At 57.4% G+C, this 57671-nt stretch carries 56 protein-coding genes, 2 tRNA genes and 2 pseudogenes (2 of these 60 running past the window's edge); 31 read left to right on the top strand and 29 right to left on the bottom strand.

Going from position 1 to position 57671, the window contains the following annotated elements; all coding sequences use genetic code 11:
• A protein-coding gene (locus tag GDA65_04250; protein ID MBA5861907.1) for an ABC transporter substrate-binding protein crosses the window boundary here: on the bottom strand, positions 1 to 560 show its 5' end (the start). Its footprint begins 682 nt before the window's first position; only the first 560 of its 1242 coding nucleotides appear in the window; it begins with the start codon at positions 558 to 560; its stop codon lies beyond the left edge, outside the window.
• 264 nt (positions 561 to 824) lie between these two features.
• Positions 825 to 1910: a HEAT repeat domain-containing protein gene (locus tag GDA65_04245; GenBank protein ID MBA5861906.1), complete on the bottom strand. Its 1086-nt coding sequence runs from the start codon at positions 1908 to 1910 to the stop codon at positions 825 to 827.
• 324 nt (positions 1911 to 2234) lie between these two features.
• Here GDA65_04245 and GDA65_04240 point away from each other — a divergent pair.
• From GDA65_04240 to GDA65_04215, 6 genes are all read left to right on the top strand, one after another.
• A tRNA-Leu gene (locus GDA65_04240) sits at positions 2235 to 2317 on the top strand.
• A gap of 61 nt (positions 2318 to 2378) precedes the next feature.
• The gene (tig, locus tag GDA65_04235; protein MBA5861905.1) at positions 2379 to 3704 is read left to right on the top strand and encodes a trigger factor; all 1326 of its coding nucleotides are present in this window, start codon (positions 2379 to 2381) and stop codon (positions 3702 to 3704) included.
• Between the two features lie 126 nt (positions 3705 to 3830).
• Positions 3831 to 4466: an ATP-dependent Clp endopeptidase proteolytic subunit ClpP gene (clpP, locus tag GDA65_04230; GenBank protein MBA5861904.1), complete on the top strand. Its 636-nt coding sequence runs from the start codon at positions 3831 to 3833 to the stop codon at positions 4464 to 4466.
• Between the two features lie 26 nt (positions 4467 to 4492).
• Positions 4493 to 5749 carry an ATP-dependent Clp protease ATP-binding subunit ClpX gene (gene clpX, locus GDA65_04225; GenBank protein ID MBA5861903.1) on the top strand — a complete coding sequence of 419 codons (1257 nt, stop codon included), beginning with the start codon at positions 4493 to 4495 and terminating at the stop codon, positions 5747 to 5749.
• Positions 5682 to 6485, top strand: coding sequence for a hypothetical protein (locus GDA65_04220; GenBank protein MBA5861902.1), 804 nt, complete (start codon positions 5682 to 5684; stop codon positions 6483 to 6485). Before clpX ends, GDA65_04220 begins: the two co-directional genes overlap by 68 nt.
• A 66-nt stretch (positions 6486 to 6551) precedes the next feature.
• The gene (locus tag GDA65_04215) at positions 6552 to 7070 is read left to right on the top strand and encodes a hypothetical protein (GenBank protein ID MBA5861901.1); all 519 of its coding nucleotides are present in this window, start codon (positions 6552 to 6554) and stop codon (positions 7068 to 7070) included.
• Here the strand turns inward: GDA65_04215 and GDA65_04210 are convergent.
• From GDA65_04210 to GDA65_04200, 3 genes and pseudogenes are all read right to left on the bottom strand, one after another.
• Positions 7024 to 7866, bottom strand: a complete 843-nt coding sequence (locus GDA65_04210) for a hypothetical protein (GenBank protein MBA5861900.1) — start codon at positions 7864 to 7866, stop codon at positions 7024 to 7026. The genes GDA65_04215 and GDA65_04210 overlap by 47 nt on opposite strands.
• 864 nt (positions 7867 to 8730) lie before the next feature.
• Positions 8731 to 8868: pseudogene (gene tatA / locus GDA65_04205) on the bottom strand (twin-arginine translocase TatA/TatE family subunit).
• Between the two features lie 134 nt (positions 8869 to 9002).
• The gene (locus tag GDA65_04200; protein MBA5861899.1) at positions 9003 to 10220 is read right to left on the bottom strand and encodes a M24 family metallopeptidase; all 1218 of its coding nucleotides are present in this window, start codon (positions 10218 to 10220) and stop codon (positions 9003 to 9005) included.
• Positions 10221 to 10313: 93 nt separating this feature from the next.
• Between GDA65_04200 and GDA65_04195 the strand changes: the two genes are divergently transcribed.
• The 4 genes from GDA65_04195 (at position 10314) to GDA65_04180 (ending at position 13691) form a co-directional block, all read left to right on the top strand.
• Complete coding sequence (locus GDA65_04195) at positions 10314 to 10772, top strand: hypothetical protein (protein MBA5861898.1); 459 nt, start codon at positions 10314 to 10316, stop codon at positions 10770 to 10772.
• A 155-nt stretch (positions 10773 to 10927) separates the two neighbouring features.
• On the top strand, positions 10928 to 11404 hold the full coding sequence (locus GDA65_04190; protein MBA5861897.1) for a hypothetical protein: 477 nt from the start codon (positions 10928 to 10930) through the stop codon (positions 11402 to 11404).
• A gap of 1 nt (position 11405) precedes the next feature.
• Complete coding sequence (locus tag GDA65_04185) at positions 11406 to 12182, top strand: gamma-glutamyl-gamma-aminobutyrate hydrolase family protein (protein ID MBA5861896.1); 777 nt, start codon at positions 11406 to 11408, stop codon at positions 12180 to 12182.
• Between the two features lie 18 nt (positions 12183 to 12200).
• Complete coding sequence (locus tag GDA65_04180) at positions 12201 to 13691, top strand: amino acid permease (GenBank protein MBA5861895.1); 1491 nt, start codon at positions 12201 to 12203, stop codon at positions 13689 to 13691.
• Positions 13692 to 13806: 115 nt separating this feature from the next.
• Here GDA65_04180 and GDA65_04175 read toward each other — a convergent pair.
• The 7 genes and pseudogenes from GDA65_04175 to GDA65_04145 all read right to left on the bottom strand — a co-directional run bounded on the left by GDA65_04175 (position 13807) and on the right by GDA65_04145 (position 19585).
• Positions 13807 to 13932 (bottom strand): annotated as a pseudogene (locus tag GDA65_04175) (type IV pili twitching motility protein PilT).
• A 353-nt stretch (positions 13933 to 14285) separates the two neighbouring features.
• A complete protein-coding gene (locus GDA65_04170; GenBank protein MBA5861894.1) occupies positions 14286 to 14807 on the bottom strand; it encodes a hypothetical protein in 522 nt (173 codons plus the stop codon).
• A complete protein-coding gene (locus GDA65_04165) occupies positions 14807 to 15196 on the bottom strand; it encodes a hypothetical protein (GenBank protein MBA5861893.1) in 390 nt (129 codons plus the stop codon). The genes GDA65_04170 and GDA65_04165 overlap by 1 nt, the downstream gene beginning before the upstream one ends.
• Before the next feature lie 183 nt (positions 15197 to 15379).
• Positions 15380 to 16531, bottom strand: coding sequence for a beta-N-acetylhexosaminidase (nagZ, locus tag GDA65_04160; GenBank protein MBA5861892.1), 1152 nt, complete (start codon positions 16529 to 16531; stop codon positions 15380 to 15382).
• A gap of 74 nt (positions 16532 to 16605) precedes the next feature.
• Positions 16606 to 18126 (bottom strand): leucyl aminopeptidase, encoded by a 1521-nt coding sequence (locus tag GDA65_04155; protein ID MBA5861891.1) that lies wholly within the window; start codon positions 18124 to 18126, stop codon positions 16606 to 16608.
• Between the two features lie 74 nt (positions 18127 to 18200).
• Positions 18201 to 18839 (bottom strand): 7-carboxy-7-deazaguanine synthase QueE, encoded by a 639-nt coding sequence (gene queE / locus GDA65_04150; GenBank protein ID MBA5861890.1) that lies wholly within the window; start codon positions 18837 to 18839, stop codon positions 18201 to 18203.
• Positions 18840 to 18889: 50 nt separating this feature from the next.
• Entirely contained in the window at positions 18890 to 19585 is a 696-nt protein-coding gene (locus tag GDA65_04145) for an HAD-IB family hydrolase (protein MBA5861889.1), read from the bottom strand.
• Between the two features lie 226 nt (positions 19586 to 19811).
• Between GDA65_04145 and GDA65_04140 the strand changes: the two genes are divergently transcribed.
• From GDA65_04140 to GDA65_04125, 4 genes are all read left to right on the top strand, one after another.
• Positions 19812 to 19895, top strand: a tRNA-Leu gene (locus GDA65_04140).
• A gap of 394 nt (positions 19896 to 20289) precedes the next feature.
• Positions 20290 to 21915, top strand: coding sequence for a PAS domain S-box protein (locus GDA65_04135; GenBank protein ID MBA5861888.1), 1626 nt, complete (start codon positions 20290 to 20292; stop codon positions 21913 to 21915).
• Positions 21916 to 22023: 108 nt separating this feature from the next.
• Positions 22024 to 22395 carry a response regulator gene (locus GDA65_04130; protein MBA5861887.1) on the top strand — a complete coding sequence of 124 codons (372 nt, stop codon included), beginning with the start codon at positions 22024 to 22026 and terminating at the stop codon, positions 22393 to 22395.
• Positions 22396 to 22510: 115 nt separating this feature from the next.
• Entirely contained in the window at positions 22511 to 22945 is a 435-nt protein-coding gene (locus GDA65_04125) for a hypothetical protein (GenBank protein ID MBA5861886.1), read from the top strand.
• 6 nt (positions 22946 to 22951) lie between these two features.
• On the opposite strand, the gene priA is transcribed toward GDA65_04125, so the two are convergent.
• Positions 22952 to 25600, bottom strand: a complete 2649-nt coding sequence (priA, locus tag GDA65_04120; protein MBA5861885.1) for a primosomal protein N' — start codon at positions 25598 to 25600, stop codon at positions 22952 to 22954.
• Complete coding sequence (locus GDA65_04115; GenBank protein MBA5861884.1) at positions 25506 to 27251, bottom strand: OmpA family protein; 1746 nt, start codon at positions 27249 to 27251, stop codon at positions 25506 to 25508. Before GDA65_04115 ends, priA begins: the two co-directional genes overlap by 95 nt.
• A 366-nt stretch (positions 27252 to 27617) precedes the next feature.
• Here GDA65_04115 and GDA65_04110 point away from each other — a divergent pair, with 366 nt between their 5' ends.
• From GDA65_04110 to GDA65_04035, 16 genes are all read left to right on the top strand, one after another.
• Complete coding sequence (locus GDA65_04110; GenBank protein MBA5861883.1) at positions 27618 to 28001, top strand: NADH-quinone oxidoreductase subunit A; 384 nt, start codon at positions 27618 to 27620, stop codon at positions 27999 to 28001.
• Positions 27992 to 28519 (top strand): NADH-quinone oxidoreductase subunit B, encoded by a 528-nt coding sequence (locus GDA65_04105; protein ID MBA5861882.1) that lies wholly within the window; start codon positions 27992 to 27994, stop codon positions 28517 to 28519. The genes GDA65_04110 and GDA65_04105 overlap by 10 nt, the downstream gene beginning before the upstream one ends.
• An 18-nt stretch (positions 28520 to 28537) precedes the next feature.
• Positions 28538 to 29035, top strand: a complete 498-nt coding sequence (locus GDA65_04100) for an NADH-quinone oxidoreductase subunit C (protein ID MBA5861881.1) — start codon at positions 28538 to 28540, stop codon at positions 29033 to 29035.
• 28 nt (positions 29036 to 29063) lie between these two features.
• Positions 29064 to 30311: an NADH dehydrogenase (quinone) subunit D gene (gene nuoD, locus GDA65_04095; GenBank protein ID MBA5861880.1), complete on the top strand. Its 1248-nt coding sequence runs from the start codon at positions 29064 to 29066 to the stop codon at positions 30309 to 30311.
• 79 nt (positions 30312 to 30390) lie between these two features.
• Positions 30391 to 33090, top strand: a complete 2700-nt coding sequence (locus GDA65_04090; protein ID MBA5861879.1) for a molybdopterin-dependent oxidoreductase — start codon at positions 30391 to 30393, stop codon at positions 33088 to 33090.
• 23 nt (positions 33091 to 33113) lie between these two features.
• Positions 33114 to 33722 carry an NADH-quinone oxidoreductase subunit NuoI gene (gene nuoI, locus GDA65_04085; protein MBA5861878.1) on the top strand — a complete coding sequence of 203 codons (609 nt, stop codon included), beginning with the start codon at positions 33114 to 33116 and terminating at the stop codon, positions 33720 to 33722.
• 11 nt (positions 33723 to 33733) lie between these two features.
• Entirely contained in the window at positions 33734 to 34258 is a 525-nt protein-coding gene (locus GDA65_04080; protein ID MBA5861877.1) for a hypothetical protein, read from the top strand.
• Entirely contained in the window at positions 34255 to 34557 is a 303-nt protein-coding gene (gene nuoK, locus GDA65_04075) for an NADH-quinone oxidoreductase subunit NuoK (protein MBA5861876.1), read from the top strand. The genes GDA65_04080 and nuoK overlap by 4 nt, the downstream gene beginning before the upstream one ends.
• A 1-nt stretch (position 34558) precedes the next feature.
• A complete protein-coding gene (gene nuoL / locus GDA65_04070; GenBank protein ID MBA5861875.1) occupies positions 34559 to 36562 on the top strand; it encodes an NADH-quinone oxidoreductase subunit L in 2004 nt (667 codons plus the stop codon).
• 25 nt (positions 36563 to 36587) lie between these two features.
• The gene (locus GDA65_04065) at positions 36588 to 38147 is read left to right on the top strand and encodes an NADH-quinone oxidoreductase subunit M (GenBank protein ID MBA5861874.1); all 1560 of its coding nucleotides are present in this window, start codon (positions 36588 to 36590) and stop codon (positions 38145 to 38147) included.
• A 4-nt stretch (positions 38148 to 38151) separates the two neighbouring features.
• Complete coding sequence (locus tag GDA65_04060; GenBank protein MBA5861873.1) at positions 38152 to 39807, top strand: NADH-quinone oxidoreductase subunit M; 1656 nt, start codon at positions 38152 to 38154, stop codon at positions 39805 to 39807.
• Positions 39804 to 41300, top strand: a complete 1497-nt coding sequence (nuoN, locus tag GDA65_04055; GenBank protein ID MBA5861872.1) for an NADH-quinone oxidoreductase subunit NuoN — start codon at positions 39804 to 39806, stop codon at positions 41298 to 41300. Before GDA65_04060 ends, nuoN begins: the two co-directional genes overlap by 4 nt.
• Before the next feature lie 698 nt (positions 41301 to 41998).
• Positions 41999 to 42952 (top strand): hypothetical protein, encoded by a 954-nt coding sequence (locus GDA65_04050; GenBank protein ID MBA5861871.1) that lies wholly within the window; start codon positions 41999 to 42001, stop codon positions 42950 to 42952.
• Entirely contained in the window at positions 42949 to 43416 is a 468-nt protein-coding gene (locus GDA65_04045) for a response regulator (GenBank protein ID MBA5861870.1), read from the top strand. Before GDA65_04050 ends, GDA65_04045 begins: the two co-directional genes overlap by 4 nt.
• Positions 43417 to 43437: 21 nt before the next feature.
• The gene (locus GDA65_04040; protein ID MBA5861869.1) at positions 43438 to 45078 is read left to right on the top strand and encodes a response regulator; all 1641 of its coding nucleotides are present in this window, start codon (positions 43438 to 43440) and stop codon (positions 45076 to 45078) included.
• 129 nt (positions 45079 to 45207) lie between these two features.
• On the top strand, positions 45208 to 46131 hold the full coding sequence (locus GDA65_04035; protein ID MBA5861868.1) for a hypothetical protein: 924 nt from the start codon (positions 45208 to 45210) through the stop codon (positions 46129 to 46131).
• Between the two features lies 1 nt (position 46132).
• Here the strand turns inward: GDA65_04035 and GDA65_04030 are convergent, their stop codons facing one another.
• Positions 46133 to 46564 carry a hypothetical protein gene (locus GDA65_04030; protein MBA5861867.1) on the bottom strand — a complete coding sequence of 144 codons (432 nt, stop codon included), beginning with the start codon at positions 46562 to 46564 and terminating at the stop codon, positions 46133 to 46135.
• 57 nt (positions 46565 to 46621) lie between these two features.
• Between GDA65_04030 and GDA65_04025 the strand changes: the two genes are divergently transcribed.
• Positions 46622 to 46936 carry a hypothetical protein gene (locus tag GDA65_04025; protein ID MBA5861866.1) on the top strand — a complete coding sequence of 105 codons (315 nt, stop codon included), beginning with the start codon at positions 46622 to 46624 and terminating at the stop codon, positions 46934 to 46936.
• Here GDA65_04025 and pyrE read toward each other — a convergent pair whose 3' ends face one another.
• From pyrE to GDA65_03955, 14 genes are all read right to left on the bottom strand, one after another.
• On the bottom strand, positions 46937 to 47512 hold the full coding sequence (gene pyrE, locus GDA65_04020; protein ID MBA5861865.1) for an orotate phosphoribosyltransferase: 576 nt from the start codon (positions 47510 to 47512) through the stop codon (positions 46937 to 46939). It abuts the gene before it with no gap.
• Between the two features lie 191 nt (positions 47513 to 47703).
• Positions 47704 to 48213 (bottom strand): hypothetical protein, encoded by a 510-nt coding sequence (locus tag GDA65_04015; GenBank protein ID MBA5861864.1) that lies wholly within the window; start codon positions 48211 to 48213, stop codon positions 47704 to 47706.
• A 160-nt stretch (positions 48214 to 48373) separates the two neighbouring features.
• Positions 48374 to 49327: a DUF1722 domain-containing protein gene (locus GDA65_04010; GenBank protein ID MBA5861863.1), complete on the bottom strand. Its 954-nt coding sequence runs from the start codon at positions 49325 to 49327 to the stop codon at positions 48374 to 48376.
• Positions 49324 to 50763 (bottom strand): deoxyribodipyrimidine photo-lyase, encoded by a 1440-nt coding sequence (locus GDA65_04005; GenBank protein MBA5861862.1) that lies wholly within the window; start codon positions 50761 to 50763, stop codon positions 49324 to 49326. Before GDA65_04005 ends, GDA65_04010 begins: the two co-directional genes overlap by 4 nt.
• A complete protein-coding gene (locus tag GDA65_04000) occupies positions 50760 to 51191 on the bottom strand; it encodes a hypothetical protein (protein MBA5861861.1) in 432 nt (143 codons plus the stop codon). The genes GDA65_04005 and GDA65_04000 overlap by 4 nt, the downstream gene beginning before the upstream one ends.
• A gap of 47 nt (positions 51192 to 51238) precedes the next feature.
• Positions 51239 to 51727 (bottom strand): hypothetical protein, encoded by a 489-nt coding sequence (locus tag GDA65_03995; GenBank protein ID MBA5861860.1) that lies wholly within the window; start codon positions 51725 to 51727, stop codon positions 51239 to 51241.
• A gap of 43 nt (positions 51728 to 51770) precedes the next feature.
• Positions 51771 to 52256 carry a PDZ domain-containing protein gene (locus GDA65_03990; GenBank protein ID MBA5861859.1) on the bottom strand — a complete coding sequence of 162 codons (486 nt, stop codon included), beginning with the start codon at positions 52254 to 52256 and terminating at the stop codon, positions 51771 to 51773.
• Positions 52257 to 52281: 25 nt separating this feature from the next.
• A complete protein-coding gene (locus GDA65_03985; GenBank protein ID MBA5861858.1) occupies positions 52282 to 52755 on the bottom strand; it encodes a DUF4149 domain-containing protein in 474 nt (157 codons plus the stop codon).
• Complete coding sequence (locus tag GDA65_03980) at positions 52752 to 53669, bottom strand: TIGR01777 family protein (protein ID MBA5861857.1); 918 nt, start codon at positions 53667 to 53669, stop codon at positions 52752 to 52754. The genes GDA65_03985 and GDA65_03980 overlap by 4 nt, the downstream gene beginning before the upstream one ends.
• A gap of 30 nt (positions 53670 to 53699) precedes the next feature.
• Positions 53700 to 53969 (bottom strand): hypothetical protein, encoded by a 270-nt coding sequence (locus tag GDA65_03975; protein ID MBA5861856.1) that lies wholly within the window; start codon positions 53967 to 53969, stop codon positions 53700 to 53702.
• A gap of 496 nt (positions 53970 to 54465) precedes the next feature.
• Complete coding sequence (locus GDA65_03970) at positions 54466 to 55329, bottom strand: SUMF1/EgtB/PvdO family nonheme iron enzyme (protein ID MBA5861855.1); 864 nt, start codon at positions 55327 to 55329, stop codon at positions 54466 to 54468.
• Complete coding sequence (locus GDA65_03965; GenBank protein ID MBA5861854.1) at positions 55326 to 55694, bottom strand: hypothetical protein; 369 nt, start codon at positions 55692 to 55694, stop codon at positions 55326 to 55328. The genes GDA65_03970 and GDA65_03965 overlap by 4 nt, the downstream gene beginning before the upstream one ends.
• A gap of 53 nt (positions 55695 to 55747) precedes the next feature.
• On the bottom strand, positions 55748 to 56806 hold the full coding sequence (locus tag GDA65_03960) for an SUMF1/EgtB/PvdO family nonheme iron enzyme (GenBank protein ID MBA5861853.1): 1059 nt from the start codon (positions 56804 to 56806) through the stop codon (positions 55748 to 55750).
• A gap of 66 nt (positions 56807 to 56872) precedes the next feature.
• Positions 56873 to 57671, bottom strand: partial view of an SUMF1/EgtB/PvdO family nonheme iron enzyme gene (locus GDA65_03955; protein MBA5861852.1) — the 3' portion only. Its footprint extends 164 nt past the window's final position; the window shows 799 of its 963 coding nt (coding positions 165-963); the start codon falls outside the window, past its right edge; it ends in the stop codon at positions 56873 to 56875.

The raw sequence follows: 57671 nt of genomic DNA, 5'->3' as shown, positions 1-57671 counted from the left end.
ATCATGTACCATCGAGTGCCGTATGCGTTTACCAGCTGCGGAACAACCGCCTGGGCCAACATGGAGGCATTGGGCATAAAGACGAACGTGTGTGAATTACACGCGGCCCCTGTCAATTCAGGCAAATGTGCCCCGGTCACCATGAACAGCTTGTTCTCCTTCTTCGCAAACTCAGAAACAACCAGCGCACAATCAGCATTAAAGGTACCCATCAGGACATCTACACGATCGTCCTGCACGAATTTCGTAGCCGCCTTGAGCGCTGCATCAGGGTTGGAGGCATCGTCAGCCTCCAGTATCGTCACCGGCCGCCCCAATACACCGCCGCGCTTGTTGAATAGATCTACCGCGACGTTGGCCCCGTGCACATCATGGATGGAAGACGTCTTATAGGGGCTCGAGAGGGGATCCAGAATACCGATTTTGATCGGCTCTGCCGCATAGGCCGCTGATCGCACAAAAGGGACTTCCAACATGCGTCCGGCGAGATCTCCGAAGAGTAAGGCGCCGCCGCTCATAGCCGAAAGTTGCAAGAATCGTCGTCGCGAGAGACCGCTCATGGTTCCTATCCCTCTGTGTTGTCCTAGGCATGATCCAGTGATAATTCAGTCCGTCCTGTGTACGCACGTCACTGACACAGTCTCGACTCTCATAGCAGAGTCGCCTGCATGTTCACAGCTCGAAGTTGCCGATGATGTGCTGCTCTTGCGACCTGCAGATAGGAAAACCACCATCATCGTTGAGGAGGATGGTGGCAAAAAAATCCCGCCTCCACAGGCCTCACTGTATTCTGCAGCGTGGGAACGGAGACCAACGACTGACCATTAGCTGTACTGGTCTTCAGTATAAACCTGCTTGATTGCCCAGAATACCGCCTCCTTTAATTTCTTAATCTGTGGATCAGGGGGATCCTTCCGGATCTTTTGTAGCTTCCGATCGAGTGCAAATAACGGTTCAACCGACCGCCGATCCGGCACCCGCCCCAGTGCCCAGGCAATTTCCGTTTGCACCACAATGTTGATCCCCGGGGCATCCAGCATCTCCAGCAACGGGGGAACGACTCTCGAGTCCGCATGAATATTGCCGAGATCGCCAAGACCTTTGGCCGCGGCCGCCTGCAGGTCAGGCTGCTTGGAATGCTTCAAAATATCGATAAGAACAGGGATGCCCTCCTTGCCCATGTTGCCCAAGGCGACCGCAGCTTGCTTGGCCAGATCCTTGTCCTTCAATGCCTCGGTAAGGTGGGGCAGGGCCTCGTCCGCGATCATTTCTCCCAACAGGGAAATAATCTTCAGTTTCCTGAATTGGCTGGTTTGTGGAGCATCCATCAGTTTGAGCAGACGATCAGGCTGGCCCCACTCTGCGGTCAGGAGAAGGGGGAACTCGTACTTCTCTAGTGCCTCATGGAGCGCATTCATCGCATAGAGCCCGGGGTCTGATGCCTGAGCTGATTGGGCGGCCACGACGGCATCTTCAAATTCCGTCCGAACCTCCTTTTGCCATTTGATCTTCATGCCACCCAAGGCGTACGTAATCTGGCAAGCCGGACCTTTCCACAAGCGGGAGGGTGCATCCGGCAGATCATTGTCTCCGCCCGAGGAGGCCGTGCCTTCCCAGGTCTTCCTTTGCTCGCACTTGACCCGGACGACCACATCATGAGGAAGGCGGGAATCCGAGACGGCCGAATAACCAAGCTCGCCCATGCGTCGCGTCACAACATCCAGAATTCCGCCGGCGTTGCCCGCCCCTTTATCTGTCAGGGCCAGCGCCTCAATCAACACCGTTTCGATCTTTCCTAGTTCCTGCTTTTGGGCGTCGCTAAAGTAGTCTCGATAGGCCCCGGCCGAAAGAGGGAAGCCGAACAACAGAATCAAACATCCCACGGCAGCAGTCTGAGACCATCGCTTCATACAGTATCCTCCTTTCCTTCAGCACAAGGCTCCCATGTCACGATGTGCCAAAACATCCTTGCGTGGTCATTATACCGCGCCTTCAGGAGAGCAATGCTATGGAAGACCTGTTATCAAGGGGAATGCACCGAGAGACTTCAACCAGACAATTTATCCCCAAGACTATTTCCCATCAGGATGACATCTCAACACATGGGCCCCACCTGCGTATGGGTTGACAGGCAGATACGATCGACGGTACAAAATGTCATTATTCATCGTGCTTTATACGTGCTGCCCCATTCCTTATGCATCATCAGTGAGCAGCCTAGTACTCAGCGTCGCGCGAGAGTGGCGGAACTGGCAGACGCGCGAGACTTAGGATCTCGTGGGTAACCGTGGGGGTTCAAGTCCCCCCTCTCGCACCACCCTCTATAACCTGGCGTGACGCACCACACATTATCGGACCCGGAGGATGTGAATAGACTTATGAAAATGGAAATGACCGAACTCGGCCCCATGAAGCGAGCACTCAAAATCGAAGTTCCTGCGGACGAGGTGAACCTACGTTTTGTGCAGGCTTATTCCGAATTAAATCGGCAAGTTCGCATTCCCGGCTTCCGCCCGGGAAAAGCGCCGCTCCAGTTGCTCGAGAAGCGCTATGCAAAAACGATTGAAGAAGATGTCATCCGCAGCCTGGTGCCGGATTATTACGATCGAGCCATCCGTCAAGCGGGAATCGTTCCTGTTCTTGTAGAAATCCCCCCGTTGGAACGGGTCAAAGTTAAGAAAGACTCTCCCTTTAGCTTTACGGCAACCGTTGAGATTAAACCGACGATTGAGCTTCGGGATTACAAAGCTCCGAACCCGATCTCCCTGAAACAGGATCAGCGAACGGTCACGGACGAACAGGTACAAAAGGCGCTTGAGGTTCTTCGTGACCAGATGGCGCAGTTACATCCTGCCCCCACCGGAACAACCTTGGCCGAGGGGGATTTTGCAGTCGTAGACATCGAGGGCACATTGGACGGCACTTCTCTTGATGGGACAACCAAGACCGGGCACCTTCATAAAATGGGTTCTCACTCCTCTGTCTTGGGAATCGAGATTGAACCGTACCTCGTTGGCAAGAAAGATGGTGACGTGATCACCATCCCCCAAGCCTATCCAGCCACACATCCCGATGTACGAGTCGCTGGGAAAACCGTCACCTTTCGCTGCACGGTCAAATCGATAAAACGAAAACAACTTCCCGCGCTCGACGACGAATTTGCAAAGGATTGTGGCCCCTATCAATCCCTGCAGGAAATCCGCGAGAAGCTCCACGCTGAAATGGATCGTGCCCTGAAGAAGGAGATTGAGGATTCCTACAAGGAGACGATCTTAAAGCGACTGGCCGAAACCCATCATTTTGATCTTCCCGGAACGCTGGTAGAACGAGAACTCTCCGCTATGGTTCGTCAACAATTGCAGTCCCGTCAACGAAAGGCCGGTAACGGCGCCGAGGCTTCACCCGTGCCCTCTCAAGCTGACGAAGCCAAACAGCTGCAGGAAGAATATCGCCCGGAAGCGGAACGGCGCGTAAAAGTCGGGCTCATACTGGAAGCGCTCGCGGCGAAAGAAAACATCACGGTGACGAATGAGGACCTCAGCAACGAAATTGGGCGGCTTGCGGCCGAAGTCAAAATCTCAGTCGAGGAAGTCACCCGAATGATTCAAGCTGGTGGTCAAGATACGCTGAATGATCTTCGGTCAAGAATCTTGGCTGACAAAGCATTGGATTTTGTTTACAAGCACGCGATGATTCAGGGCTAACCAGTCAGAACCCCTGGATTCTCGGCTACTGAATGGCGGGCGGTCATCGCCAAATCCCTGCGGGATGAGTATGGTAAACTCAGGAGTTTCCACCTGTTAGTCCTCTAGCGGAAAGGATTCAGCCGAATGCTAGTTCCGATTGTTGTTGAACAAACGAACCGCGGCGAACGCGCCTACGACATCTATTCACGCCTTCTCAAAGACCGCATCATCTTCCTTGGCGCGCCTATTGATGACGTCTTTGCGAACCTGATTATCGCCCAGCTGCTGTTCCTGGAAGCCGAGGATCCGGAGAAAGATATTAATCTTTACATCAATTCCCCCGGTGGAAGCGTGACGGCGGGACTCGGCATCTATGACACCATGCAATATGTCAAACCATCCATTAATACGATCTGCCTGGGGCAGGCAGCAAGCATGGGAGCCTTTCTGTTGACCGCAGGGACAAAAGGCAAACGCTACGCACTGCCCAATGCTCGCGTAATGATCCACCAACCAATGGGAGGATTTCAGGGCCAGGCGACCGAAATCGACATTCATGCCCGGGAAATTCTGAAGATTCGTGAACGCCTGAATGAAATCATGGCCAAACATACCGGACAACCGCTGGATAAAATTTCTCAAGACACCGAGCGGGACTACTTTATGTCCAGCGAGGAAGCTAAACGCTACGGACTGATCGATGAAGTCATCACACGCCCGCTGAAGAGCCTGAAACCCTTAGGGTCGACGGACTCAGGGAAGGATGGCGGCAAGAGCTAGTTGACCTTTGGTTTACAGGAGGCAGCATGGCTAAACAGGAAAAGGTTGATCGGCACCTGCGTTGTTCGTTCTGCGGGAAAAGCCGGGACGAAGTGCGCAAACTCATCGCCGGTCCGACCGTCTACATCTGCGACGAGTGCGTGAACCTCTGCAATGACATCATTGCCGAGGATTGGGAGGAAGCAAAGGAGGAAATCTCCTCCAAATTGAAGAAGCCGGCCGAGATTAAGCATCATCTCGATCAGTATGTAGTCGGGCAGGATCGCGCTAAACGTATCCTTTCTGTCGCCGTACATAACCATTACAAACGTATATCAGCCAAGGACAAAGACGTCGACGACGTCGAACTCCAAAAAGGGAACATTCTGGTCGTCGGCCCGACCGGTACGGGGAAAACCCTTCTGGCTCAAACCTTAGCCAAATTTCTTGACGTTCCCTTCACGCTGGCCGATGCGACGACACTCACCGAAGCGGGTTATGTTGGAGAAGACGTAGAAAACATCATTCTCAAGTTACTCCAGGCTGCTGACTACGATGTCGAACGCGCAGAGCGCGGGATTGTGTACATCGACGAAATCGATAAGATCAGCAGGAAAAGTGACAGCCCGTCGATTACGCGGGACGTTTCTGGCGAAGGGGTCCAACAGGCGCTGCTGAAGCTCATCGAAGGAACAGTCGCCAACGTGCCTCCCCAAGGCGGACGCAAACATCCGCATCAGGAATTTATTCAAGTCAATACGTCCAATATCCTCTTCATCTGCGGCGGTGCATTTGTCGGCCTGGAACATATTATTGAACAACGCCTGAACCGGAAATCTATGGGATTCGGAGCCGAGGTCCGGGGTCGCAATGATATTCGATTGGGTGAGCTGCTACCGCATGTCCAGCCGGAAGACCTGCTGAAATACGGGCTGATCCCTGAATTTATCGGTCGGTTGCCGGTCGTCGCCACTCTTGACGAACTCGATGAGCAAGCGCTCATTCGCATCCTGACAGAGCCCCGAAACGCGCTCACCAAACAGTATGAAAAACTGCTCTCCTTCGAGAAAGTGAAGCTACGGTTTACCGAAGGCGCCTTGAGTGCGGTAGCTCGGAAAGCCTTTACACAAAAGACCGGTGCCCGAGGGTTACGTGCCATTCTGGAAGAGGCCATGCTTGATGTCATGTACGATGCCCCTTCTCAGAAACAGATCAAGGAAGTCGTGATCACCGAAGATGCCATTAGCGGAAAACATGCGCCGATTCGAATATTCGAACAGGACAAAGAGATCAAAAGCGCCTAACCCATACAAATTACTGATTTATTCAAATGACTTCCGGGAGTCAAAGAGGGGGCATCGGCCCCCTCTTTTTTATGCCTTTCGCAGCACAACAGTGAGCCGTTCCCCATCCAGCCCCCGAATCACAGGTTTCTATCGACAAGTTCAATCGATACGCTATACTTGCACTGGATGCCTTTTTCCGAACATTCTGGATTGCTCAAGGGCGGCTCGCGTGAAAATTCCCGTTGTATCCAGTACGAGACACAAGGGCAAGACGCTTGAAATTGATTCTTCCAAGGAGGTGATCACCTTGGTTGGCATCAATGGCGAACCAATGGGAAGCCTCGCCTGGGATTTTCTCATCGACCAGATTCTGACCTATAGAAAACCACAGCAGTCCCGCGAAGCTCGGTCCGAGCCACGGATTTCGCTTGCTATACGCGTCAAATACCACTCACCCGACGGTCTGGAATTCGAGAGTCGGGCAGGCGGAATTGGCGGCGGCGGACTTTTTATCGAGAGTCTTGCGCCCTTGGCCGTCGGGACAAAACTTGCTATGGAATTTGCGCTGCCAGAAGATCCAAGCGAGTGGATGTCAGCCAAAGGAGTGATCGCCTGGGTCTGCCCAAAAGCAGATCAGTATACATTTAGCCCCGGGATGGGAGTGCGTTTCACTGAAATTGCCTCGGAGACACGAAACCGCGTCCTGAACCTGGTCCATTCTGTGAAAGGCATCCCGCAAAGCGAGTCCCACTAAACACGCTCGACCCACGATCCCAATTCGTGACGGATTGATTCTCGACAGACTCTCTGAGCCCTCATCATGAAATTTCCCGTCACCGTCACGCGCGAACACCAGGGAAAAACGCTCGGCATTGATTGCGAACAGGAAACGGTGACTGTGTTCGACCAGAAGGGGCAAACACTGAATGTCCTAGGCTGGGGACCACTCATCGAGCACATGCTCTCCGTTGATGAAGATGCCCAATTTGCCCATAGTCGATCGCACCCACGAGCTCCCCTCGCGATCAAAGTGCGTTGCACCACCGACGATGGGAAGCGTTTCGACAGCCTGACTGGCGGGATCGGCGGAGGGGGATTGTTTATCGAGAGTAGCTCGCCATTGGCGCCCGGCACGGAACTTACCGTTGAGTTTGCCTTACCAGACCGGCCGAACCAGAAATTTGAAACACGTGCGAAAGTCGCCTGGACACGGTCAAGGCCCGAGCGCTACTTGCTCTTTCCAGGGATGGGTATCCAATTTACCGACATTGATCCGGAGGCTCAAACGCGGCTCATTGACCTCGTTGATTCCCTGAACCGGAGTCGGGCGCTGTCGTAATCTGCCGGGTAGCCCATTGGGCCCATTGTCGAACTGTCGGATTCGTATCCTTCTCAGCAACCGCTGACAACGCACCCAGCACACCGATATCCCCAACTTTCCCCAGCCGAAACGCAGCCTCTGCGCGCACACCTACGTCAACATCGTTTTGTAAGAGATTCAGCAAGTTCGGGAGAGATCTCACATCCGCCGTTTCCCCCAGAGCCGCTGCGATCCCTTGCCGCACCTGCGCATTCGAATCTTCCAAAGCTGAGACGAGATCCCTTGAGAATGAAACAGCATCTAAGCTCAGCAGGACTCGACTTGCGGCAATCCGGGTAGACACGTCCGGGTTGTGGAGCGCTTTGAGAATCTGCTCCTCATGAACTCCCGATAAAGTCATTTCGCCGAGAGCCAAGGCTGATGCCGACCTAACAGGCTCGGATGAATCCGCTAAATGCTCCACGAGCGGCGTCGCACCCATTCCGTCACTCACTCGACCCAGGGCGAGTGCCGCAGCCGCGCGAACACGATGATCTCGATCCGCCAATGCGGCAATAAGCCCCGAGCTTGCAGATTGATGGCCAATCTTCCCCAATGCTTCTGCCGCCGTGCGTCGGACCTCCGGGTCCGGATCCGCGAGTAATTCGCCGAGTCTCATCGAAACCGACTCTGGAGATGCTGGCGGGACATCGACATAACAACCGGACAGTGTCGAGGAGAGCATCAGCGGAAATAGCAGCGCGAGGTGAAACGCGGCACGCGAGAAAGCACCGGACTTCATTGTGGAATTCGGGATACTGAGTTCCTGCGGCATGGAATGGAGCGAACCCGGAACCGGTGTACAATCACGGCACGAACCTAATCAGACAGACTCTTCTCCTACACCCATGCCGCTGAACTACTGTGGACAAACAGAATTTTGAACCAGGACTCGCCCGGGTTGAGTCAAAGCCCTTCACAGTTAGAGCGGTTTCGCTGGAGCATCCTCGTCCAGCACAGGCGCTTGCTTGGCGGCTTCGATCGACTGTTCCAGTTCTTTCTGGGCGGAATCCATTTCTGCCCGAATCGTCCGCATTTGAGGATCGACCGAACTCCGCACATCAGCGACAGCCTGCCGGAAAGTCCGCACCGCATCTCCCAGCCCCTCACCCAACCCTTGCATGTCCTGGGGAGAAAAGGCTGCCGGCTGAGGCTGCGCGGCCTTGGCTCGCATGGCAGCTTGTGCAGCCTGTACCCGGGCCACAGCATCTTTATTCACAATAGCAGAAGGACGCTTGGCCACCGGCTTGCTCTGGGCCGCAGCGGGAAGAGGGGGATACTGGCCCCGCATCGCCGGGGCCGGAGCCGCCATACGATCTTCCATCGTCGGAGGTTGATGACTTTGTGCCACCGCCGACCCGGGAGCAGCCTGATTCGGCGATACCGAGGCCAGCCGTGGCCTAGGCGGTTGGGCGGCTTGAGGCCCCTGTGGCGCGGCCGCAGCCATTAAGGCCGCCGTCGTACCCGGTGTTAACTCCGGACCAGGCGTGTAGGGAGCGGTGGCTTTCAGACCGGTAGAGGCCTGAGCAGCAAGCGCTGGTTGAACCACCTGGGCAGCTTCTGCTGTCGGCTGAACCTGAGCCAGGGACGAGGCGCTTGAAGAATCGCTCTGCTCAGGAGTGGCGTCCGGAGGCGGAATGTCATTCACTTCTTTCTTAAACCCTTTGAGGGCCTTGCCCACCCCTTCCCCGATTTGCGGAAGCTTTCCGGCCCCAAAAATTATCAAGACGATAACCAGGATGATAATCAGTTCGGAAAATCCCATCGTTCCAAACATGTTCAGTATCCTTCCTCGACAAATAGGAGCCGACCAGGCACAAGACCTCTTCGGCCATGCGATCTCTCACGATAGCCGCCCGATGTAAAGAGTGTCAAGAAAGGCCGTGGTCATCCCTGAGGATAAGACCAGACTCACGTGGCGGGATGGGAAATCGCGACGAGTTCGGTTTGTACCGGTTGACCGTACACTACCGCGTCGTTAGCTGAGAGATACACATCCAGCTCGCTTCTGATACCGAAATCTTCCGGAAGATAGATCCCCGGTTCAATAGAAAAACAGGTGCCGGGCAACAGTCGGCGGGCATCCTGGGTTTCGAGATTGTCGATGTTCGCGCCATTGCCATGGACTTCTTCGCCTATCGAATGTCCCGTCCGATGAACGAAATACTCCCCGTATCCGGCCTGCTGAATCACCTGCCGGCACACATCGTCGACTTCCCACCCGAATGGGAATGTGCCCTTTCGCACACGCGCTTGCACGAATGCCACTGCGGCATCCCGTGCTTGCCGGACAATCTGGAAGATGTCTTGCTGCCTGGCAGGCGCAATCTTTCCGACAAAGCCGGTCCACGTGATATCTGCGTATACGGCACGGGGCCCCGGTTGCTTCGCCCATAAGTCGATCAGGACCAGATCCCCCGGTCGAATAGGAGCAGAGCCCTCGCGAGACGGTCCGTAGTGAGGATCTGCACTATGAGCGTTGACAGCGGCAATCGGGGGACTCGAGGTCACCAGCCCGCGGTCATGCATCCGGGCAAGAATATATTGTTGCAAGCCATATTCAGTGAGCGAACGACCGGCCGCCAGAGAAGTCCCGATAAACCCAAACGCCTCATCCACAATCGCCCGCAGCCCCGTGGCAGCCACCTGGTGCGAGGCCAACTGCGCCTCATCCCACACGGCTTCAAATTGTTGAACCAAATCAGCGGACGTGACAACCTCCAGCCCCAAGCTCCGCAGGAGATCCAACGTCCCGGCATCCACTCGCGAGAGATAGGGAATTGCATTCATCGGCGAGTATTGCATGGCAATTCGTTTGGCCGATTGAAGAAGTGCCCTGAGCGCCGCCTGCTGCTCTCGCCAGGAGACGTACAGTCGCGCCTCGCCCGGCAACCCTTCCAAGACATGCGGTTCAATGCGATGCTGTAACTTCACCGGCGTCCCCACCGCCGGAACCCAGTAGAACCATCGGCGCGTCACATGGATCGAGGGGTCTAACAACAACACGCGATAGGCGATGGGATCGAGATGGCGAAAGTCATAGAAGAGCCATCCGTCAACCCCCGGTTGATCTCGAATGGCTTGCTGAATACGGCTGACCTGGGTACTGAATCGTGAGGAGGTATCCATGGGCGCATCATACCGTCATTTCGAAATCGAAACCACTTGGCAATCAGGCGGTGCTCTGAGCGCTTCGGAATGATACAATGCTCTCAGCCAGCTATGAGCATTCCTTCCACAGCCGATCCAAGCCAGTACCGCGTGACATTTTTCTTCGGGCCCGAACCCGTGGAGCATCGGCCTGACCATCTGCGCTGTGTCTTCAATGTGAAGAAACGCAGTTGGAAGGGTGGCGTGCAGGTCGGCATTGACATCGCCCAGGAGTACCTCGAGGAGGCTCGCCGGGAGATCGGGTTTTCATCCTGGCTTGGAAATCAACTACACAAGAGCGACCAGGACGAGCAGGATGACGTGACGCGTCGGGCTGATGAACTCTTCATTCAATCCGTCTGCACCTGCGCACTCCACCTCGCCCTCCACACAGGCATCGAGCAACTCAACCAGGTGATCGACGCGGCAGGCTTCGCGGAAGAGCTCCGGCGCATGATCAACGAGCAACCCGAACAGGTGACGGACCGGATTCGCCTTGAATTAGACTTGGGAGAGACATCTGATATCTGAAGAGCGAAGAGCGGTGGCAACAAAGGCGGAAGGGGTTTGAAAATGGGGATGAATTTGTTATAACGACAACGGAGTACTCGCAATTGTAGACAGTTCATCGGCACTCATCTTCTAATTCACACCGTCAGCATTTCAGCACGAAGGAGGCACCCAACGTGAACGTCTCTGCCAATGTGTCCTTTAAAAGACGCCGCAGCCTCTGGTCGAACGCCTTGGTTCTCGGTCTGGTGGCGATCTGCTCCCTGGCCATCCTCATTGTGCCGGTCGCAGCACAAGAATCAGGCAGTGCGTCCAACGTCCCCGTGTCCTCGAATGATGCCAGCCCTTCCGGGGTGGGCATTCAAGCAGGATCTGCACTGGCAACCATCATCTACTTCCCGCTTAAACTCGCATTTGCAATTGGCGGAGGCGTGGTCGGCGGCTTAGCCTACGGGTTCTCAGGTGGCAGCGAACAGACAGCAAAGAACATCTGGGTTCCCAGCATGTACGGCACCTACATTATTACGCCGGATCATTTGAAGGGGGATAAACCGATCCGCTTCCTCGGTGTCTCCTCGAGCGAGCCCGCGCGGGAGGCCGGGGACTATACGCCTCAGGAGCCCCTGCCGCTGCCCTTGGAACCGATCCGATAGCATGAAACCCGTCATCGGAGTCACACCCGACTTCAATGCCGGTGATCGTCAGGAATGGGGCGGCAAAGAGCCCACCTATTTTCTCCGGGCTCGATACGTCCGCGCGATCGAAGAACTCGGCGGGGTGCCGCTCATTCTGCCCCTTGTGGCCGATCGTGCGGCACGTCGCCGCCTCCTGCGGACTATCGACGGGCTGCTCCTGACAGGCAGCGGTCCGGATTTAGATCCCGCGCTGTACGGAGAACGGAAACGATACACCTTTCCGATCGTCGCCCACCGGCGCTCGAGCTTCGAATTAGACTTTGTCCATCTGGCCATCCGCAACCATCTCCCGACCCTGGCCATCTGCGGCGGCATGCAAACGATGAATGTTGCGTTCGGCGGAACCCTCTATCAGGATATTCCTGCCCAGGTTACCGATGTGCTGCACCATCGACAAACGACGCCGGCTATCCACGTCTCTCACAGCGTCTCCATCGCACCCGGCACACTGCTCGAACGCATCGTCCAACGGCCCCGCATGAAGGTGAACAGTTCCCATCACCAATCGGTGAAAGGCGTCGGTCGCGCATTGATCGCCAGCGCCACCGCGCCCGATGGCATCGTCGAGGCAATCGAACATCCCGGCCACCCGTTTTTTCTCGGCCTGCAATGGCACCCCGAGTTTTTGTTTGAGCGCCACCAGCTGCATCGCCGGCTCTTTGAGGCGTTCTTGCAGGCAGCCTCACGCCGCCCGGCGCTTCGACCATCGCCTCCGCGACGCGGGACCACCACATGACACGGGACTCACGACACCATGACAGCGAACATGGTCGTGACGTCACCGGAGAGAGGACACGGCGTGGGCAATCCGCTGTTTCGCACCAAATCGATCGAACGAATCCTCGCTGATTCCGACGCCCCAGAACATCGCCTGAAACGGAGCCTGACCGCCTGGGACCTGACCGGACTTGGCATCGGCGCGATTATCGGCACCGGCATCTTCGTGCTCATCGGCACCGCAATCGTCGGCGATGCGCATCGACCCGGAGCCGGGCCGGGGATCGTCTTGTCGTTCATTCTGTCCGGCGTCACCTGCGCACTTGCCGCGCTTTGTTATGCGGAGTTTGCGGCTATGATCCCGGTGGCAGGCAGCGCATACACCTATTCCTATGCCACGCTCGGCGAATTCCTGGCCTGGCTGACGGGATGGAACCTCATTCTGGAATACGGCGTAGCCTGCGTCGCGGTCGCCATCGGATGGTCCGGGTATTTCAACAATATCCTGAAACTCTGCGGTTTCGAACTCCCCTATTGGGCCACGCATCCACCTGGCGCGGACGGAGGGATGGTGAATATCCCGGCCGCGGTCATTGTCCTCCTGGTCACCGGCATCTTAATCGTCGGAGTAAAGGAAAGCGCCCGAGCCACCTGCGGCATCGTCCTCATCAAGCTGGCCGTGATCGTCTTTTTCATCGCGGTCGGCACCTCCTCTGTCGACACGGCAAATTGGTCGCCATTCATGCCGTTTGGGTTTGCCGGGGTTGGCGCGGCTGCGGCCATCGTGTTTTTTGCCTATATCGGGTTCGACGCGGTCTCAACGACAGCGGAAGAAGCCCAAAACCCCCAACGTGATCTCCCCATCGGGATCTTCGCCTCACTGGGCATCTGTACCCTGCTGTATATTGCCGTGGCGGCAGTCCTGACAGGCCTGGTGCCTTTTTCACGAATCGATATCCACGCACCAGTGGCCGAAGGGTTGCGGGTGGCCGGCTTTAAATGGGGGGCGGCCATCGTGGCGGTAGGAGCAGTCGCCGGAATCACTAGCGTGCTGGTGGTGATGATGCTGGGCCAGATTCGCGTGTTTTTCGCCATGTCCCGAGATGGACTTCTCGGTCCCTGGCTGTCTGGCGTTCATCCAAAGTTTCGAACACCTCATCACGCGACCTATTTGACCGGCGTCGCCGTAGCAATCATGGCAGCGCTGATCCCCATCGGCGAAGCGGCCGACATGACGAACATCGGGACGCTCTTCGCCTTCGTCCTCGTCTGTATCGGGATCATGGTGCTTCGCTATACGAACCCGAACCATCCCCGGCCATTTCGCATGCCCTTCATGCCGGTCATCCCCATATTAGGTGTCCTGGCCTGCCTGGGCTTGATGTATTTTCTTCCCTGGATGACCTGGATCCGGTTCTTTGTCTGGACGATCATCGGCATCATCGTGTATGCCACGTATGGCATACGCCGGAGCAAACTCGCCGCAAATCCGGCCGTTGAGCACAGCACGAGCGCTCGACAAGCATGATCACCGCTGTTGCAACAATTTGACGAGGGAGTCCTTAGGACGAGGTTTCGGTTGAAGCGACCGGAGCAACTTTGGGAGCGACTGCGACGGGTGCCGCAGCGGGCGTCGTCGGTTTTGGAGCCGCCGCCGGAGCAGGTGAAGCGGGAGTTGCGGCCGAAGTACCTGGAGCCGCCGCGGCAGGCGCACCGGCTACTGGAGGCGCTGCCGGTTTCGGAGGTGCGGCGGGTTTCGGCGGGGCAGGCCGTTCCGGCTTAATCCCACCTTCCCAGGACGGGCCTGAATACATATCCGCAGCCAGCCCTTTGCCCTTCCATTTTTCTTCGAAATCCGCCGCGGCCTTATTGGGGGTTTCACCGGCCCCTACCACGTCATTCCACGGATAGGCGCGAGGCCCGATCTGGCATCCCGTCTCCGTACGCCTCAAATACAAGGCAATCGGATTCCCTCGGTAAGGTCCGAGATAGATATGCACCGATCCCACATACTCAAGCAATGTGGCCACCATGCCTCCAAGAAGAGGTGCATGATGCCATAAGAGACAGGAGGAGGGCAAGAAGGACCTAGCACCCCCTGCTATTCGGTCCACCCTTGTGCTCAGGAGAGGGCCGGACGCTCGGTCGACGGACGTGAGCGAAGCAGATACAGCCCGCCGATCAGGATGATGATGACGACCACATTCAAGCCGACATCCATGATGTATTGCTGGAAGAGCTCGTGCCTCGTTTCCTTGGCCACTGCTTCAAGCTGGTAAGAGAGTTCGGCACTGGCTGTCAACAGTCTCCGTGTACAGGCAATGATCCCCACGGAGAGATAGGGTTCTAATTCCAACACTTCCGTCTGAAGAAACCGCACCACCGTGCGAAATAGTTCCAAGAGAATGATGACCAGGAGCAGATCGTTCAATAACTTGAGCGCGGCAGGAAGGAGCGCGAGCTGAACGGGTCGAGCCAGAAAGATGTACCAGGCATGGACGAAGATAATCAGGCAGAGAGCCAGCAGGCTGAACCCGGCCGCGACATACCCGAGCCGGTCCAGCTGGTCCATAAAACCCAGCCACCAGCGCAGACTGGGCCGATGAAATTTCTCATCTGACCCCGGCATACTTGGTAAGGGCATTACGCTTGCCCTGCCGGACCGGTTGGCAGAGGAGTTCCCTCCTCCAGCGGTTGGCCAAACCTCAACCCGTGCACTGCGCCGGCTGTAATGAGATGGCCACAACAGTCAATCCCTTGAAGGCCGGCGCCGCCATCCATCACCATGAGGCGAAGGCCGCAGGAATCAGGAAACTGCCGCTTCTCCTCCAGCATAGCCCCGGGAAGCAGCGCTCCTCGTTTTCGACCCCTCGACGACATGATTTCTGGCACGAGATCTTCTTCGGTCAGTTCATGTCCGCAGCAGAAGATCTTCTGGAAACCCTCACCGCCACCGGTACACTTGACCACTAACCCACAGGAATCGGGAAATCGTTTGCGCTCGTCGAGAATGTCACCTTTCTTGATCGCCATGGCCCCTCGGTATGATGAGTTGATGGAGATGAGTCGGATCGAGCGTTAGTGAACCAGAACCACGAAGGAAAAGCCAGCGCCGAAACTCCACGAGGAAATCAACACCCATGTGTCTGAGCGAGGGGAGGAACCCTCCCCCCCACGTTCCTGACTAGGCCCCGGCAGGCAGAATGCGGTCATGCCTCAGGCATGCGCGACCGGTGAATCCAATGCCGCCGACGACTGGAGGCTCTCCGACATTTTCGATGAGGGGAGACGAGCATGGGCCTTGCGCCATGAGTCCAGTAGCACCTTGTGCGAGCGGCACCCGACCACGAGGCGCGCGTCCGAAATCGTGACCGGCTTATAGGGGTGAAGGTATCGCGCCTTGAGCCGCGCCACACGGGCCAACGACTGCTCCAGTCTTTCCTGCGTGATCCGGCCGTCTTGCACCGCGCGCTCCATCGCCTGTATGGCCGTCATGACCCGGTCCTGATCTTTGCAGATCAACAGCACATCACATCCGGCCACGAACGACCGAACAGCCGCTTCGCCGATCCCGTCATGATCGATAATCGCATGCATCTCCAGGTCGTCAGTAAACACCACCCCGTCATAGCGAAACTCTTCCCGCAGGAGACGCTGAATCACGGCCGGAGACAGAGTCGCCGGCGCATCAGGATCCAACGCTCGATACAACACATGGGCCGTCATGAGACTGGCGACTCCCTGCCGAATCGCCTGCTGAAACGGGGGAAACTCCGTCTCGCGCAACCGCTGAATCCCCGCGTCAACCACGGGAAGCTCCTTGTGCGAATCCGTCGCCGTATCCCCATGGCCGGGAAAATGCTTCCCGCAAGCCACGACCATATTGTCCTTGAGCCCGCCGATCGTGGCCAGCCCCATTTCCCCGACGAGGTCAGACTCGGCGCCGAACGCCCGGTCGCCAATCACAGGATTGTCTGGGTTACTGTTCACATCAAGCACCGGGGCCATATTCATATTGATCCCCACGGCTCGCAACTCTTTCGCGATAGTGGCCGCGGCGGAATAGGCCAACTCACTGGAGTTACACTGTCCGAGCTGAGCGCAGGGCGGGAAGATCGTAAATTCGGCGGGCAGCCGGGAGACCCGTCCTCCCTCTTGATCAATCGCAATCAGTAGCGGCGAGGCCGGAGACAGTTTTTGAAGCCCATTGGTGAGATCGACGATCTGCTGGACCGATTCGAGGTTGCGCCGAAAAAGAATGACTCCGCCTGGCGAGTAGGCTTTGAGAAACGAGGCCAGGTCGTTGCTGACCGTGGTCCCGGTAAATCCCATCATGAAGAGCTGACCGATGTGCTCGCGTAGTGTCATAACCCCCTACTATGACGATCTGAGTGAGAAGCAGATGGACTCTCGGCTTATATTGCTGAACGCACCAGTGACCGCTAGGGCAAGGTCCGGTCGAGCAGGAATTGGATGAGCAGCCGCGTGCCGATCCCCGTTGGACCTTTCGGGAGATAGGCTCGCTCGCGCTCGCTCCAGTCCGTGCTGGCGATGTCCAAATGAATCCAGGGACAGTCCCCCACAAATTTGCTCAGGAACAGAGCAGCGGTAATCATGCCGCCGCCACGGCCGCCGATGTTCCGCATATCCGCCACATCGCTGCGCAGTTGTTCGAAGTACTCTTCCCACAGCGGCATTTCCCACACGCGCTCACCGGCCCGCATGCCTGCATTCCGGACATGCTCTTTCAGCTGATCGTTATTGCCGAACATCCCGATGGCAAATTGGCCCAGCGCGACGACGCAGGCGCCGGTCAAGGTCGCGATATCGATCAATACCGCCGGCTTGTAACGGGTGGCATAGGCCAACGCGTCCGAGAGGATCAACCGGCCCTCGGCGTCGGTGTTTTGTACTTCGACGGTTTTTCCCGAGAGCGTCTTCACGATATCACCAGGCCGCATCGCGCGGCCGCCCGGCATGTTTTCCGCGACCGGCAATATGCTGACCAGATGCAACGGCAGCTTGAGCCGTGCCGCAGCCCGCATCGTCGCCAACACCTCAGCGCCGCCCGTCATGTCGGCCTTCATATGCTCCATATTTTCAGCCGGCTTCAGCGAAATACCGCCTGTGTCGAAGGTAATCGTCTTACCGACCAATACCACCGGCGGTTCGGCTTTCTTCGCCTTCGCGCTTTTGTACTCCAGAATAATGAACTTCGGCGGCTCATGACTGCCTTTCGCCACACCGAGCAAGGCACCCATACCGAGTTGTTCCATATCTTTCTGTTCAAGCACCTTCAGCTTCACGCCCGGTTCTTTCGCCACGGCCTTCGCTTCCTGCACGATACGGCCAGGCGTCATGACATTGGCCGGATGGTTGCATAGATCGCGAACAAGGACCGTGGCCTCCGCCGTCGCCACGCCGCGCCGGATGCCCTCGGTGACCTGAGGCAACAGCGATGTTTGCGCGATGTGGATCGTCAACCGCTCGACGTCGATCGGTTTGCTGCCATTCGAGCTCCGGTACGCCGTGAATTGATAGCTGCCGAGAATGGCGCCTTCGGCTAAAGCCTGCGCGACGTCCTGAACGGGGATCTCCTCCAGCACCGCGCCCGGCAGCACCACACCGAATGAAGACACTTTGGCCTGGCGAACGCGTTTGACTGCAGAACCCAACGCCTGGCGGAACGCATCCACCCGCAACTCCTTTTCCTTCCCCAAGCCGGCCAGCAGCAGTCGCTTCGCCTTGGCTTTGCCCTGTGTATGCACTAACACCCCTTCGCCGAGCTTGCCTTCAAATTCCCCGCGCTGGATCAAGGCGGCGAGCTGCCCACCGAGTTGCGTATTGATGGCGGCGGCTTCCGGCGAAAGGTCTGACGCGCCCTCGCAACAGAGCAATACCAGCACCTCGGCGACGTCATTCTCCGCCCGCCCAACCTGTGCTTGAACGTGAATCTTCTTCATCAATCCTCCCTGGTTCTCGCCCGTTCGCTGATCCCGCATGTGCCGACGTTGTCGTTCGGCCACACCGGCCGCTCTCAAACCCCGCGCATATCCGGCGCCCAAATCTGCTTGTGCATTTGCATCTGGAACCTGACCGGCAATCTGTCGGCCAGGACCCATTCCGCCAACTGCCGCGCTTCCGTTTCGCCAAAAACAGGACTCACCAAGACGGGGCAACGCGCCTCAAGATTCCGGGTGCGTACGACCTCGCGCGCCCACTCGTAGTCGGCCCGGTCCTTGATCACAAATTTCACTTCATCGCGAGGCGCAAGCCGGTCGAGATTCGGCCAATACATGCGCTCGGCCATGCCGCTTCCAGGACATTTCACATCGAGCACCACATGGACTCGCCGATCCACGCCGGACGTGTCGACGGCCCCGCTGGTTTCCAGAAGCACCTCGAACCCCTCGTCGCAGAGCCTGGTCAACAACGGGAGGGATGCCGGCTGGCTGAGCGGCTCACCCCCTGTCACTTCCACCAAATTGCAACCGAAAGCGCGCACCTGATCGACCACGTCATCTTGCGTCATATCCCGACCGCCGTAGAACGCATAGGCGGTGTCACACCAGGTACAGCGCAGAGGGCACCCCGTCAAACGAATGAAGACGCAGGGCCGGCCCGCATGCGTGGATTCGCCCTGGATACTGTGAAAAACTTCGGTTACCTTGAGCATCGTGACTCGATGTGACGAGTCAGCGTGGGACGCGTGGCCGGCGGAGACCTTCATGTCCATGTGGTTGTCGGCCATCCATTCCGTCGGGCGATACGGTCCATGCCTCGAATGGGATTTACGACCAACGGATGGCCCACCATTTCGAGTAGCTCGACATCGCCGGGACTATCGCCGTAGGCAAACGACTGCGCCAGATCAATCCCGGATTCCTGCGTGAGCCGGACAATCAATTCCCGCTTGCCGGGGCCATAGGGGAGGGGGGCGCAGACCTGACCGGTAAATTGCCGCTGCTGCTGTTCGAGCCTAGCGGCCAGCAAGGTCGGCACCTCCAGCAAGGCAGCCAGCGGAGCAATCAGGAAATCGAGAGATCCAGTCACCAATACGATATGATGCCCGGCCCGGCGGTGCTCATCCATTCGAGAGAGTCCCTGAGCGGACAGACGAGGACATAACTCGGTCCGGCAGAATTCTTCCGCCAACGCCTCAACCTCAGCGGCGCCTTTCCCAGCCAGGTAGAGCTTGCGTTCTCGCAACGGGTGCAGCGACACCGGAGGCGCGCATCGCAGCACCCACTCGATGCTGTCCCGAACCTCACGCCAACCCACGAGTCCCTGCTTCCAGAGAAAACGGAAAAATCGAACTTCGCTTGCCTGTCCCGGGAGCAAGGTATTATCGACGTCAAACAGCGCGGCAATGTCCGTCTGCCGTCCGGTGTATGGAATATGTGCGGCTGAGAGAGGCGTCATCTCGAACGTTGGCCTGGTGATCACTATGCTGGGAAGGGTGTGCGATGTGTTCTCGCAGCACGCGTCAGATTCTACCGGACAACTAGTTGATTGACAAGCATTTTGGACCACTTCTATAATGCGCTTCCTCTGAGGCTGGCCGCGACACCGAGAGCGCGGGCAATTCATCGCCGTCGTTCGGCTCGTCCGCAGCCTGCCTCACGTGTCAACGGAAAGATCTTCGGTTGCCGAAGTGGTGGAATGGCAGACACGCACGTTTGAGGGGCGTGTGGCGCAAGCCGTGCGGGTTCAAGTCCCGCCTTCGGCACCAAACCCAGCCTTTGCCGTACGGAAATCACACTCCCTGCAGCTTGCTGCGGCGAACGCTCAGACCCGTTCTCAGTCAGCCGCCTTTCTCCCGGCACGTACATCTATCGGACTCACATTCGACTCTCCCCCTTGAAGGCCCATTGGACAACGCATATCGATGGGGACCTTCATGCAGATAAACGGCCCTATCACACTAGGGCCTAATTACGTTGCAAAATATCAATCATCTCTCACCGCATGCCCGGGCTTGATGTTATGATGCGGATCTTGCGGGCTACCTCGTTCAACACGGGCGCATATTCGTGCCCCGCGTGATTTCTAGCGGAACCATCTCCACCAGCTGGATGGACTCCACGAACGGGCAGAATGGCTGACGAATCAGCCCCTCAGCGCAGATGAAGGAGTCACCTGTGAGCGCCCAAGACTTGGCAGCGGCCTTCTCTTCCTCAGGAGATTTCCGGTCGATTGAAGCCGTTGTCCGTACCCTGTCCAGCCAGGCGTCGATCGGCATCTTCCTCTCGGACCCCGAAGGGCATACCCTCTACCTCAATGAACGGCTGCGCCGCATGGCCGGAATTTCCGGCACATCGGAACCAGGATCATGCTGGCTCACGTCTCTTGCCCCTGAAGACCACGACGTCATTGTCACCGAATGGTCCGCGGCCACCGCACAGAGCCGGAGCTTTTCGCGTGAATTTCGTTTTCGAAGACCCGATGGATCGCTGCGTTGGGTGATGGCTGAAGCGTTTCCCCTTCGCACAGATGGAGCTCCTTCCAGCGGATACGTTGGAATGATCCGCGATATCACCCCTCGACACCTGGCGCTCGAAGCCTTACATGCGTGTGACGACCGCTACCGGAGCCTGGCCGCACTCTCGCCTCATGCGATCTTCGTCTACGCGAACGATACGATTCTCTTCATGAATGATGCGGGCATGAGTCTCTTCGCTCTGCAGGCAGCACCCTCGCTTGAAGGGCATCCGCTGTCGGAATGCTTTACGACAGAGTTCCTGCAGGATCTCCCCCTGGCCAATTCCGCTCATGGAACTGCACCAGCCACCCCCGTGGAGCGACAATTCGTGCGGCCCGATGGCACTCATCTTGGTGTGGAACTGGTCGCAAACCAGGTTATCTTTGATGGCCAGCCGGCCATTCAGGTGCTCGCCTCAGATATCACTCCGCAAAAAGATGTCGCAGCACAGCTGCGCCAAGCGCACAAAATGGCGACCATGGCGACCCTTGCCGGCGGCATCGCGCATGAGTTCAATAACTGCCTGACCGCCATCATGGGATTCTCGGACCTGGCCCTGCCATTGCTCGTGCCGGACAGTCGGGTGCACGGTCATGTGCAGCAGGTGATCCTCGCGTCGAAACGAGCCAGGGATTTGGTGACACAGATGCTCATGTTCGGCCGCCAGGCAGAGGGTGTCAAACAACCAGTGTCCCTGGATATCTTGCTCAAAGAAACATTGCGAATTTTGAGGGGGAAGCTGCCGAGCACTATTAGTCTTCGCGAGTGGATTCCCGGGGCCACCCATCCGATTTATGCGGACCCGACTCAAATTCACCAAATCTGCGTGAAGCTTCTGGCTCATTCCGAATTAGCCATGAAACCGGACGGTGGGATTCTGGAGGTGCGCCTCGACAATATTCACCTGAACCACTCGACGAATGAACATGATCTTCCGCTCCCCCCTGGCCACTATGTCTGCCTCACGGTTTCAGATACGGGCGAAGAGGTGAGCGCCGAAGACCCCTGTCGTAAAGTGGGTCCGCTGTTCGCAAATCTTCCGGACGGGACCCAGGCAGGGACGGAACTCGCAGGGGTGCAACGGATCGTAAGCGAACATGGCGGAACCCTCCGTTCCACCAGCACAGTGGGCCAGGGAACGACCATCGAAGTGTACCTGCCGGCGATACTTCCCCCCGCGCCCATGAGCACACCCGGGTCGCGTCGAGCAGAAGCATCAGACATCGCAAGACAGAAGGAAATTCTTGCTGAGCACGACAAAGAACGATAGATTCGCGATGAGCGCTGACCGATCCATGGGAGCCCAAACCGTCCTTCTGGACAACATCGCGCGGTGTGACCTCAGAGCGCTATCACCAGAACTCCTGCGAGGAATGTTATGCCATCGGTCTTGATTGTGGACGACGAGGAAGCGATTCGCCGGCTGATCCGCAGCACGCTCGAACAGGCGGGTTATCGTGTCCAGGAGGCAGCCGACGGCAAAGAGGGGCTGTCGCACTATCGTCAATCGCCCGCAGATCTGGTGATCATGGATATTCTCATGCCGGACCAGGACGGCCTGGAGAGCATTTTGACCCTGCGGCGCGAATTTCCGAACGCAAAAATCATGGCCATCACCGGCGGAAGCGACATGATCGGCATCCTCAATTTCCTGGATGTCGCCCGCATGCTCGGCGCGCGCCGCACCCTCCAGAAACCCTTCGAGATGCAACAGCTGCTCGATGCCGTCCAGGCCGAGATTGCCGGCTGACCGATACACTCCCTCTCATTTCCCCTCACGTGCCGGTCCATTGACTTCCAGCCGATCGATCCGCACACTACGCCCGCCTTCGGTTCCCTGTTTACTCGAGAACGAGACCGCGATCATGACCTGGTGGACTCCCCAACTTCACGCGCTACTGGGCGGCCTTGTCGTCGCTGGCGGTGTCTTTGTCATGTGGGAACAGGCAGGGGTCGTCTGGACGCTGCTCATTGCCGCTGTGGCAACCGCAGTTCTCCTTTGGCGAGGACGCAGCATCGGAGCCGTATGGGCCTGGACTACATTAGGGCTCGGCATTGAAAGCATGACCTGGCCGATCGTGACCATGGTGCGAATCCGGATGGAAGGGGTTCAGCCAACAGAGGAACAGATGGGCACGATTCTGAATGCCGTGCTCTTCGGCCTCTTCACCTCGGTGTTCTGGGTCACGTTTGCCCTCGGACTCTTCAAACGGCTGCGGGAACAGAACGCCCCGCCAGTTCCGGTGAAGAAAAACAAACCGGCCCTGCCGGGAGGCAAGAAAAAACACGTCCGGACCTGACTCGCATCAGGCCATCGACACCGGATCGACATCAATGTCATACCGGAGGCCACCCCGACGGGACTCCCGTTCAAGTTCCTCGCGCGTCCGCACCGCTATCTCCCGACCGGCCTCAAGAGAACCAGATTTGAGCAGGATCTGCCAGCAATACCGACCTCGCGTCAGAACATGCGGCGCCGGAGATGGCCCCAGGACGACAACCTGTCTCAAGGCCAAACCCTGGCCGGCAGAACCAGGCATCGGGGATGCGTCGTGGTCATGCCCCCTGGCCGCCCTTTCTGTGCCTGCAACCTGCGCTCGCAACACAGTCGCCCAGCGACCGGCAGCTTGAGCCACCACCGGTTCCAACGTCCCGGACACATCCAGCCTGACCAGACAGGTGCACGGTGGATACTGAAGCATCTGCCGGAACGCCTGCTCCTGCTTCACAAACAGGTGGTCGTCGCCCGAGGCCACCGCCATGATCGCATGATGGTCGGCGAAGCGCGTCTGAATGAGGAGCCGGCCGCCGGCACAAGCAGGCCGGGCCAGATCGGCGGCGTCCCGAAGGGCGTGATACAGCCGTTCCGCAGAACGAAAATCGGGAACGTGAAGACCGGCATCGGCATCCGGCAGAGCCACGAACGCCGCCCGCGCGTAAAGACCGAGCCGGAATACCATCTGAGTTCCGATCACGATATCAAGTTCGCCTGCGGCCAGCAGGCGGTTACACGCTCGCGCGTCGGCAGGACGACGAATCGTTTCGCCATCCACACGTCCCACGCGCGCCTGTGGAAACATCCTTCGCACGGCCTCTTCGATGCGTTCCGTCCCGGACCCCACCGGTTCCAACTTGAGCGACTGGCATTGGGAACAATGTTCGGGCACGGGCTTCGTTCGGCCGCAGTAGTGGCATCGCACATGATTGCTTCGCCTGAAAAACGTCAGCGCAACACTACACACATCGCATTGCGGCATCGCGCCGCAATCGCCGCAATGCAGGACACTCGCAAACCCTTTGCGATTCAGGTACAGAATCGACAAGGCGTTCTGCCGCAAGGCTTCACGAATGCCTTCGCTCAGAGGAGGCGACAATAGCGTCCCTCCCGAAGACTCTCTGAAATAATCCTTCATGTCGATCACTTGCACCGTGGGCGCTTGCCCCGGATCACGATAGACACAAGCCGTCATCCATCCCTCCTGAACCGCCGACAGACTTTCGAGGGACGGATGGTTCGAGGCCAGCACTAATACAGCGCCGTCGCGGGAAGCACGGTGTTGCGCAACCTCTCGCGCATGGTATTTGGGCACCTGCTCTTCTTTCAGGGACGGATCGTCTTCACCTTCCACCCACACGAGGCCTAGCCGTCTCAGGGGGGCAAAGACCGCCATGCGGGTGCCAACGAGGATCGTGGCGGAACCATCTTGCGCCGCCTCCCAGATCGCCGCGCGCTCTTTCAGCGAGAGACCGCTGTGCAAGAGCACCGGCCGTTCGCCTGCCGATGTCAGAAATCCAGCCAATCGACCCGCAGTCTCGACGTCACCCGTGAGGATCAACACCGGCCTGCCGCGTTGGATGGTGGCGTGGACGGCGTGTGCCAGACACCAATGTCTCGTCGTGTGGTTCCCCTCAAGCAACAAGGGGACAAAGGTCTCCTTCGCAAATGTTCGTTCCAGAAAAGCCGGCCACGGCGTAGCTTCCGGTGGAGGCAGTTCCGGAAGACCAGGCGTCGCCGCCGGTTCATTAGAAAGTGCGCCGCCTGACGTCTGGCCGCGCTGTCTTGTGGGACGGGGGATTCTTCGGCCGACCGGTTCATCAGTTCGACCCACCAGCCCTTTTCGAACCAGTGACTGCAAGACGAGGGTCGTGCTCGATTTGTCGCCCTTCAAAAGAGTCGTCGCCATGATGCCCTGGGGACGCCGGCGTAAGCGTGCGAGCAGCTCCGTTTCGGCTGCTCCAACCGCGGCGGTAGGCGAGGGACTCGCGAGGCCCTGCGGTGTCAGCATATAACGAAGCTGAGTCCGCCCTACTCGATCAACGGGGGGCAGAACGAGCTTGATACATTGCCCCCAGGGTGCGGCGTACCGTTCCGCCACCCAGTGACTGAGGCTAATTTGATCGGTGGTCAGGAGGTGGTCCGACGATACCACGCCAAGCGAACGGATGGCTTTGAGCCCCTTCTCCGGTGCTCCAGGGGGAAGCCGGTGATACACCGCAATCACAAGACCTTGAAGGTCTTGGGAGCCAAACGGCACGACCACCGACCGTCCAATCACGACCCGGCCTTTGAGGTCGGGCGGGATCATATAGGTAAAAGGACGGTGCAGCCGACGCGGCAATATCACGTCAACATACGCAGGGGAAGGGGAAGACGAAGCAACCACCGATGGAGCCGCCTGTGAGCATGGGTCGAGCATGCGGCATTCTAACAACACCGGACCCGAGCAACAATGACGACCGGCGAGAGACGGGCATGAGGAATCAGTTCGGAGAGAAACCGAGTCCGGATAGGGAGAGGAACAACGGAGAGCGCACCAGGCCAGCGGCCGGCTTACTACGGGAAGCCAGCCGCCGTCGCGACTACGAGCCTGGAGCAGGCGATGGTGGAATTCCGTCAGCGGGAGAGGCCGGCGCTCCATTGCCAGGGGGCACCGTGCCAGAATCCGTCGGCACATCCAACGGAACCGGTCCAGACGGGGTCTCCGACACCGGCATGACAGCGTGATTCACCGGCGCCGAATCTATTTGGTTGTACGTAAACTGTGCCGACCCCGACTGCTTTTCACCGGCCGGCGCCTTCAGCGGTTGCGTTGGTGCCACCTCTTCGAGCGACTCAAGTACGACTTCAATGCGGCGGTTTCTCCTTCGTCCCTCTTCGGTCCCGTTACTGGCAACCGGACGGCTCGCTCCATAGCCCATCGCAGACAGTTTCGCGGAATCCATGCCACCCTTTTCGACCAAATACCGTACGATTTCGGTCGCGCGGGCCTTGGATAATTCCCAATTGGTGGGAAATACGCCTTTCAAGGACGGACCGATTTCCATGTTATCGGAGTGCCCTTCGACGCGAACCTGCTGATCGCCGGCCGTCGTCGTCAAATATTCCGTCAATTTCTCAAGAATGGGCACCCCAGCGGGTTTGACCTTGATTTCCCCGGACTCATACTCCAACTGATCCGCGAGATCATCGAGGTTGAGCCTCCTCGTTCCCCGAACCGCCTCAACTTTCACCTTGCCAGTCGAACGGGCTTCATTCGCATTGGAGATAGAAGCTTCCGCCTTCGAAACCATCACCGGCTGCGCGGTTGACGTCGGAAGATCGACTTCTCCTCCGTCAGACTGCAGAGCTTCGACGGGGAAGGCATGCTTGGAACGAAGTCGGTCTCCGACCAGAGCACGGGCCGAAGCCTTGGACAATACCGCAGTCGCCGTGTGAGGCTCTGTCGCAAGTACTCTCACCTCGCCGATCTTTCGCTCGGGAAGTCCACCGCCGGTACGAAACACTTCCATAGAGTCTCCGGACCGGAGGCCATCGTCGTGCCCCTTATCGAGGTACACCACATTTCCCTGTGACACGAGTGACATGTGTTTGTCGGCCTGTAGCTCGACGATCATACCTTCGACATCCGGCCCTGAAGAGGCTGGCTCGCTGACCTCCTCCGCGGCAGGAGGCGTAAAGCGCATGACCGGGTCACCGGGTGACAGTGGTGCGTACGACCGAACCACCTGCACTCCCACCAGCACCGGATCCGGCTGGACGACCTTCACGACGCCGACCCGATTGATGACATACCCGAGGTACTGCTTCGTAATGGGATGGAACACTTTCCGAGAGCGCCGATATACGGTGTACAGATCACCAAGCGCCGCTTCGCCCGGATTTTTCAGTTTGAGATACAGCGTATCCGTTCCGGACCACCCTAGCATCATCCGGTTGCCTGACAATTGATTATCGCCGGTAATGACATTAATGAGACCCTCGATTGGCATGTCCTGCCGAATCGACCCGGCGGCATAGGTCAGCGCTGCCTCACCCAGTCGCACGCTTTGCGCATTCTGCGCGTAAACAGGGACAGCCGTTACGGCCATGAGACTGTAGGAGAGGATGGTCAGGCTGGCGCGCATAGATAATGTCCTCATATTGATCACACCTAGGAGGGTTGCCTGTAGCAACCTTAGCAAACAGCAAGGGGTTGTCAAGAAACCGTCTGGCAGCACAATGGTTTGATTCAGGTGACTCCGGGTGTTATCGTGAGATCGAAACCGAATACCCTCGTGGAGCCACAATCGGGCAGGCGGCCGAATGGGAATCGAGAAACGACGCATCAACACTCAGATGCCGCGCCGAACGAAGGTTCAACCATCCACGCTCCTGGCGTCGGAGTGGGATATCGCTGGCGGATCTCCGCCATCCGGTCTTAGGACTCCGGCGGACAAAATGAGGCCGGCCTCCACGAATGATCATCCCTCCACCAATGTTTCGTCGGCATCCCCCGCGAAGCCACCAGAGAATCCCCGTAAATAGCAACAATCGGCGCTCGCTCCTAACTGCTGGACAGTATTCACTTTCTAGGACTATCGGGACTAAAGCCCTAGGTCCTTTGTGCGCTTGCTATTAAAAATGGGCAGGGGCTAAGATTCCGACCTCCTAAATAGCCTTATAAGCCCTCAAACCTGTTGAGGTTCGAGCCAATGGCCGGTTCCGAGCTCCTCTTAGAGTACCTAAGCCGATATTTTCCTATATTGGTCTTTGTGTTCATCGCACTTGCGTTCGGCGCTGGCACGCTCCTTATCAGCTACTTCGTTCAACCGAAGTATCCCGAGCCCGAGAAGCTCTCTACCTATGAGTGCGGATCTGAGCCATTTTCTGACGCCAGAATGCCGTTTCCCGTCCGTTATTATATTTTCGCCATGCTGTTTGTGATTTTCGACGTGGAAGTCATCTTTCTCTATCCCTGGGCCATTGTCTTTAACAAGATCGGCCTCATCGGCCTGATCGAAATGTTGATCTTTATCGGTCTTTTCCTCGTCGCCTATGTCTACGCGTGGCGAAAAGGAGCGCTGGAATGGGATTAATTCAACTGGGCGGCCACGATAAGGACGGCTCTCCCGATGTCATCACCCTCACGGTTGAAAAGGCTGTGAATTGGGCCAGAAAAGGGTCCTTGTGGCCCATGACCTTCGGACTTGCCTGCTGCGCCATTGAAATGATTGCGGCTGTCTCCTCCCGCTACGACATGGATCGTTATGGAGCAGGGGTATTCCGAGCGTCCCCCCGCCAGTCCGACCTCATGATCGTCGCAGGCACCGTGTGCCGGCGCATGGCCCCCGTGATTCGCAAAATCTACGATCAGATGCCTGAACCGAAGTACGTGATTGCCATGGGTTCCTGCGCCACATCAGGAAACATCTACGACAGTTATAGCGTGGTGCAGGGAGTCGATCGATTCGTGCCGGTTGACATTTATGTACCGGGATGTCCTCCAACTCCGGAAGCCCTATTCGATGGCATTCTGAAATTGCAGGAGCGCATTATGCAAAAGCGTGTGTTCCTATCCCAACCCAAAGAAGTGAAGGACGCGCTGAAGGTCTGACGGACGGAACCCGACTTCATGAGTCAACTCGCACAACGCATCGAGAACACGTTCCCCGGCGCCTGCACGAAAGTGGTGGAGTGGCGCGGAGACCTCGCCGTCACTGTGAAGCCTGAAACCTTGCACGATGTGGCCCGGTTTCTGCGAGACGACCCCGCCTTGCGCTTTGACTACATCGTCCATGTCAGCTCCGTCGACTGGCCCGACGACGAAGAGCGGTTTGAAGTCGTCTACGAAGTCTACTCCATTCGCACACGACAACGGATTCGCTTAAAAACTCGAGTGCCGGAATCGGATTGTATTGTGGATTCCCTGACCGACGTCTGGAAAGGCGCCGACTTCATGGAACGCGAAGTCTATGACATGATGGGCATCCGGTTTCGGAACCATCCCGATCTTCGCCGGATTCTGATGCCGGACGAATACGAGGAAGGATATCCCCTGCGCAAAGACTTTCCGCTTCGCGGCAAAGGCTGGCGGGACACGTTTGACTTTTTGGATGAACCAAGCCGTTAGGGAACGGGCTTTGAACCGCTAAACGACCATGGCACAGTTCGAAGATCAAAGAACCACCGTCTATAAAATCGACCCGGAGCACCCTGAGAGCGAAACGCTTCCCACGCTTCGGACCGAGGAACTCCTGCTCAACATGGGCCCTCAACACCCCAGCACTCATGGAGTGTTGAAGGTCATTTTGGAGTTGGAAGGCGAGCGATTGGTCAAGTCGACTCCAGTGATGGGCTTTCTCCACCGCGGCGTGGAAAAGCTGGCCGAAGAAGGAACCTACCATCAGTTCATCCCACACACCGATCGCCTCGACTATGTGTGCGCGATGTATAACAACTTTGCCTACTGCCGGGCAGTTGAAAAATTGATGAACATCACCGTGCCGGATCGCGCGGAGTATCTACGTACGATCGTCGCGGAGATTCAACGCATTATCGGTCACCAGTTCTGGCTGGGTACGCAAGCCCTTGATATCGGTGCGATGACTGTCTTCTTTTATTGCTTCCGGGACCGGGAAATTTTACTCGACTGGTTCGACGAACTCTGCGGAGCCCGTCTTACAACCAGCTGGTACCGCATTGGCGGTGTGGAGAGGGATTTCACGCCGTCGTTGTTCGCCAAACTCAAGCAATTTCTCGACTACTTCCCACCGAAGATCGACGAATACGTCATCTTCCTCGAGAAGAATCGTATCTGGCTCGCACGGACCAAGGGGGTAGCCGTTATTTCAGCAGAAGATGCATTGAGCTTTGGCTTAAGCGGACCAACATTACGAGGCTCTGGCGTTGATTTCGATCTTCGCAAATACGAGCCCTATTCCGCTTATCCCAAGTGTGAATTCAGCGTTCCTGTCGGCAAGAACGGCGACACGTACGATCGGTACTGGATTCGCGTACAGGAGCTTTACGAGAGCGTGAAAATTATCCGCCAGTGCCTTGAACAGATTCAGGAAGGGCCGATCATGGCCGACGTGCCCAGCGTGACCCTGCCGCCGAAGGAGCGCGTGTTCACAAACCTGGAATCCATGATTCAGCAATTCAAATTGTTCTCCCAGGGATTCAATGCCCCTCCGGGGGAAATTTACTGCGGGACCGAGGCGCACAAGGGCGAATTGGGCTTCTATATCGTCAGCACGGGCGGTGGGAAGCCGTACCGGCTGAAAATTCGTGCTCCCTCATTTATCCACATGGGGGCATTCGATCATATGTCGAAAGGCTATATGATCTCTGATGCCGTGACGATTTTCGGAACGTACGACATCGTCATGGGAGAATGTGACAGATAAGCAACTTGTGAGGCGAGTGCAGAAACGTGAATTTCTCGCTCACCTCCAAACACTTATAATTCAGCACTAGGCCAAAAGTATGGGTTTGAAACCAGCGACTAATCCAGACGTTGAAGCCGCGACCATTGAGCTGTCGATTGACGGACGAACGGTATCGGCCAAGGACGGCGTCTCGCTTTACGACGTGATCGCCAGCACGGGCAAGATTATTCCGGCCATGTGCTATCACTACACCTTCGACCCCTTCGGATCCTGCGGAATGTGCCTAGTCATGCAGGAAGGGAAAAAGGCCCCGGTGCGCTCCTGCACCGCCAAGGCCGCGGCCGGGATGGTGATCAGGACCGACGGGGATGACCTCTTCGCCGCCAGAAAGAAAGCGGTCGAAAAACACCTGTCGGTTCACCCGCTGGACTGTCCCGTCTGTGACGCAGACGGGCACTGCGAACTCCAGGACATGGCCTTTCAGCATGGTGTCACCAACCTTGCCAATGCCAAACAAAAGTTTATTCCGGAAGACACGCGCAGCCTCGTGCTCGATTTCAACATGAATCGGTGCATCGCCTGCGCAGAATGCATCAATGTCTGCAAAGACGTGTTGATGATCGACGCGCTGCAATTCATGAAGAAAGGCGGCTTCAACCAGGTTGTAGCCAAAGGTGATCAGCCGCTTGCTTGCGAATTCTGTGGTGACTGCCTGGCCGTCTGTCCTGTCGGCGCCATCACGAACAAGTATTCGAAATATCTCTATAAACCGTGGCAGATGAAGAAGACCTCGACCACGTGCAACTATTGTGGCGACGGCTGCCAAATGCATCTCGAAACGAAGGACACGGAAGTCGTTCGAGTCACGTCGCCCCTTTCCTGGAAGAATAAATGGGGCGACCGGTCAGAAACCGCCAAAGGTCACGGCGGACTCTGCGTCCGAGGCCGATTCGGATTTCAGTATATCGACAGCCAGCAACGGCTCCGCCAACCCCTAGTCCGCACAAATGACACCCTGACAGAGACGCCCTGGCTCGATGCCATGCAGACCGTCATTGACCGGTTGTCGGACATCCATCGCAAGCACGGACCGGAATCCATTGCCGGCCTCATCACCGCCCGCTGCACAAACGAAGAGCTGTACCTGTTTCAAAAGCTCCTGCGTGCCGGTCTCAGAACCAACCAACTCGACAGTAGCGCCCGGTACGGCCATCTGAATTACGTACATGCCGTTCGGCATGCCGTCGGCATCGGCCGACCGCTCAATGACTGGGAAGATCTGACCAAAGCCAAGGCCATCCTCGTCATCGGTTCCAATATCACGGAAACCAACCCGCTGACCGCCGTCCGCATTAAAGAAGCCATCCGCGTCTATCACGCACAAGTGATCGTTGCAGATTCATCGAACACGAATATCGCTCAATTGGCCTCGCATCCGCTCCTGGTGAAGCCGGGTACGGAAGCATTGCTGATCGATGGGCTCGTCAAAGCCGTCATCGAACAGGATCTGGTCGATGAAACGAGCACGACACAATATCCGCAGGCATTTGCCGCCTTGAAGCAAGCCGTCGCTCAGATATCACTGGAACAGGTGGCCACACAGACCGGGATTTCAGTCGAACAAATCCGCGAGGTGGCCGCCATTTTTGCAGAGGCCCCGCGAGCTGTAGCCTTGTGCGCCGAAGGCATCGTTCGACGACAAAACGGATACCAGAACGTCCTCAAGCTGTTAGACCTCGCATGGGTCACCGGCAAACTGGGACAACCAGGCTCCGGTGTCACCACCGTGACCGAAGAGGTAAACGAACAAGGCGCTATCGACATGGGTGTTGCCCCTGAGTTTCTTCCCGGGCAGGCTCGCTTCGACGATCCCGGCGCCCGCGAACGATTCGGCAAGGCCTGGGACGTCACCCTTCCAGCAATTGGCACTAGTGCAAATCTTCTGGAAATTCTGACCCGCATTCAGAAGGGCCAAATCAAGGCCCTTTATGTCATCGGCGAAAATCCGCTGGCGACCTTACCGGCCTCCATGGATGTGAAGGGCGCCCTCGAAAAGCTGCAACTTTTGATCGTTCAGGATCCCTTTCTGACCGAAACCGGCCGCGTGGCCCATGTGGTGCTCCCAGCAGCTACCTATGCGGAAAAGGATGGCACCTTCACCAATCTGGAAGGAAAGGTATTGCGTGTCCGCCAGGCGCTTGACCAGGTCGGAGAAAGTCTGCCGGATTGGCATATCATGACCGCATTGGCCAACGGTCTCGGCTACGATTGGCCCTATCAGTCACCGCAGGATGTGCAGAACGAGATCATGAAGCTGCTGCCCGGCTACTATAACCTCGGCCAGCCGCGCCGCATCTCTCCATCGGCCGATGCATACCTCTCAAACGGCTATTCCAGCGAGGTTGCAACTCGGTATCGACGGCAGCCGGCCACGGCCGACAGCTCACGGCCATTTACCCTGATGATGGGCCAGATCCTCTACCATTCCGGAAAAATGTCCACGCAGGCGTCAGGACTGATCAACATTGAGCCGAACAACGGGCGTATACGGATGAATCCGGCTGACGTGGAGAAACTCGGCTTGTCTGAACAATCCACTGTCCGGCTAACTTCACAGCAAGGATCCATACAGGCCGGAGTGAAAGCCGATCCGGATGTGCAGGTCGGATCGTGTTTCTTCCCTGAACATTTTAACGAGCCCTCGATAAAAGATCTGATGACCACGGAAGCCGATGCCGTGACCGGAGTGCCGTATTTCAAATCGACACGTGTAACGATTGAAAAGGTTGGTGCGTAAGAGTAAGCTCGTCAGTCTTTTTGATGTCGTCAAAGGTGATGGGAATGAGTGTCGGGGCCTTGACCAAAAAAGTTCTGCAGGCGGCGTTGTTCTATGAAATCTGGGACGCCATGAAGGTCACCTTCAAGCATATGTTCCATCGACCCATTACATTCCAGTATCCGCGTGAACAGCGCACCATTCCAGACGGCCACCGCGGCGCGCTCGGGCTGCTTCGCTATAGCGATGGACGTGATCGCTGTGTGGGCTGCGATCTTTGTGAAGCGGCCTGCCCATCGCGTTGCATCAAGGTGATCAGCCAGGAAGATCCCGAACGCCCGCTGCAGCGTTTTGCCAGCGAGTTCTATATCGACATCACCAAATGCGTGTTTTGCGGATATTGCGTCGAAGCCTGCCCGGTCAACGCGTTGGCGATGACGAAAATGTATGAATATTCCACCCACGACAAGCGGACCCTCCTCTTCGACAAGAAACGGCTGTACGAGGTCGGCGAACGCCACCTTGAGGACGCCAAAAAATATTTGTACACCCATAACCAAGAAAAAAATTCGGACGAAAGCCGGGAGTATCGTTACTACTTTCCGCAGTCCGTGCTGAAGCCCACACAGTCACAACCCAAACATTTGAGCTAAATCGTACCGTTATGGCCTTCGTGTTTTTCGCGTATTTCGCAGTGGTCAGTATTGTCGCCGGCATTCTCACCGTGGCGTTGAAGAATCCTGTGCAATGCGGTTTGGCTCTGCTGGCTCTGCTGCTCCACGTGTCAGGGCTGTTTGTCATGCTGAACGCCGAATTCCTGTGGGCCGTTCAAGTCATCGTCTACGCAGGTGCCATTCTGGTTCTCTACCTCTTCGTGCTCATGTTGTTGAACCTGAAAACTGACGACCGCTACTTCCATGCCAGGACTCCGTATCTCTTGGCCCCCGCTGTCATCGGGTTGATCTACCTGCTGTTCCTATTGATACGTTCACCGTTCAGCGGATCTCGCGGTGATGCCTCAACGGCCGCCGTCCTATTGAACGGGGATGCGCATGCCGTGGGCATCAAAATGTTCAGCGATTATTTGCTTCAATTTGAAATTATCGGTGTCTTCCTGACGGGCGCGATCGTCGGCGCGATCGTCCTGGCTAAAGCGCCCAAATCCATCGAAATGAGGCGGGACGCATGATTCCTTTATCCGCCTACGTGGCGGTCAGCGCCATCCTGTTTACGACGGGGTTGCTCGGGGTCCTCATCCGTCGCAACTTTATCATCGTGCTCATGTCGGTCGAAATCATGCTGAATGCAGCCACGATCAATTTGGTCGCCTTTTCTCATTATCTGGAATCTATGCAGGGTCAGATCGTGGCCTTGTTCATCATCGCCATCGCCGCCGGCGAAGCAGCCATCGGACTGGCCATCATTATTGTGGTGTTCCGCGGCAAGATCTCGACCAATGTGGACGAGATGAACTTATTGAAGTGGTAACGTGTCTGACTCCTTTGATCTGATCGTAAAATTGATTCCTCTGTTTCCGCTGATGGCCGTCATCGTGAACGGCCTCTTCGGACACCGTTATTCGCACGACCTGGCTCACCGGTTTGCCTGGGGCTCGGTCTTCATGTCGTTCCTCTGCGTGTTGGCGGTGTTTACGGAAACCTTGCGCACTGGAACCGCTCGTGAAGTCATTGCCTATAAATGGATCTTCGGCGGCGATCTCACCATCAATCTCGCCTACTTGATCGACCCTCTGACCTGCATCATGCTCCTGGTCATCACCGGAGTAGGGTTTCTCATCCATGTGTACTCCGTGGGATACATGCACGGAGAAGCGGGGTTCACACGATTTTTCGTGTACATGAACCTCTTCATGGTGTCGATGCTCCTGCTGGTCATGGGCAACAACTATGTTGTCCTCTTCATCGGGTGGGAAGGCGTCGGACTGTGTTCGTATCTCCTGATCGGCTATTACTACGACAAGGTGTCGGCGGCCAAGGCCGCGACAAAGGCGTTCGTCGTCAATCGGATCGGTGATGCAGGCTTTTTGCTGGCAATTTTCCTCGTCTTCGTGAACTTCCGGACACTCGACTACACGCAGGTGATGCAGAATGCGGCGCAACTGTCGCCTGAAATGGCCACCGCCATCGCCCTCTGCCTTTTGGTCGGTGCCGTCGGCAAATCCGCCCAGCTACCCCTGTACACTTGGCTGCCCGACGCCATGGAGGGCCCGACACCCGTCAGCGCGCTCATCCATGCTGCCACGATGGTGACAGCCGGGGTGTACATGATCGTCCGCAATCATGCCATTTTCGACCTCGCGCCCATGGCGATGACGACGGTCGCATGGATCGGTGGCTTGACGGCGCTGTTTGCAGCCACTATCGGCCTGGTGCAGACAGACATCAAGCGCGTCCTGGCCTATTCCACTGTGAGTCAACTCGGATATATGTTCCTTGGCTGCGGTCTCGGCGCCTACACAGCCGCCGTCTTCCATCTCATGACTCACGCCTTCTTCAAAGCCCTCCTCTTTTTGTCAGCCGGGTCGGTCATCCATGCTCTCTCCGGGGAGCAGGACATCCGCAAGATGGGAGCCTTGAAATCAAAAATTCCTTGGACTCATACGTTGTTCCTCATCGGAACGATTGCGATCGCGGGCATTCCGCCTCTGGCGGGATTCTGGAGCAAAGATGAAATCATGGGCCATGCCTTCGTCCATCATCACTACCTCCTCTATGGCATGGCAGCGGTCGGTGCGTTCCTTACGTCCTTCTATATGTTCCGTCTGACCTACCTGACATTCTACGGAACGTCGCGGCTCGACCATCATACGGCCGAACATGTGCACGAATCGCCAATGGTCATGATCGGACCTCTCGTAGTGCTGGCAACCCTGTCCGTTATCGGCGGGTTTCCCGGCGTCCCACCAGAAAACGGCTGGTTTCACCATTTCCTCCATTCCGTGGCAGGCGTGGCAGGGGAAGAGCACGCCACCCCGCCGGCATTGATACTCGGGCTGATGGGAACGGCGACGGTCATTGCGCTGCTTGGGTGGGGACTCGCACATTACTTTTACAGCGGGCCATCGGTCGCGGCAGCGGCGCTGGCCGACCGCATGCCAGGCGTGTATACCACGCTGCTCAACAAATATTATGTCGACGAGCTCTACGACCGGCTGTTTGTAGAACCCACGAAGCAGTTGGGGAGGTTCTGCGATTGGTTTGACCGGACCATCATCGACGGACTCGTCCGCTCTATTGACCGCGGCACGGATGCCAGTTCGGCAGCCATTACCTGGACCGAGAAGCACGTCGTCTACGCAGGATTGAATGTTATCGGTTATGCAAACCATCTGTTGGCCCGCTCTTGGAGACGCCTACAGACCGGCATGGTTCACCAGTACGCAGCCATCATCGTGGCGGGACTCTTCATTCTCGTGCACCTCATCTTGTTGATCTGGACCGGAGGCGGGTCTACCGGGTATTCAGCACGCTAACGCGTCAGACCTTTTTGGACTTACGATGCTTGAAGAGTTCAGTTTCGGGTTTCCTATTCTGTCGTACCTGATTTTTCTCCCCCTGGTCGGGGCGGCAGTCCTCTGGCTCATCGACGACGAGGACCTGCTCAAATCCACGACCTTGGGCATTGCCCTCGTGGAACTGGCTCTCGCGTGCATCGTCCTCGTGCGGTTTGTCCCTGATTCCGCGGCCATGCAGTTTGCAGAACATGCGCGGTGGCTTCCGGCGCTCGGAATCGGGTACCACCTGGCTGTCGACGGAATCAGTGTGCTCTTTGTGGGTCTGACAGCATTCCTCACCGTGTTGGTCGTCATCTATTCCTGGGATACGGTGCGCAACCAGGTGCGGCTCTACTTCATGGCCCTGCTAGCGCTCGAAACCACCACCATCGGGATTTTTGTCTCCATCGATTTGATCCTCTTTTTCGTCTTCTGGGAACTCATGCTCATCCCGAGCTACTTTCTCATCAAGCTCTGGGGTGGCGGACCGGACCGGCATTACGCCGCGCTCAAGTACGTTCTCTATACGCTATTGGGCAGCGTCTTCATGCTCGTCGGCATTGCCTTGCTGGACATCAACTATCACCAGTGGGCCGTGACCCATCACCTGGACCACGCCTATTCTTTCGACCTCTTGGAGTTGTTGTCGGTTCCCATCCCTGTCTCGCAGCAGATTCTCATTTTCTGGCTCATGTTTATGGGATTTGCCTTCAAGGCGCCCGTCTTTCCCTTCCACACCTGGCTCCCTGATGCCCTCGTGGAAGGTCCGATCGGAATGGCCGTCATGTTGGCCGGCATGAAGCTGGGCACCTACGGGTTCCTTCGCTTCACCTTCCCATTGTTACCCGATGCATCAAAAAGCGAAGGGGTCGTGTCCATCGTCATGGTCTTGGCACTGACAGCCATTCTCTATGGGGCAGTCGTGGCGCTGGTGCAATCGGATTTCAAACGATTGCTCGCATTTAGCAGCATCAGCCATCTCGGCTTTGTGGTGGTGGGATTGTTTGCCTTGAACTTTCAAGGCCTCCAGGGCAGCCTCCTGACGATGATTAACCTGGGCTTCAGTACGGCTGGTCTCTTTTTCATGGCTGGGTTCTTATCAACTCGTCAGCAAAGTTCGCGCTTATCCTCCTTCGGAGGTTTCGCGAAACAGGCTCCGCTCCTTGCCACCTTCCTCCTTTTGATCGGCATGGCCTCTATCGGATTGCCAGGGACCAACGGTTTTGTCGGGGAATTCTTAATCCTTCTGGGCGCCTTTAAGGCGAAATGGTGGTTTGGGGCTGTGGCGGTGCTCGGCGTGATCTTCGGAGCCGCCTATTTTCTGTGGTATTACGAACGCGCCATGCTGGGGCCCCTTAGTAAAAACGTGTCGGCGGCCGTCAAAGATCTCCACATGCGAGAAATCACCATTGCGCTGTCGCTCTCAATCATGATTTTGTGGATCGGCCTGTATCCATCACCATTCCTGAGGATGATGAATGGATCGATTCAAGCCCTTGTCGACCGGCTTGATCGCACGAAAATAGCCTCAGTAGACACCGTTATCCACGGGCCGGCGAAGTAAGATCATGGCTGAATACACGCTGCTCATCATTTTATTCGCCCCGTTTCTCGGGGCCCTCGCGCTCATTTTCGTCTCAAACCGGCAAGTCTCGCTGGTACGCGGCATCGCAGCCGGGTCCGCCTTCGTCTCATTGGCCGCATCCGTGTATCTCTTCTACGCCTACGATTCCGTGAAAGGCGGATACCAGTTCATCCAGCGCATTGAATGGTCCCGTCAGCTGGGCATTTCACTGCATCTCGGCGTAGACGGCATCGGCACCCCATTGGTGCTCGCATCAGGCATCCTCTTATTCGCCGGCATATTCGTCTCCTGGCATATCAAGGACCGGATGAAAGAGTTCTATATCTGGATCTTGATTCTCGCCGCGGCGACGATCGGCGTCTTCATGTCGCTCGACTTATTCTTCCTGTACTTCTTCTATGAAATGTCCGTCATCCCCATGTATCTGCTCTTGGGCATGTGGGGCAGCCATACCAAAAAATACCTCGAAATGACGGACCCTGAAGGTCTGAAACAACGGGACTCCGTCGGCTTCATTTTCAACTTCGGCGCGAACAGCAAAGAATACGCGGCGATGAAACTCGTCCTGTTTCTTTCCGCCTTTGCCGTGGCCGCCTTGATGGGCATTCTGCTCATTTACAAATTCTCCGGGCTGAACACCTTCGACATCCTCATTTTGCGCGAGAAAGCGCATTTCTCAGGACCGTTGGCCACGCTCATCTGGCTGCTGATTTTCTTCGGCTTCGCGTCGATCGCCCCGATTTGGCCGTTGCACTCCTGGTCTCCGGTCGGTCATGCCGCCGCACCGGCCGCCACCAGCATGTTGCATGCCGGCGTGCTGATGAAACTCGGCCACTTTTCGATTATCCGTGTCGCATTTGAAATTCTTCCCGAGACGACTCGGGAACTCATGCCCATCGCCGCGGTGCTGTGCATCTTCAGCATTATTTATGGCGGCCTGGTTGCGTACTATGCGAAGGACACCAAATACGTCATCGGCTATTCGAGCTCCAGCCACATGGGTTATGTCTTCCTGGGCATGGCGGCGTTGGACTACATCAGTCTCAGCGGAGCCGTGATCTACATGTTCGCGCATGCTATGGCCACCGGCATGCTATTCGCCATGGCCGGCTGGGTCTACGATCAAACTCACACCCGCGACATCCCGTCCTTGGGAGGCCTGTCCAACAGGATGCCATTTATATCGGCAGCCTTTGTCATCGGATGTATGGCCTCGATCGGAATGCCCGGCACTGTCAACTTCATCGCCGAAGTGATGATCATCGTCGGCAGTTGGAATAAATATCCCTTCCAGGTCGTCGTGGCGGTGCTCGGAATCGTGTTGACCATGGCCTATCTCTTCAAGATGATGCGCGGCCTCTTCTATGGCTCGATGGCGGAAAAGTACAGCCACTCGCACGATGCCGTGGCGGTTGTCGACCGCATGCCCCTGCTCATTATGATCACGGTCAGCATCAGCTTCGGCATTTTCCCGGGACATCTCTACTCCGTGGTCAGGTCAGGAGTCGACCCGCTGATCGCCCGTATCACCAAAGTGGTCCCGGTCGCAGAGCTTCCGATGAACAATCCACAAGCCAGCTCGCCCACCATGGCCGTGTCAGCTTCCCGTGAGGCGATTGCGAAGGTGACCCCGCGATGACCTTTTCCCTGACGCTTTCAGCCAGCGATCTCCTCCTCTTGCTTCCCGAACTGTTCCTTACGCTCTGGCTGTGCGTGGTCCTGGCCGTCGATTTTTCGTTCAAACGCATCGTGCAGGAACAATTGGCCTACCTGACCATCTTTGGAGTGATCGTCACCCTGGCCTGCCTCGCATGGTTCGACATGACCGGCATCACCGGCACTTTGTTCGGGAAGATGTTCGTCGTGGATCGAATGGCGATCTTTTTCAAAGTCATGATCCTGTTGGCGACCATCCTGGTCATTCTCCTCTCAATCGACTATGTCCATCGGTTTTCCCTTTTTCGAGGCGAATATTACTTCCTCGTCGCGATGTCGGCCTTGGGCATGATGTTCATGGCCTCGGCCAACGACCTCTTATCCCTCTTTGTCACCCTCGAGTTCGCGACTTTCGGCTTTTACGTCCTGGTCTCCTATCTCCGTGACGACATGGCCTCCAACGAGGCAGGCCTCAAGTTCTTCATCCTGGGCGTCTTTGCGGCGGGATTACTTGCGTACGGTATCAGCCTCGTGTACGGCGAAACAGGCAAGCTCGTCTTTTCCGACATGACCGGCGCGGCCCCGACCACGGGATTGGTTATCGGCTTCCTGCTGATCTTTGCGGCGTTGGGATTCAAAATCGGCGCCGTGCCCTTCCACTCATGGATTCCGGATACCTATCATGGCGCGCCGACCCCTGTGACCGCCTTCCTATCCATCGCACCGAAAGTCGCGGCCTTCGCCATCCTGCTTCGGTTGTTCCTCGTGGCCTTGGCAATGTTCAAGCCTGCATGGGCCTTGCTTATCGTCGCCGCATCGATTCTGTCGATGACCTACGGCAATATCGTGGCTATCGCCCAACGAAACATTAAACGTCTGTTGGCCTATTCCGGTATCGCCCAGGTCGGAAACGTGCTGATCGGTCTGGCCGCAGGAACCAAAATGGGCACAGACTCGATCCTGTTCTACCTCTTGACCTATCTCTTCGCGAACCTTGGAGCCTTCGCAGTCATCATGGCGATCAGCAATTCGGTGGGCAGTGATGAGATCGACGACTATCGAGGACTCAACCGGCGCTCACCCTTTCTGGCATTTGCCATGTTAATTTTTCTGCTCTCCCTGGCAGGGGTCCCTCCACTCGCCGGCTTTATCGGGAAACTCTACATTTTTGTCGCCGCCATCAAAGAAGGCCTCTACATTCTGATTACCGTCGGCCTCGTCAACATCGTCGTCTCGATGTACTACTATCTGATCGTCGTCAAAAAGATGTACATCAACGAGCCGCTCGACTCCTCTCCCATCAGGACCACGGGCCCTTTGCGAGCGGTCATTTATGTTGGATTGGCCGGAACGCTCGTGATCGGTATCTATCCGCAACCCTTCCTCGACTGGGCTGTGGCAGCCACGCTGATGTTTTCCAATTTCGTCGGACCTGCCGCGTCCATTACTCCGCCAGTCACACCGTTCGGGGGCTAAGGATCCGTTCGAAGTACCGGCTCGCGGTTTCCATCAATTCTCTTCGCTAATCAATACCTTCTGTTACAATAGGCTTGTGGTCTTCCGGCTGCACCCAAATCCTTGACGCGCTTTCCCGGGCTCCAGTCCACATAATCTTCAGGGCGTTCACTTTGGGCATGGACGAACCGAACCGCCACCAACCCGCAGACGTGGGGCTCGACACCCCCTTTCCTGCCTCGCCGCAGGCCGAGCAGAATCCGGGCCGAGCGTCGCTCCTCACGCCGCTGGTTCAGACGTTTCAGAGGCGATCAATCGAACAGCGCGTCCTGGCCGGGTTCGGGCTCGTCTTTGCCGGCATCCTGGTCATTTCCGCCATTTCATACCGCAACATGACCGTGCTCATTCGCAATGGCCACTTGGACCAACGGAGTCACGAGTTCACTCAATTTCTCGCTGCAACCGGAGAAGCCATAGACGATGCGGAGAATGGCCACCGGCGGTTCCTCGTCACCGGAGACGAGAGCTACCTGGCCGCCTACAGCAGCCTGCGGGAACGCGCGCCGGAATATGTCCGCTATCTACGGGAACTCACTGATCCAGACAGTACACAGCGCGCGCATGTGAGCGATCTCGAGCATTTGATCACTCAGCAATTGCAGGAAGAACGCGCCGCCATCGAACTGCGCGCCAAGACGGGCTTTGACTCGGTGCGAGGAATGGCACTCACGGGGGTTGCCAAGACCGCACTCGATTCTGCCAGGCGGCTGCAAGCTCAGATGGATCAGGAAGAAACCAAAGCACTCGCGCAACGGGTCATTGAATCGACGGCCACCACTCGCTCCAGTATCATTCTGTTGACCACCGGGGCCCTCTTGCTGTTCGTGCTCCTCGCGGCCGTGTATTACTTGATCCGGCATGATATTACCGAGCGTCGCCGAATTGCGGACGAGCTCCACCGCCGGGGCGAACTCCTTGAAGCCGCCAACAAGGAGCTGGAGGCGTTCAGCTATTCGGTGTCGCACGATTTGCGCGCCCCGCTCCGGCATATTCACGGCTATGCGTCGCTCCTCGGAAAGGCCGCTTCGATCTCTCTCGATGACAAGGCGAAACGCTACTTACAGACGATTTCGGAATCCGCCACCCGAATGGGCCAACTCATCGACGATCTCCTGGTGTTTTCGCGCATGGGACGGCAGGAAATGTTGCGCGGGACGGTCAATTTGAACCAATTAATTGCCGCCCTGCGGCACGATCTTCGACATGACTTGCAAGATCGCGCCATCTCATGGACAATCGCTCAACTCCCCGAGGTCACGGGAGACGCGGCCATGTTGCGGCAGGTATTTGTGAATCTGATTGCGAATGCCATTAAATTCACCGGGACCAGGCCGCGGGCGACGATTGAAATCGGAAGTCTGGACAACGGGCCGAATGAAGCGGTGTTATTCGTCCGCGATAATGGGGTAGGATTCGATATGCGGTACGCCAACAAACTCTTTGGTGTCTTTCAACGGCTCCATCGAGCGGATGAGTTCGAAGGAACAGGCATCGGGCTCGCCAATGTCAGACGAATTATTCACCGGCACGGGGGAAAAACCTGGGCGGAGGGTGCGCTCGACGAAGGCGCCACCTTTTACGTCAGCCTCCCGAGAGTGAGGCCCTTGGCATGACCGTTTCTAAACCCATTTTACTCGCTGAAGACAATCCGCGCGACGCCGAACTGGCGCTCGCGGCCATGGAAGAGCACCATTTGGCCGACAAGGTCATTCTCTGCCATGACGGCGCGGAAGTCTTGGACTACCTCTATTGCCGGGGCCATTTCAAAACACGTCTCCAAGGCAATCCCGCCGTGGTGCTGCTCGATTTAAAAATGCCCAAGGTCGACGGCCTGGAGGTCTTGCGCACAATTAAGCATGACGCCGCGCTGAGATCCATCCCCGTCGTCATGCTCACATCCTCCCGCGAAGAACGGGACCTGGCGGAAAGTTATGCCCTTGGCGCCAATGCCTATGTCGTCAAGCCGGTGGAGTTTCATCAGTTCCTGAAGGCGGTCAAAGAACTGGGCGTGTTTTGGGGCATGATCAACGAACCGCCGCCCGAAGGGGCAAGCCGGGTAGCCGGCCGGTCCGCCTAACCTCCGATCTCGATACAGACGATGACTCAGCCCCTGCGCTTCATCCATCTTGAGAGTAACACGGCGGACGCGGAACTGATTAACTCCACGCTCCGCGAGGCCGGCATTCTGTGCCAATCAACGCGCGTCCAGACGCGTGAGGAGTTCCTGGCGGCCCTCCGCCAGGAAGGCTTCAGCCTCATTCTTGCCGACACTGCGGTCCCCGGCTTCGACGGGGCCTCCGCCCTCGGCCTCGCTCGGACCTTGCACCCGGACCTCCCATTCCTTTTTGTCTCCGCGACACAGGGCGAAGAATTTGCCATCGACATGATGCAGCGGGGAGCCACCGACTATATCTTCAAGCAGCGTCTGGGCAGGCTGGCGCCGTCCATCAAACGGACCCTGCGCGAACTTGACGAGCGCCTTGAACGCAGACGGGCTGAAGACGCGTTGCGCATGAGCGAAAAACAGTTTCGCCAAGCGCAGAAAATGGAGGCCGTCGGCCGCCTCGCCGGAGGGCTCGCCCACGACTTCAATAATCTCCTGACGGTCATCATGGGCCATAGCCAGGTCCTCCTGGGAGACCTGCCCGCCGGCAACCCCATCCGCTCGAAGATTGAAGAGATGCAGAAAGCCGGCGAGAGGGCTGCGAATTTGATTCGTCAACTCATGGCGTTCAGCCGTAAACAGCCGGCAGAGCCGCAGGTGCTGCCGGTGAACTCACTCCTTGGCAATGTGGAGGGCATGCTCCGCCGCCTCATCGGCGAAGATATCCAATTGGTCATCCGGCCAGACCCCCATCATGGTCATGTCAAAGTGGGTCCCGGGCAACTGGAACAGGTTCTCATGAATCTGGTCGTGAACGCCCGGGATGCAATGCCCAACGGAGGTTTGCTGGCCATCGAAACATCGCAGACGGAACTCGCGCGTACCCCGATGCACCATCTCCACCCATTGCCGTTGGGACACTATGTCAAACTGACGGTCACCGACACCGGCTCCGGCATGGACGCCGAAGTTCTCGCCCACTTATTTGAGCCGTTTTTTACGACGAAGGAAGAACACAAGGGTACCGGACTCGGGCTGTCGACCGTATTCGGTATCGTCACCACCTGCGGGGGCGGAATCGATGTCTGGAGCCAGGTCGGACACGGCACCACCTTCGATCTGTATTTCCCGCGCGTCAATCCGCAAACGTCTGCCACTCGCGCCGAGAAACCCCACGGCCGGCCGCGGGAGGGATCGGAAACCATTCTCCTTGTCGAAGACGACGGCGGCGTGCGCGACTTGATTCGTCATGAATTAGTCAAAACAGGGTATCACGTGATTGAAGCAAAGAATGGCGTGGAAGCTTGTCTGACCGCCACGCAACAAAGCTATCACGTCGATCTGTTGCTGACTGATGTGGTGATGCCGGGCATGAACGGCCGGGAACTCGCGCAACACCTCTCTGTCATCAAACCAAACTTGCGGGTTCTGTTCATGTCCGGATACCTGGACGATATTTGCGTGAATAGCGGCATGGATCCCCATCGGACCACGTTTTTACAAAAACCGTTCACTCCGGACATTCTGCTGCGCACCGTGCGCGCACTCCTCGACTCATCCTCGCCGGCGTTGGGGCAGACCCAACACCCGTTCTCTCCGCCTGACCAAGCCCCACGCACCGCGCGCGCCTCCTGAAGAGAGGTTTTGATCTGACCGATATCCCCGACGGAATTGACCCCTGTGCCCATCCTTTTTATACTGAAGTCGCGCGAAGCGCTCCATGCCCCAGGGCCTGCCGATAGACATGAACGACCACGTGTTTCGATGATCGACCAGAGCCGATACTCGCCACGATTCCTTCGCCGGTTGATTCTGGTCAGTGCCTGCCTCCTGTCACTCTGGCATGGAGAATGGTTTCAGGCAGCAGCGGCTTCCGCGGAACCGGTCCCGTGGGAACGATTGACCGCCGGTATGCAGGTGGCGCTGTGGAACCCCATCGACGCCTGCCCTCAGGTTCCGTCGCTGCTGATGCTGCAGGTCGACCCGGAACGTTATCGTTTTTCCATCTACCACTATCGCGATGAAGGGCTGCGCGCGCCGATCTCCATACACGACTGGCAGCAGCGGACGGATGCCTATGTGTTGTTCAACGCGGGATTGTTTCGCGAAGACTATTCGTACTTGGGCGTCCTTTTGAAAGACGGGCGTTCGCTCGGCAGCAAGAAGCATCATTCCTGGCAGGGACTGTTCGCCGCCGAGCCCACCGATGGAACGCTTCGGAAGGCGCGCGTGCTGGATCTCGCCTTCGAGGGATTCACCGAAGATCCTCCGCTGTACCGGGAAGCCGCACAGTCGCTGATGTTATTCGATCGAACCGGCAAACTTCGGGTGCGGGATAGCGGAAAACGCGCGTTTCAAACCGTGGTGGCGGAGGACGGGCAGGGAGCTATTCTCGTGATCAAGACGGTGGATGTCGTGTCGCTTCACCACCTCGCCGACTGTTTACATCGGCAGCTACCCGCTCTTCAGCAGGCCATGGCCATGGATGGAGGCGCGTCTTCCGATGTCATTGCCAGCCCCGACTTGCTTCACGCCGCTCAGGAAACCACGGCGCAGACTGGATGGCGACCGCTTCTGACGGGCACCATGGGCATACATATTCCTCTGCCCACGGTGATCGGCATCAGCCCCCGCACTCCTGCGCGGAGTGCACCGGCTCCGGCCCCACAGTCTCCTCGCGGACGCTGAGCTAACGCCCTGGGGAGACGGGAAACCCGGCCTCCGTCCAGGCATTCATGCTTCCCACGACATTGTAGACATGCGTGTAACCCAAATCCGCCAGAGTCTCCGCCGCAATATTGCTGCGATGGCCGGACTGGCAGTAGACGACGATATGATCCTCCAACTTCGCCCCCAGCTCCCGATGTCGAGCTTTCATCTCACGAAAGTCGATGTTCAGATCGGTGCCGGGAATCATGCCGGACGCATGCTCTTCAGCGGAACGCACATCGACCAGGAGAAAACCTTTAGCACTCGTCGACGGCGCCTTCACGAGACCGGCCCGTAGCTGCTGCACGCTCAACACATAGGAATGATACGCGACGGCCGAGGGAGGGCCATCGAGAAGAAGACCGCACAGAAAGAGCGCGCACATGATAGAAGGAACATATCTCATGGCCATCTCTCCTTTTTGCAACCCTGAATAGGTCTGTGACACATGCTGTATGATAAAAGCCCGATGAAAAGCTGGTCAAGCCGGACAGTCCTTGCCATACCGCTCTTTCTTCTCGCAAGTTGCGGGGAGGGCGCCCTTCTGGTGAAGGACAGCGCCGACGGAGGTGTGGTCGTGTACCCCTATCGAGCCGAACAAGGTAACCTGCTGTCGTCGTTTCGAAAGGAAGCGGTGCATCTCATGGAGCAGAAATGCCCGGGAGGGTATTCGATCGTCCGGGAAGGAGAAACGAAGGGTCGGCTCCGTCAGGCCAGTCCTGTCGCGGGATCGAACGACATCGTGGAAGAGCGGCGTTGGGGCATTCAGTTCCAGTGTAAATAGTTAACGAGGACTCGGACCTCCCTTCATCAGATCATCAATCGTTAAGAGGCTCATGACTCGCACCCCGGTCTGTTCGACTCGGGCACGGCCCTCCTGCTCTTTCCGATCGACGATGACGAGCGCGTCGGTCACCTTCAATCCGGCTTCACGAGCCGCGGCGATCGCTTTCACGACAGATCCACCGGACGTCAACACATCATCAACGATTAAGGCGCGATCCCCCGTTCGCACAACCCCTTCAACTAGTCGACCGAGCCCATGGTCCTTGGCCTGCTTTCGCACAAAAAAGGTGCGCCACTCGCGGCTCGGAGCCGCTGAATAGGCATAATCCGAGATCGAGGTGGCGATTGAGATCGCACCGATCTCCAGTCCACCGAGACAATCAATCTGCAAATCCCCGATCACCTCCCAGGCCTTTTTGGCAACCAGGTGGCGGGCGTGAGGAAACGCCATCAACGTCCGGCAATCGACATAAAACGGACTGAGCAACCCCGAGGCGAGCTTGAAGCCGCCGTTCGGATCCCATTTGAACGACTGCGTCTTGTGAAACGCGGCGATAAGTTCGTCTTGCAGCATGACAGCCCTTGTGCTCCCCTGAGGGCCGGTTCATCAAGCCACCATGGCTTTGCGGGCCCTCCCCAACCGAGGGCGATTCTACACCGGTTGCGAAGCAGATGAAATCGGTGATTCACCGGCGCGAGGGATGTTTCGCCATGTGGTCTCCGTCCGCCACGTTCACCAGACCACGCGACGTGATGAAGCCTCTATCAAGAGAATCGCCGGACCTGTTCAGCCAGCGTCCCGGCGACCAGGCCAAGGTCGAACGGCCAGGCATACCGAAGCTCAACCCCAGGATACTGCGGCCGAAGGTGCTCAAGAATTTCCGGAATCTCCACTTCCGAATGCGACCCGCCTGGCGTAAACATCGTCGTCGCCACGGTAATGTGAGTCGCCCCCTGCTTCGCGAGTTGCTCGACTGATTCCTCCAACGTCGGCGCACAAAATTCGTTATAGGCCACCGCAAACAATACCTCACCCAGCTTCGCACGCAATTGCGCCGCTACCGCCTCGAGTCCTGCCTGGTAGGGATCGGTCTCCGCGTTCCTCGGCCATTGGCGGATCTTGATGTCCAATTCCATCTCTTCAGCCGACGCTGGCTGTTTCGCCGCCCGCCGCTGTGCCTCAAGCCGTTTGAGTTTCGTCACGAGGTCTTGAGGACAACCCCTGGGAATCCCGCCGTGGCCCACCAAAATCACACCTCTCCGCACTGTTGCCATCGCCTCATTCCTTCCATTGAGTGTCTGATGAATCGACGTTTACTTCAATTCCCTTATATCTAAGAACTCCCGCAGATTCGACTTTCCATATCCCTTGCTCGATCACGACCGCGTCACGCAGCGTCTCCCTTCCACGACAACATGCGGCATGGCATCCTTTCTAGACGTGATTCCTGAGCATCAGCTCCTTGGGATGCGGATTCAGATACACTTGCTCGCGAATATACTCGACATCGAAAAGCTGCACATAGTGTTTGATCAAGGTGAGCGGGACGATCAATGGTGTGAGTCTCTGATGGTAATCTCCAATCACGCCCAGCAACTCCGCTTTTTCTTTCGTGGGAAGCCGCTCCTTGAAATGCCCGAGGATGTGGTGCAACACATTGACGTGTTTCCGAACCGTCGCCTTCACCGCCAACGCCTGCATGAACAACTCCCCATACTGAAGGGCCAGATCTTTGGGGCGATACTCGCTCGCGTGCGCCACCAAACGGCCAAGCTGTCGATAGTGCGGCGCGCTATGCGCCAGCAACAGGTATTTATGGACGGTATGAAACCGCACCACCGCCTGCCGCGTGGCCCCGTTGTCCAGAAGATTTTTCCAGCGCCGATAGCAGAACACGCGTTCGATAAAATTCTCCCGCAGCAGCGGATCGCAGAGCCGTCCTTCTTCTTCCACTGGAATGAGCGGAAAGCGGCCGAGAAACGCTCGCGCGAACAGCCCTACTCCCTTGCGGCCCGGCATGCCGTGTTCGTTGTAGGTGCGAACCCGTTCCACTCCGCAACTGGGCGAATCTTTTTTAAACACAAATCCTGACAAGTCCGAGCCGGCGAGATCCTCGAGGCGCCTGGCCGCCAGGACCTCCAAGGCTCGTGTATGATCCTGTCCGCTCTTGAGAGCGATCAATCGTGGTTGTTGCGGGCTTCCGACCAGTCGCATGGCTTCCCTTGGCGTGCCCAATCCAGCCTCGACCTCCGGACACACCGGCACCCACTCCACATGACGCCCCAGCACATCGGTCAAGAACGCATCCCGCTTGTGACCGCCATCGAAACGGACTTCCTCGCCGAGTAAACAACGGCTGATACCGAGACGGACTGCCGTGGTCGTCACGTCGACACCTTCTGTTTGCCGAGATCCAAATACTCCTGCCGGGCTTGCCGATGGTTCACAATAGGTTCCGGGTAGTCCGATCCGATGCGGCACGCGACACGGATCTGTTCTTCCTGCGGCATGAGCTGCGGCTCATGAATCCACGCCGCCGGCACGGAACTCAATTCCGGCACGTAGCGTCGTATATACCCCCCTTCGGGATCGAACTTTTCACTTTGCAGGGTCGGGTTGAAGATTCGATACCCCTGCATCGCATCCGTTCCCGTGGAGGCACACCACTGCCAGTTGCCGTTGTTTGCCGCCAGATCTCCGTCCACGAGGTGCTGCAGAAAATACCGTTCGCCGCTCTGCCAGTCCACCCGAAGGTCCTTCACCAGAAAGGAGGCCACCACCATGCGCACGCGATTGTGCATCCAGCCCGTTTGATTTAATTGGCGCATGCCGGCATCCACAATCGGGTAGCCAGTGCGGCCCTCACACCAGGCGGCAAATAACCGATCGCGCTCAGGTCCCGCGGGACGAGGGGCGGGAAGTGCCGGCTTGACCTTGAACGGCCCTTCGGCCACATGTGGAAAGGCCATCAACACTTGCTGAAAAAATTCCCGCCAGACCAGCTCGTCCATCCAGGTGAACACATCGGGGCGGGACACCTGACCGCCTTTCGAGAGGGTACGCAACGCCGCATGCACCATCGTACGCGTGGAGATCGTTCCGAAACGCAAATGAGGAGAGAGTTTTGAGGTCCCGTCTTGCGCTGGAAGATTTCTGCCGCTGACATAACTATGGACAGGCCCTTTCAAAAACCATTGCAACCTGGCTCGTGCCGCTTGTTCACCAGGCTCAATCCACATCGGCACCGTCTGGTACCCCAAGTCCTGTGCAGTGGGCCAGATCGATACCTCCGGTGCTGGAGACGGCGAGGGGAAGGAAGGAACCGGAAGCAGTGGCGGCGTGGCAGACCTCCATTGGGTCCACCAACGATCGCGATACGCGCTGTACCGTTGAAACGGATCTCCGGTCAACCCTCGCACCTCTTCGGCTTCGAATACCACGTGGTCTTTGAAAGTCTTGACCAACCGCCCCTCCTGAACCAGCCGCTGTTGGACCGTACGATCACGGGCGACGGCCGAGGGTTCGTAATCACGGTTCCAATAGACGGCATCGACGGCACATTCGTGCACCGCACGCAGCACCGTGTCGATCGACTCACCCCTTCGCCAAACGAGCGTCACCCCCTGCTTCGCCAGCGAACGGCGCAGTTCCTCGAGGCAGCCCAGCATAAACCCCACGCAGACAGACCCAAAGACATGACCGCGCAACAACGGCTCGTCGAAGACGAAGAGCGGCACGATCTCTGTGCATTCCTTGCAGGCTGCCGACAGGGCCGGGTTGTCATGGAGCCGCAGATCACGGCGAAACCAGACCAGGCCCTTCATGAGTGAACCCCGGGAGACGGAGAGGCGAGTCGCGTCGTGGGCGGCAACGGATCAGCAAATAGAACCCGCCGCCAGGCCACATAGCACAGGAACAAGGCGGTCGTGACCATAAATCCCGTGCGAAGCTGATGGAACCCAAATTGCCATTGGTTCATGAGTTCACTGATGAGGCCGAATCCTCCGTAGGCCATGGCCAATCCCCAGGCCCACGGACGCAAAAACACAAACCCATACCCGATCAAAAAGTGCGCGGCCGGCGAATGCAATTTCACAACATAGGCCATCGGACCGGCAATCGTCACGCCGAACAATTTCAGGGCATAGGCGGGGAACCATTCAATGATGAGCATATCGAGTAAGCCCACCAGCACAAACAGTGCTCCGAACAGTTTAATGTCGATCCCCCGCTGAGTCGTTCGCTGGATCACGTTTCCGACCTCCTTCCCTGTCACCCTTGCGCCTGGCGTCTCTATCGTTATCGCATCCACGCATCGGGAAACGCCCGCCACCACGTGGTGGGGTGCGCGTTCCGCCACTGAGTCTGTTCCTGCCAGAGACGATCGGAGGCCTCCTTATTCAACCGCACGGCCATTGCGGCGGTGACATCAGACTGTTGGCGAACGCTGGTTTGGATCATTTCTTTGGCCATGCGCGCAAGGCCGCCAGGGGGATCGACAAGATCCTCGGTATGGCGATTAGCCAGATTCAGGTAGAGCTGTTCGACCGCCATCCAGCTCTCGTTCTTGGACAACTGTTCGAGATACGCATCGATGGCCTGATACACATAGGTCAAACGAACATAGGCCTCAACCGATGGGCGCGCCTGTATCACCTGCTCGCAACTCTCCAGCGCGCGGCGATAGTCCCCTGCGAGCAGATACAGCCCGGTTTTCTCGACCACCGGCATAGTCGATCCTTGCGCGGGATGCGCATGCACCTCAGCGAGGAACACTCCCAAGAACATGATTAAACATCCAAGAAGGGCAATGGTTCGTCTCACACATCACCTATTTGGCAGGGTCGGCATGTGACCCCATTTGACCTTTATACAACGTCTGACCGGAGACTCGCGTCACCACCACTGCCCGCACAGCGCTCTCTGCATGTATCCCAAGCGAGACCACTGTCCCGGGCTCGCCCCTGACCATCAACGCTACCTGCTCATACGTCTTACCGGTCACAGCCGCGCCGTCAACCGTGGCGATTTGATCCCCCGACTTAAGTCCGGCCTTCTCCGCCGGCCCATCCGGTAACACGTGTGCGATGTACAACACGGCGGTGTCACCGACTCGTTCCGCCCCGACGTGCAACGACACCCCGATGACGCCATCCGGAATCGTGACCTCCCGCTCGTAGGATCCTCCCGCAGTTCCAGACTTCTCCTGTCTCTCCGCAGCCCAGGCTAAGCCTGTTCCATCAGACCACTGACCTAGACAGAGGCTCATCAAACCAACGGTTACCCACGTCACTGTCTGTGTGTGTTGTTGCACCATGTCTCTCCCTCCGTGACAATCGCTCTTAATGGGCCAGACCCACCAGCCACAGCCCTCCAAAGAGCACCAGCGAATTCAAATAGAGCGAGCGTTGATGCAATCGCTCCCACGACGCGTTCAAGACCGGATCGACGCAGCCCTGACGTTCCTGCTCCTTCAGCCGGTCTCTCATCGCATTGCTCTGCGGGGTCAGTGGCGACCGGCAATAGGATTCCGCCAGGAAAATCATCAGCCAGATGGCGGCCGCCGCCGACAGGGCCGGGCTGGACCCACGAGTGACCAGGAGTGCGGTCACCGACACCAAACCACCAACAGCCGCGCCCATTCCAAGCAGATAATAGGCGGGGAATAATTGCCGAACGACGTTCCCGAATTGCTCCGGCGCCAATTGCTTCGCAAGAACCGGAGCCACGACAAACGACAACAGCACCACCTTGCCGACGAGTATTGCTACAGCCAGACCATGCAGATACTGCGTGATGGGTTCAATGAGGCTCATGCCTGGTTTTCCTTCGCCACAATTGCCCGCAGGGCCGGTTCCAGAGTCGGATAACGAAATGTATAGCCTTCGGCTTGAGCCTTGGCCGCAGCGACACGTTGCCCGGTCGTCATCAATGTCCCCAGCTCTCCTAGCGCCACACGCAATGCCAGCCCCGGAACCGGGAGCCACGAAGGTCGATGAAGCACCTTCCCCAGAATGTCGCAGAATGCGTTCATCGTGACCGGCTCAGGCGCAACGGCGTTCACGGGCCCGGAAAGATCCGGCGAATCGATCGCCCATTGAATCAAGCCGATGAGATCCGCCCGATGAATCCAAGACACCCACTGCGTGCCTGGCAAAACCGGTCCCCCCGCAAACAAGTGAAACGGCAGCATCATTTTCGGCAGTGCCCCGCCATTGCGCTCTAAAACCATCCCAGTTCGCATAAGCACCACACGTGTGCCGAACTGACCAACCCGTAATGCTTCTGCCTCCCAGGCCGCGGACAATTGAGCGAGAAACCCGTCGCCGGGCGGAGACCGTTCGTCCAATAGCCGGTCGTCCTGGGGTCCGTAGTATCCGATGCCGGATGCGCTCACCATCACAGGAAGAGGCCGGGGCCTGACTGCCACTGCATCCGCCAACAGTCTCGTTGCAAGAACGCGACTCTCGACAAGGACCCGCTTGCGGGCATTCGTCCATCGTCCTTCCGCGATCGGCTCGCCGGCCAGGTTGACCACCACATCCGCTGCGGAGACCTCTGCCTGCCATGGTCCGACTGAATGCGCATCCCACTCCATGTACCGTACCGACGACTGGGCGAGTGGACGTGGCTTACGGCTCAAGACCACGACCTCGTGACCCGCGCGCGCCAACTCTTCCACCAACGCATGGCCGATAAAGCCTGTCCCTCCGGTCACGACAATGTTCATCGGACTGTCCTCCACTGCAGCTGACGTGCATTACGAGCGACGATCGGCGCCGGCCGCCGAGTCTTTCCCCTTGTCCGTCACCGCTTCGCGATCCGACTTCCTCGAAACGCCGCCATTCGGACTCGCCGTCACACGCTGACTGAACTTCCGCTCTTTCGTACCATACAGCAAATTCGGCGGTGGACTATGCCGATTTTTGAGGATGACCGGGTCGAGCACTTCTCCACACTGGGCGCAATGCCACGCCGTAATATCGATTTGGCCTGTATCATCCAGGAGATCAATATAATGTTGCGTCAACAATAACCCTCCGCAGCGGGGACAGGCTTGGCTGCCCGGCCGGGGAGGCATAAATGATTCTGGTGTCCCATGTGTATCCATTGGAACCCCCGACTTCGATAAAAAATAATCGTCCGCACCGTACCTTTCGCTGGTGTGTTGGCATTCCGCTACGACCTACGTGGCCGCTCGTGACACTAGCGGACACGAGGCTGCTCTCGGCTCTATCGCCTCACCATGACGTAGGCTGGACACCGTAACCGCGCATACAACACTGCGCTAGCAGCCGCCACAGAGGCCGCAATGCTCACGATGATTCCCTGCGTCATACCTGTCTCCTTTCACCCGCGCCTGATGAAGTCGTCCGCTCCTATATTCGCCTGATGGTTCGCTGAGGGGACGGGTGTCTCCAAAAGAAGAACCCATCCGCCTCAACGGGAGGCCGCGTGCGGAGTCGCGGTACCTCCATCACCATCGCAACGCGATTCGTAACAACTGACCCCCATGAACCTATCGCTCACCTGACCTTCGGCTCATCCTGAGATGCATCCAGATGGTGCTGATCATCGATGTTCCGCACGCATCGGAACCCGGTCCCATGTGTCTGAAGCGCGAAGCCTCCGCGCCCGCGCGCCGTTGCGGTGATATCGGAGTGGGGACTGTGCCAGGACCCTCCGCGAATCACGCGGACAATACCCTTGTCCGGACCCTGCGGATTCTGCGTCGGGGCGTTCGCGTAATAATCCGGGTCGTACCAATCCTGCACCCATTCCCGCGCATTACCCGCCATGTCCTTGATGCCGTACGGGGAATCGCCGCCCGGCAAGGACCCCACAGCGTGAAGCGTCTTCTCCTCTACCCACTCGCGATCGTAGTTGGCTCGCTTCGGAGTCGGTGCGTCCTCTCCCCAGGGAAAGGTCCGGCCATCGGTGCCACGCGCGGCTTTCTCCCACTCCGCTTCCGTGGGCAGTCGTTTCTTGGCCCAGGCGCAATAGGCCTTGGCGTCATACCATGTGACCTGCACGACCGGCAGTTGTTCGATTCCCTTGGCCGACACCAGGAGGCCGGTCCCATAGGGGTTGGGCGGGCTTCGGTGGCCGGTGGTGGCGACAAACGTCATATAGCGCTCATTGGTCACTTCCACCTGATCGATGGCGAACGCATCGACATGAACCGACCGTTGAGGCCATTCATCGGCCCTCCCTTTTGGGCTCTGCGTGCCCATCAAGAACGGCCCGGCCGGGATGGTCACCATGAGAACCGGATCCAGTTCCCTCACAGCCGGCGCCGCAAACAGAGGGGACAGCGCGAATGTACAGCTGGCCGCCAACAGGCCCGCATATCCCCATCTGGTACGACTCCTGGTCACACCTTGTGTCATTTCTTCTGCTCCTTACTCCCCTCTATCGCCCGTTCCGTGTGGGTCTTGATCTGCTCGACGAGCTTCTCCACCGCACCGGCGTCGCCACGGTCGGCCGCTTCCTGCGCTTGGGTCACGAGGGTTCTCGCTTCATGCAAATGTTGTTCGATTTGTGCTTGCAGATCAGGTGACGCCACGGTTCCTCCGAGCGCCGCGCGATGGTAGACCTCCCAGGCATGATCCACGCTATGTTCCGCCTCATGGACCAGTTGCACCTTCTCCGGATGGGTATGGAGGCTGACGTCAATCGGACCTGCCTGAAGTTCCATTGCGGACAGCAGTGCCGCCAAGCCACTCATGATTGTGATGATTGTCCTGTACCTCATACCTCTCCCTCCGTCGCAAGAAACTCTCGGGTGCGAGAGTCTTCCGTCTGACATCACGGACGTTTCATCGATTGTTCGATGAGGGGTCGCAACTCCAACAGTTCGACATTCACGGGATCCATGGCCAGTCCGCGAGCCACTGCCTGCTGCGCCTCGGCAAAACGTTCCCGGCCCATCTCAACCAATGCCGTGATATAGCTATCTCGAATAGGCCGCTCCCAGTCCACTGGCGCCGTCTTGGCGCACCGGAAGCCAAGCCCAACGCCATAGCTGTTGTTGAGCGGGTGATTCCAGAAACGGTGCGTCGAGCGGATCGTGCCTTCCGGCGCAATCCAGGAGCCGCCGCGAATCACACGCTTCTCGCCAACCGTCAGCCGATCCACATAGGTCCCGGTACCTCCAAGCCACAAGGGTTTTTCCGGACCGGTGGGATTCACCATGGTTTCGAGTCTCCCGTAGTACTTCGGGTCATACCAGTCGCCGACCCATTCGAAGACATTGCCCGCCATGTTGTACACGCCGTAGTAGCTGGCGCCCTCAGGATGGGCGTCCACCGGCAAGGTCGCGTTGTGGTGCCGATCATAGTTCGCTTTATTCGAGTCGAAATCATTGCCCCATGGGTAAAGATTGCCGTGGGGACCACGAGCCGCCTTCTCCCACTCTGCCTCCGTCGGGAGACGCTTTCCGCGATACTCACAGTATGTGTTCGCGTCGATCCAATTGACGCCAACCACAGGCTGTTGAGGCTTGTTCAATCGCGGATCGTCCCAGTAGGCCGGAGCCGGATGGCCGGTCGCTGTGATGAATTCGCCGTAGTCTTTATTCGACACCTCGTACGTATCGATCAGGTAGGAGTCCAAGAATACCGTGTGCGCAGGTCCTTCATCGTGGAAGGCCTCCGCCGACCACGGCATGCTCATTCGCTTGTCGTACAGGGAAAGACGACGCGTCGGTGTGGCCGTCTCCGTTCTATCCAGCCCCATGATGGACGGGCCTTGTCCCACGTACACCATAGCTTTCGGAATCTCGGCCTCGTGCGCCTGAGCGACAGGAGCCACCGCGAAGATCCCCATGATTAGTCCTGTCCTGACTACAGTCCTCATTACCGTCATGCCGCACCTCCTCTAGCTGAAGGTCCGACAGGGAGGTGGTCATCCCACCTCCTCCGCGGCCAGACATTACTTCTTCATCGTCTTCTGAATGAGCTCACGTGTTGCCAGATATTCTTTATTGTTCGGATCCGCAGCCAGGGCCTTCTCGATGGAGGCCATCGCATCCGAGTTCTTCTCCGCACCCATGCCAACAAGTGCCTGAATGAAGGCATCACGTCCGGCCTGGGCCGCTTCCTCTGACACCGCGGTCACCGACTTGGCGCACCGGAAGCCAAGCCCAACGCCGTAAGAGTTATTCTCCGGCTGATTCCAGAATCGATGGCTGGTATGCAATGAGGTTTCAGGTGCGAGCCATGACCCGCCACGCAAAACTTTGACCGGACCTTGATTGGCAAAGTTGTAGCCCTTGTCCGCGCCCTTCGGGTTCAGCGCGTTGCTGTTCTTGTAGTACTTGGGGTCGTACCAGTCGTCCACCCACTCAAAGACGTTACCGGCCATATTGTAGACGCCGTACCCACTCACGCCCTCAGGATAGGAATCGACCGGCATGGTGCGGCCCACGTTTTGCCCGTAGTTGGCTTTCTTCGGATCGAGATGATGCCCCCAGGGATAGTGGTTATCGCCTTCCGGCCCCTTCGCGGCTTTTTCCCATTCCGCTTCAGTGAGCAATCGCTTGCCGTCCCACTTGCAGAACGCGTTGGCATCCGTCCAGCTGACTCCCACCACAGGCTGTTCAGGCTTGCTCAGGCGAGGATCATCCCAATAGGCCGGGGCCGGGTGGCCTGTGGCTCGCATAAATTCCTTGTAGCGCGCATTGGAGGCTTCAAACTTGTCGATCAGGTAGGCATCGAGCACCACTTGGTGC

It is taken from the genome of Nitrospira sp. CR1.1, assembly GCA_014055465.1.
In the GTDB taxonomy this organism is placed as follows: Bacteria; Nitrospirota; Nitrospiria; order Nitrospirales; family Nitrospiraceae; genus Nitrospira_A.
Note: the sequence above shows the minus strand (reverse complement) of the source record. Positions and strands in the feature narration are given on the sequence as shown.

Bases quoted from the DNA above. Each gene is read 5' to 3' on its own strand.
- GDA65_04245 (MBA5861906.1), bottom strand. From the start codon at position 1,910: ATGAAGCGATGGTCTCAGACTGCTGCCGTGGGATGTTTGATTCTGTTG.
- GDA65_04130 (MBA5861887.1), top strand. From the start codon at position 22,024: ATGCCATCGGTCTTGATTGTGGACGACGAGGAAGCGATTCGCCGGCTG.
- GDA65_04015 (MBA5861864.1), bottom strand. From the start codon at position 48,213: ATGGCAACAGTGCGGAGAGGTGTGATTTTGGTGGGCCACGGCGGGATT.
- GDA65_04155 (MBA5861891.1), bottom strand. From the start codon at position 18,126: ATGAAGAAGATTCACGTTCAAGCACAGGTTGGGCGGGCGGAGAATGAC.
- GDA65_04100 (MBA5861881.1), top strand. From the start codon at position 28,538: ATGAGTCAACTCGCACAACGCATCGAGAACACGTTCCCCGGCGCCTGC.
- nagZ (MBA5861892.1), bottom strand. From the start codon at position 16,531: ATGACACTACGCGAGCACATCGGTCAGCTCTTCATGATGGGATTTACC.
- GDA65_04080 (MBA5861877.1), top strand. From the start codon at position 33,734: ATGGCCTTCGTGTTTTTCGCGTATTTCGCAGTGGTCAGTATTGTCGCC.
- GDA65_04200 (MBA5861899.1), bottom strand. From the start codon at position 10,220: ATGGATACCTCCTCACGATTCAGTACCCAGGTCAGCCGTATTCAGCAA.
- GDA65_04090 (MBA5861879.1), top strand. From the start codon at position 30,391: ATGGGTTTGAAACCAGCGACTAATCCAGACGTTGAAGCCGCGACCATT.
- nuoN (MBA5861872.1), top strand. From the start codon at position 39,804: ATGACCTTTTCCCTGACGCTTTCAGCCAGCGATCTCCTCCTCTTGCTT.
- GDA65_04045 (MBA5861870.1), top strand. From the start codon at position 42,949: ATGACCGTTTCTAAACCCATTTTACTCGCTGAAGACAATCCGCGCGAC.
- GDA65_04185 (MBA5861896.1), top strand. From the start codon at position 11,406: ATGAAACCCGTCATCGGAGTCACACCCGACTTCAATGCCGGTGATCGT.
- GDA65_04195 (MBA5861898.1), top strand. From the start codon at position 10,314: ATGAGCATTCCTTCCACAGCCGATCCAAGCCAGTACCGCGTGACATTT.
- GDA65_04025 (MBA5861866.1), top strand. From the start codon at position 46,622: ATGAAAAGCTGGTCAAGCCGGACAGTCCTTGCCATACCGCTCTTTCTT.
- priA (MBA5861885.1), bottom strand. From the start codon at position 25,600: ATGTGCCGACGGATTCTGGCACGGTGCCCCCTGGCAATGGAGCGCCGG.
- GDA65_04215 (MBA5861901.1), top strand. From the start codon at position 6,552: ATGAAATTTCCCGTCACCGTCACGCGCGAACACCAGGGAAAAACGCTC.
- GDA65_04110 (MBA5861883.1), top strand. From the start codon at position 27,618: ATGGCCGGTTCCGAGCTCCTCTTAGAGTACCTAAGCCGATATTTTCCT.
- GDA65_03970 (MBA5861855.1), bottom strand. From the start codon at position 55,329: ATGACACAAGGTGTGACCAGGAGTCGTACCAGATGGGGATATGCGGGC.
- GDA65_04135 (MBA5861888.1), top strand. From the start codon at position 20,290: ATGAAGGAGTCACCTGTGAGCGCCCAAGACTTGGCAGCGGCCTTCTCT.
- tig (MBA5861905.1), top strand. From the start codon at position 2,379: ATGAAAATGGAAATGACCGAACTCGGCCCCATGAAGCGAGCACTCAAA.
- pyrE (MBA5861865.1), bottom strand. From the start codon at position 47,512: ATGCTGCAAGACGAACTTATCGCCGCGTTTCACAAGACGCAGTCGTTC.
- GDA65_03990 (MBA5861859.1), bottom strand. From the start codon at position 52,256: ATGGTGCAACAACACACACAGACAGTGACGTGGGTAACCGTTGGTTTG.
- queE (MBA5861890.1), bottom strand. From the start codon at position 18,839: ATGCTCAAGGTAACCGAAGTTTTTCACAGTATCCAGGGCGAATCCACG.
- nuoK (MBA5861876.1), top strand. From the start codon at position 34,255: ATGATTCCTTTATCCGCCTACGTGGCGGTCAGCGCCATCCTGTTTACG.
- GDA65_04035 (MBA5861868.1), top strand. From the start codon at position 45,208: ATGATCGACCAGAGCCGATACTCGCCACGATTCCTTCGCCGGTTGATT.
- GDA65_04170 (MBA5861894.1), bottom strand. From the start codon at position 14,807: ATGCCCTTACCAAGTATGCCGGGGTCAGATGAGAAATTTCATCGGCCC.
- clpP (MBA5861904.1), top strand. From the start codon at position 3,831: ATGCTAGTTCCGATTGTTGTTGAACAAACGAACCGCGGCGAACGCGCC.
- GDA65_03980 (MBA5861857.1), bottom strand. From the start codon at position 53,669: ATGAACATTGTCGTGACCGGAGGGACAGGCTTTATCGGCCATGCGTTG.
- GDA65_04005 (MBA5861862.1), bottom strand. From the start codon at position 50,763: ATGAAGGGCCTGGTCTGGTTTCGCCGTGATCTGCGGCTCCATGACAAC.
- GDA65_03995 (MBA5861860.1), bottom strand. From the start codon at position 51,727: ATGTTCTTGGGAGTGTTCCTCGCTGAGGTGCATGCGCATCCCGCGCAA.
- GDA65_03960 (MBA5861853.1), bottom strand. From the start codon at position 56,806: ATGACGGTAATGAGGACTGTAGTCAGGACAGGACTAATCATGGGGATC.
- GDA65_04220 (MBA5861902.1), top strand. From the start codon at position 5,682: ATGCCATTAGCGGAAAACATGCGCCGATTCGAATATTCGAACAGGACA.
- GDA65_04125 (MBA5861886.1), top strand. From the start codon at position 22,511: ATGACCTGGTGGACTCCCCAACTTCACGCGCTACTGGGCGGCCTTGTC.
- GDA65_04165 (MBA5861893.1), bottom strand. From the start codon at position 15,196: ATGGCGATCAAGAAAGGTGACATTCTCGACGAGCGCAAACGATTTCCC.
- GDA65_04050 (MBA5861871.1), top strand. From the start codon at position 41,999: ATGGCACTCACGGGGGTTGCCAAGACCGCACTCGATTCTGCCAGGCGG.
- GDA65_04105 (MBA5861882.1), top strand. From the start codon at position 27,992: ATGGGATTAATTCAACTGGGCGGCCACGATAAGGACGGCTCTCCCGAT.
- nuoD (MBA5861880.1), top strand. From the start codon at position 29,064: ATGGCACAGTTCGAAGATCAAAGAACCACCGTCTATAAAATCGACCCG.
- GDA65_04145 (MBA5861889.1), bottom strand. From the start codon at position 19,585: ATGACGCCTCTCTCAGCCGCACATATTCCATACACCGGACGGCAGACG.
- GDA65_04040 (MBA5861869.1), top strand. From the start codon at position 43,438: ATGACTCAGCCCCTGCGCTTCATCCATCTTGAGAGTAACACGGCGGAC.
- GDA65_04030 (MBA5861867.1), bottom strand. From the start codon at position 46,564: ATGGCCATGAGATATGTTCCTTCTATCATGTGCGCGCTCTTTCTGTGC.
- GDA65_03965 (MBA5861854.1), bottom strand. From the start codon at position 55,694: ATGAGGTACAGGACAATCATCACAATCATGAGTGGCTTGGCGGCACTG.
- clpX (MBA5861903.1), top strand. From the start codon at position 4,493: ATGGCTAAACAGGAAAAGGTTGATCGGCACCTGCGTTGTTCGTTCTGC.
- GDA65_04060 (MBA5861873.1), top strand. From the start codon at position 38,152: ATGGCTGAATACACGCTGCTCATCATTTTATTCGCCCCGTTTCTCGGG.
- GDA65_04180 (MBA5861895.1), top strand. From the start codon at position 12,201: ATGACAGCGAACATGGTCGTGACGTCACCGGAGAGAGGACACGGCGTG.
- GDA65_04065 (MBA5861874.1), top strand. From the start codon at position 36,588: ATGCTTGAAGAGTTCAGTTTCGGGTTTCCTATTCTGTCGTACCTGATT.
- GDA65_04210 (MBA5861900.1), bottom strand. From the start codon at position 7,866: ATGCCGCAGGAACTCAGTATCCCGAATTCCACAATGAAGTCCGGTGCT.
- nuoI (MBA5861878.1), top strand. From the start codon at position 33,114: ATGTCGTCAAAGGTGATGGGAATGAGTGTCGGGGCCTTGACCAAAAAA.
- GDA65_04115 (MBA5861884.1), bottom strand. From the start codon at position 27,251: ATGCGTCGTTTCTCGATTCCCATTCGGCCGCCTGCCCGATTGTGGCTC.
- GDA65_03985 (MBA5861858.1), bottom strand. From the start codon at position 52,755: ATGAGCCTCATTGAACCCATCACGCAGTATCTGCATGGTCTGGCTGTA.